At 57.7% G+C, this 54660-nt stretch carries 64 protein-coding genes (1 of these 64 running past the window's edge); 31 read left to right on the forward strand and 33 right to left on the reverse strand.

Features of this window, described 5'->3' with window-relative positions; all coding sequences use genetic code 11:
- From F6X61_RS03270 to F6X61_RS03280, 3 genes are all read left to right on the forward strand, one after another.
- A protein-coding gene (locus F6X61_RS03270) for a hypothetical protein (protein ID WP_153785375.1) crosses the window boundary here: on the forward strand, window position 1 shows a 1-nt sliver of it. The gene continues 242 nt to the left of window position 1, outside the view; a 1-nt sliver of its 243-nt coding sequence is all that appears in the window; the start codon falls outside the window, past its left edge; the stop codon is cut by the window's left edge — 1 of its three bases falls inside, at window position 1.
- 118 nt (window positions 2-119) lie between these two features.
- A complete protein-coding gene (locus F6X61_RS03275; protein WP_153785376.1) occupies window positions 120-353 on the forward strand; it encodes a hypothetical protein in 234 nt (77 codons plus the stop codon).
- Between the two features lie 18 nt (window positions 354-371).
- Window positions 372-569 (forward strand): hypothetical protein, encoded by a 198-nt coding sequence (locus tag F6X61_RS03280; protein WP_153785377.1) that lies wholly within the window; start codon window positions 372-374, stop codon window positions 567-569.
- A 389-nt stretch (window positions 570-958) separates the two neighbouring features.
- Here F6X61_RS03280 and F6X61_RS03285 read toward each other — a convergent pair whose 3' ends face one another.
- The 7 genes from F6X61_RS03285 to F6X61_RS03310 form a co-directional block, all read right to left on the reverse strand.
- Window positions 959-1399, reverse strand: a complete 441-nt coding sequence (locus F6X61_RS03285; protein ID WP_153785378.1) for a hypothetical protein — start codon at window positions 1397-1399, stop codon at window positions 959-961.
- Between the two features lie 5 nt (window positions 1400-1404).
- Window positions 1405-1527: a hypothetical protein gene (locus F6X61_RS27175; protein ID WP_256671271.1), complete on the reverse strand. Its 123-nt coding sequence runs from the start codon at window positions 1525-1527 to the stop codon at window positions 1405-1407.
- 229 nt (window positions 1528-1756) lie between these two features.
- Window positions 1757-2038, reverse strand: coding sequence for an HU family DNA-binding protein (locus F6X61_RS03290; RefSeq protein ID WP_153785379.1), 282 nt, complete (start codon window positions 2036-2038; stop codon window positions 1757-1759).
- Window positions 2025-2357 (reverse strand): hypothetical protein, encoded by a 333-nt coding sequence (locus F6X61_RS03295; protein WP_153785380.1) that lies wholly within the window; start codon window positions 2355-2357, stop codon window positions 2025-2027. Before F6X61_RS03295 ends, F6X61_RS03290 begins: the two co-directional genes overlap by 14 nt.
- Window positions 2358-2403: 46 nt before the next feature.
- Entirely contained in the window at window positions 2404-2961 is a 558-nt protein-coding gene (locus F6X61_RS03300; RefSeq protein WP_153785381.1) for a hypothetical protein, read from the reverse strand.
- 11 nt (window positions 2962-2972) lie between these two features.
- Window positions 2973-3248 carry a hypothetical protein gene (locus F6X61_RS03305; protein WP_153785382.1) on the reverse strand — a complete coding sequence of 92 codons (276 nt, stop codon included), beginning with the start codon at window positions 3246-3248 and terminating at the stop codon, window positions 2973-2975.
- Between the two features lie 21 nt (window positions 3249-3269).
- Window positions 3270-5057 carry a DNA cytosine methyltransferase gene (locus tag F6X61_RS03310; protein ID WP_256671272.1) on the reverse strand — a complete coding sequence of 596 codons (1788 nt, stop codon included), beginning with the start codon at window positions 5055-5057 and terminating at the stop codon, window positions 3270-3272.
- Window positions 5058-5219: 162 nt separating this feature from the next.
- Here F6X61_RS03310 and F6X61_RS03315 point away from each other — a divergent pair, with 162 nt between their 5' ends.
- From F6X61_RS03315 to F6X61_RS03330, 4 genes are all read left to right on the forward strand, one after another.
- Window positions 5220-5600 (forward strand): hypothetical protein, encoded by a 381-nt coding sequence (locus F6X61_RS03315; protein WP_153785383.1) that lies wholly within the window; start codon window positions 5220-5222, stop codon window positions 5598-5600.
- A gap of 623 nt (window positions 5601-6223) precedes the next feature.
- Window positions 6224-8164, forward strand: coding sequence for a hypothetical protein (locus F6X61_RS26930; RefSeq protein WP_178125758.1), 1941 nt, complete (start codon window positions 6224-6226; stop codon window positions 8162-8164).
- 15 nt (window positions 8165-8179) lie between these two features.
- Window positions 8180-8779 (forward strand): hypothetical protein, encoded by a 600-nt coding sequence (locus tag F6X61_RS03325; RefSeq protein ID WP_153785384.1) that lies wholly within the window; start codon window positions 8180-8182, stop codon window positions 8777-8779.
- Window positions 8780-8898: 119 nt separating this feature from the next.
- On the forward strand, window positions 8899-9945 hold the full coding sequence (locus F6X61_RS03330; protein ID WP_153785385.1) for a tetratricopeptide repeat protein: 1047 nt from the start codon (window positions 8899-8901) through the stop codon (window positions 9943-9945).
- A 190-nt stretch (window positions 9946-10135) separates the two neighbouring features.
- Here the strand turns inward: F6X61_RS03330 and F6X61_RS03335 are convergent, their stop codons facing one another.
- A complete protein-coding gene (locus F6X61_RS03335) occupies window positions 10136-10360 on the reverse strand; it encodes a hypothetical protein (RefSeq protein ID WP_153785386.1) in 225 nt (74 codons plus the stop codon).
- Between F6X61_RS03335 and F6X61_RS03340 the strand changes: the two genes are divergently transcribed.
- A complete protein-coding gene (locus F6X61_RS03340; RefSeq protein ID WP_153785387.1) occupies window positions 10359-10799 on the forward strand; it encodes a hypothetical protein in 441 nt (146 codons plus the stop codon). The genes F6X61_RS03335 and F6X61_RS03340 overlap by 2 nt on opposite strands.
- Here F6X61_RS03340 and F6X61_RS03345 read toward each other — a convergent pair whose 3' ends face one another.
- From F6X61_RS03345 to F6X61_RS27475, 5 genes are all read right to left on the reverse strand, one after another.
- On the reverse strand, window positions 10800-11297 hold the full coding sequence (locus tag F6X61_RS03345) for a DNA-binding protein (protein WP_153785388.1): 498 nt from the start codon (window positions 11295-11297) through the stop codon (window positions 10800-10802).
- A gap of 15 nt (window positions 11298-11312) precedes the next feature.
- The gene (locus F6X61_RS27470; protein ID WP_153785389.1) at window positions 11313-11624 is read right to left on the reverse strand and encodes a helix-turn-helix transcriptional regulator; all 312 of its coding nucleotides are present in this window, start codon (window positions 11622-11624) and stop codon (window positions 11313-11315) included.
- A 102-nt stretch (window positions 11625-11726) separates the two neighbouring features.
- Window positions 11727-12257, reverse strand: coding sequence for a hypothetical protein (locus tag F6X61_RS03355; RefSeq protein WP_153785390.1), 531 nt, complete (start codon window positions 12255-12257; stop codon window positions 11727-11729).
- A 118-nt stretch (window positions 12258-12375) separates the two neighbouring features.
- A complete protein-coding gene (locus F6X61_RS03360) occupies window positions 12376-12846 on the reverse strand; it encodes a thermonuclease family protein (RefSeq protein ID WP_153785391.1) in 471 nt (156 codons plus the stop codon).
- A gap of 62 nt (window positions 12847-12908) precedes the next feature.
- Entirely contained in the window at window positions 12909-13226 is a 318-nt protein-coding gene (locus F6X61_RS27475) for a TrfB-related DNA-binding protein (protein WP_153785392.1), read from the reverse strand.
- Between the two features lie 374 nt (window positions 13227-13600).
- Between F6X61_RS27475 and F6X61_RS03370 the strand changes: the two genes are divergently transcribed.
- The gene (locus F6X61_RS03370; protein WP_153785393.1) at window positions 13601-14935 is read left to right on the forward strand and encodes an OprD family porin; all 1335 of its coding nucleotides are present in this window, start codon (window positions 13601-13603) and stop codon (window positions 14933-14935) included.
- A 326-nt stretch (window positions 14936-15261) separates the two neighbouring features.
- On the opposite strand, the gene F6X61_RS03375 is transcribed toward F6X61_RS03370, so the two are convergent.
- From F6X61_RS03375 to F6X61_RS03410, 8 genes are all read right to left on the reverse strand, one after another.
- Window positions 15262-15633, reverse strand: coding sequence for a hypothetical protein (locus F6X61_RS03375; protein ID WP_153785394.1), 372 nt, complete (start codon window positions 15631-15633; stop codon window positions 15262-15264).
- 566 nt (window positions 15634-16199) lie between these two features.
- A complete protein-coding gene (locus tag F6X61_RS03380; RefSeq protein ID WP_256671273.1) occupies window positions 16200-16853 on the reverse strand; it encodes an HNH endonuclease in 654 nt (217 codons plus the stop codon).
- Between the two features lie 536 nt (window positions 16854-17389).
- On the reverse strand, window positions 17390-17641 hold the full coding sequence (locus tag F6X61_RS03385; protein ID WP_153785395.1) for a hypothetical protein: 252 nt from the start codon (window positions 17639-17641) through the stop codon (window positions 17390-17392).
- A gap of 1180 nt (window positions 17642-18821) precedes the next feature.
- The gene (locus tag F6X61_RS03390) at window positions 18822-19067 is read right to left on the reverse strand and encodes a hypothetical protein (RefSeq protein ID WP_153785396.1); all 246 of its coding nucleotides are present in this window, start codon (window positions 19065-19067) and stop codon (window positions 18822-18824) included.
- Between the two features lie 95 nt (window positions 19068-19162).
- Entirely contained in the window at window positions 19163-19522 is a 360-nt protein-coding gene (locus F6X61_RS03395; protein ID WP_153785397.1) for a hypothetical protein, read from the reverse strand.
- A 1081-nt stretch (window positions 19523-20603) separates the two neighbouring features.
- Entirely contained in the window at window positions 20604-21761 is a 1158-nt protein-coding gene (locus tag F6X61_RS03400; protein WP_153785398.1) for a replication protein, read from the reverse strand.
- A 167-nt stretch (window positions 21762-21928) separates the two neighbouring features.
- Window positions 21929-22813 (reverse strand): hypothetical protein, encoded by an 885-nt coding sequence (locus F6X61_RS03405; protein ID WP_153785399.1) that lies wholly within the window; start codon window positions 22811-22813, stop codon window positions 21929-21931.
- A gap of 147 nt (window positions 22814-22960) precedes the next feature.
- On the reverse strand, window positions 22961-23524 hold the full coding sequence (locus F6X61_RS03410; protein WP_178125759.1) for a hypothetical protein: 564 nt from the start codon (window positions 23522-23524) through the stop codon (window positions 22961-22963).
- A 647-nt stretch (window positions 23525-24171) separates the two neighbouring features.
- Between F6X61_RS03410 and F6X61_RS03415 the strand changes: the two genes are divergently transcribed.
- From F6X61_RS03415 to F6X61_RS03425, 3 genes are all read left to right on the forward strand, one after another.
- Complete coding sequence (locus F6X61_RS03415) at window positions 24172-24447, forward strand: hypothetical protein (protein WP_256671275.1); 276 nt, start codon at window positions 24172-24174, stop codon at window positions 24445-24447.
- Window positions 24448-24468: 21 nt separating this feature from the next.
- Entirely contained in the window at window positions 24469-25047 is a 579-nt protein-coding gene (locus tag F6X61_RS03420) for an Arc family DNA-binding protein (protein WP_153785401.1), read from the forward strand.
- Between the two features lie 145 nt (window positions 25048-25192).
- On the forward strand, window positions 25193-26458 hold the full coding sequence (locus F6X61_RS03425) for a GNAT family N-acetyltransferase (protein ID WP_153785402.1): 1266 nt from the start codon (window positions 25193-25195) through the stop codon (window positions 26456-26458).
- Between the two features lie 102 nt (window positions 26459-26560).
- On the opposite strand, the gene F6X61_RS03430 is transcribed toward F6X61_RS03425, so the two are convergent.
- The 5 genes from F6X61_RS03430 to F6X61_RS03450 form a co-directional block, all read right to left on the reverse strand.
- Window positions 26561-27436 (reverse strand): hypothetical protein, encoded by an 876-nt coding sequence (locus F6X61_RS03430; protein WP_153785403.1) that lies wholly within the window; start codon window positions 27434-27436, stop codon window positions 26561-26563.
- A 114-nt stretch (window positions 27437-27550) separates the two neighbouring features.
- The gene (locus tag F6X61_RS03435) at window positions 27551-28027 is read right to left on the reverse strand and encodes a hypothetical protein (RefSeq protein ID WP_153785404.1); all 477 of its coding nucleotides are present in this window, start codon (window positions 28025-28027) and stop codon (window positions 27551-27553) included.
- A 70-nt stretch (window positions 28028-28097) separates the two neighbouring features.
- Entirely contained in the window at window positions 28098-28406 is a 309-nt protein-coding gene (locus F6X61_RS27180) for a hypothetical protein (protein WP_153785405.1), read from the reverse strand.
- 141 nt (window positions 28407-28547) lie between these two features.
- Complete coding sequence (locus tag F6X61_RS03445; protein ID WP_153785406.1) at window positions 28548-29246, reverse strand: RES family NAD+ phosphorylase; 699 nt, start codon at window positions 29244-29246, stop codon at window positions 28548-28550.
- Window positions 29240-29641 (reverse strand): antitoxin Xre-like helix-turn-helix domain-containing protein, encoded by a 402-nt coding sequence (locus F6X61_RS03450; protein WP_153785407.1) that lies wholly within the window; start codon window positions 29639-29641, stop codon window positions 29240-29242. The genes F6X61_RS03445 and F6X61_RS03450 overlap by 7 nt, the downstream gene beginning before the upstream one ends.
- A 135-nt stretch (window positions 29642-29776) precedes the next feature.
- Between F6X61_RS03450 and F6X61_RS27185 the strand changes: the two genes are divergently transcribed.
- Window positions 29777-30520: a hypothetical protein gene (locus F6X61_RS27185; RefSeq protein ID WP_256671276.1), complete on the forward strand. Its 744-nt coding sequence runs from the start codon at window positions 29777-29779 to the stop codon at window positions 30518-30520.
- 95 nt (window positions 30521-30615) lie between these two features.
- Window positions 30616-31029: a hypothetical protein gene (locus F6X61_RS03460; RefSeq protein WP_218575527.1), complete on the forward strand. Its 414-nt coding sequence runs from the start codon at window positions 30616-30618 to the stop codon at window positions 31027-31029.
- Between the two features lie 528 nt (window positions 31030-31557).
- Here the strand turns inward: F6X61_RS03460 and F6X61_RS03465 are convergent.
- Window positions 31558-31971, reverse strand: coding sequence for a hypothetical protein (locus F6X61_RS03465; RefSeq protein ID WP_153785408.1), 414 nt, complete (start codon window positions 31969-31971; stop codon window positions 31558-31560).
- Window positions 31972-33367: 1396 nt separating this feature from the next.
- Window positions 33368-33916: a hypothetical protein gene (locus F6X61_RS03475; RefSeq protein WP_153785410.1), complete on the reverse strand. Its 549-nt coding sequence runs from the start codon at window positions 33914-33916 to the stop codon at window positions 33368-33370.
- Between the two features lie 368 nt (window positions 33917-34284).
- Between F6X61_RS03475 and F6X61_RS03480 the strand changes: the two genes are divergently transcribed.
- The 9 genes from F6X61_RS03480 to F6X61_RS03520 all read left to right on the forward strand — a co-directional run bounded on the left by F6X61_RS03480 (window position 34285) and on the right by F6X61_RS03520 (window position 39643).
- Window positions 34285-34944, forward strand: a complete 660-nt coding sequence (locus F6X61_RS03480) for a hypothetical protein (RefSeq protein WP_153785411.1) — start codon at window positions 34285-34287, stop codon at window positions 34942-34944.
- Between the two features lie 9 nt (window positions 34945-34953).
- A complete protein-coding gene (locus F6X61_RS03485; protein ID WP_153785412.1) occupies window positions 34954-35331 on the forward strand; it encodes a hypothetical protein in 378 nt (125 codons plus the stop codon).
- Complete coding sequence (locus F6X61_RS03490; RefSeq protein ID WP_153785413.1) at window positions 35331-35774, forward strand: hypothetical protein; 444 nt, start codon at window positions 35331-35333, stop codon at window positions 35772-35774. The genes F6X61_RS03485 and F6X61_RS03490 overlap by 1 nt, the downstream gene beginning before the upstream one ends.
- A gap of 3 nt (window positions 35775-35777) precedes the next feature.
- Entirely contained in the window at window positions 35778-36620 is an 843-nt protein-coding gene (locus F6X61_RS03495; protein WP_153785414.1) for a hypothetical protein, read from the forward strand.
- Between the two features lie 54 nt (window positions 36621-36674).
- Window positions 36675-36893 (forward strand): hypothetical protein, encoded by a 219-nt coding sequence (locus F6X61_RS03500; protein ID WP_153785415.1) that lies wholly within the window; start codon window positions 36675-36677, stop codon window positions 36891-36893.
- Complete coding sequence (locus tag F6X61_RS03505) at window positions 36890-37297, forward strand: hypothetical protein (RefSeq protein WP_153785416.1); 408 nt, start codon at window positions 36890-36892, stop codon at window positions 37295-37297. The genes F6X61_RS03500 and F6X61_RS03505 overlap by 4 nt, the downstream gene beginning before the upstream one ends.
- 35 nt (window positions 37298-37332) lie before the next feature.
- The gene (locus F6X61_RS03510) at window positions 37333-37734 is read left to right on the forward strand and encodes a hypothetical protein (RefSeq protein WP_153785417.1); all 402 of its coding nucleotides are present in this window, start codon (window positions 37333-37335) and stop codon (window positions 37732-37734) included.
- A 486-nt stretch (window positions 37735-38220) separates the two neighbouring features.
- On the forward strand, window positions 38221-38460 hold the full coding sequence (locus F6X61_RS03515) for a hypothetical protein (protein WP_153785418.1): 240 nt from the start codon (window positions 38221-38223) through the stop codon (window positions 38458-38460).
- Between the two features lie 160 nt (window positions 38461-38620).
- The gene (locus F6X61_RS03520) at window positions 38621-39643 is read left to right on the forward strand and encodes a hypothetical protein (protein WP_153785419.1); all 1023 of its coding nucleotides are present in this window, start codon (window positions 38621-38623) and stop codon (window positions 39641-39643) included.
- A gap of 163 nt (window positions 39644-39806) precedes the next feature.
- On the opposite strand, the gene F6X61_RS03525 is transcribed toward F6X61_RS03520, so the two are convergent.
- The gene (locus tag F6X61_RS03525) at window positions 39807-40496 is read right to left on the reverse strand and encodes an Abi family protein (RefSeq protein ID WP_256671277.1); all 690 of its coding nucleotides are present in this window, start codon (window positions 40494-40496) and stop codon (window positions 39807-39809) included.
- Between the two features lie 207 nt (window positions 40497-40703).
- Between F6X61_RS03525 and F6X61_RS03530 the strand changes: the two genes are divergently transcribed.
- Window positions 40704-41486, forward strand: coding sequence for a hypothetical protein (locus tag F6X61_RS03530; RefSeq protein WP_153785420.1), 783 nt, complete (start codon window positions 40704-40706; stop codon window positions 41484-41486).
- A 44-nt stretch (window positions 41487-41530) separates the two neighbouring features.
- On the forward strand, window positions 41531-41764 hold the full coding sequence (locus F6X61_RS03535) for a hypothetical protein (protein ID WP_153785421.1): 234 nt from the start codon (window positions 41531-41533) through the stop codon (window positions 41762-41764).
- A 26-nt stretch (window positions 41765-41790) separates the two neighbouring features.
- On the opposite strand, the gene F6X61_RS03540 is transcribed toward F6X61_RS03535, so the two are convergent.
- The 3 genes from F6X61_RS03540 to F6X61_RS03550 form a co-directional block, all read right to left on the reverse strand.
- On the reverse strand, window positions 41791-42843 hold the full coding sequence (locus tag F6X61_RS03540; RefSeq protein ID WP_153785422.1) for a tyrosine-type recombinase/integrase: 1053 nt from the start codon (window positions 42841-42843) through the stop codon (window positions 41791-41793).
- Between the two features lie 979 nt (window positions 42844-43822).
- Entirely contained in the window at window positions 43823-44149 is a 327-nt protein-coding gene (locus F6X61_RS03545; protein ID WP_153785423.1) for a hypothetical protein, read from the reverse strand.
- A gap of 346 nt (window positions 44150-44495) precedes the next feature.
- Complete coding sequence (locus F6X61_RS03550; protein WP_153785424.1) at window positions 44496-45080, reverse strand: hypothetical protein; 585 nt, start codon at window positions 45078-45080, stop codon at window positions 44496-44498.
- A gap of 142 nt (window positions 45081-45222) precedes the next feature.
- Between F6X61_RS03550 and F6X61_RS03555 the strand changes: the two genes are divergently transcribed.
- The gene (locus F6X61_RS03555; protein ID WP_153785425.1) at window positions 45223-46737 is read left to right on the forward strand and encodes a DNA primase; all 1515 of its coding nucleotides are present in this window, start codon (window positions 45223-45225) and stop codon (window positions 46735-46737) included.
- A gap of 559 nt (window positions 46738-47296) precedes the next feature.
- Here the strand turns inward: F6X61_RS03555 and F6X61_RS03560 are convergent.
- Window positions 47297-48265, reverse strand: coding sequence for a hypothetical protein (locus F6X61_RS03560; RefSeq protein WP_153785426.1), 969 nt, complete (start codon window positions 48263-48265; stop codon window positions 47297-47299).
- Between the two features lie 108 nt (window positions 48266-48373).
- Between F6X61_RS03560 and F6X61_RS03565 the strand changes: the two genes are divergently transcribed.
- Genes F6X61_RS03565 through F6X61_RS03585 form a run of 5 tightly spaced genes read left to right on the forward strand, consistent with a single transcriptional unit; the run spans window position 48374 to window position 54653 of the window.
- On the forward strand, window positions 48374-48991 hold the full coding sequence (locus F6X61_RS03565; protein ID WP_153785427.1) for a hypothetical protein: 618 nt from the start codon (window positions 48374-48376) through the stop codon (window positions 48989-48991).
- 12 nt (window positions 48992-49003) lie between these two features.
- Entirely contained in the window at window positions 49004-49969 is a 966-nt protein-coding gene (locus F6X61_RS03570) for a hypothetical protein (protein ID WP_153785428.1), read from the forward strand.
- 4 nt (window positions 49970-49973) lie between these two features.
- The gene (locus tag F6X61_RS03575; protein WP_153785429.1) at window positions 49974-50474 is read left to right on the forward strand and encodes a lytic transglycosylase domain-containing protein; all 501 of its coding nucleotides are present in this window, start codon (window positions 49974-49976) and stop codon (window positions 50472-50474) included.
- 1 nt (window position 50475) lies between these two features.
- Entirely contained in the window at window positions 50476-51933 is a 1458-nt protein-coding gene (locus F6X61_RS03580) for a hypothetical protein (RefSeq protein WP_153785430.1), read from the forward strand.
- A complete protein-coding gene (locus F6X61_RS03585; RefSeq protein ID WP_153785431.1) occupies window positions 51930-54653 on the forward strand; it encodes a hypothetical protein in 2724 nt (907 codons plus the stop codon). The genes F6X61_RS03580 and F6X61_RS03585 overlap by 4 nt, the downstream gene beginning before the upstream one ends.
- Window positions 54654-54660 lie beyond the last annotated feature (7 nt).

The following is a 54660-nucleotide window of genomic DNA, read 5'->3' on the forward strand; positions in this document are numbered from 1 at the left end:
ACCGAACTTCAGCAATAGGCAGGAAGATTGCGATACCGCCAAAGCCCAGCCCTCGCGCTGGGTCGAAGACGTAGAAGGGGCGCGACTTACGCTGCCCAGGGTCAAGCAGGGAGAACATCATGGCAACCCGTATGTGGACGAAAGCTGAAATCACCGAGTTCGACAAGTTAGTTGATGCGGTATCAAGCCAGGACCAGGTGAAGCGTATTGAGGCTCGGATGGACATGAGCAGCTTTGTGGCCAATCATGGCAAAGAGAAGTGCGATGCTATGTTCGCTCACCTCGAAGCAAGTGGCAAAAAAGAAGACGGCCCTGTCGTTGGTGAGCAGGGTGAAGCACCTGCTGCAAACTGATTAAATAGGGGAATTTTCATGAGTACTCGAAAGGCAATAATGAGGATTTTTGGCATTCTCGCTCTGGTAGTGATCGTTATTACAGGCGGCTTTTCCATTAACCCAATTTTTACTGAGGGTTTGGCCGGGGTAGACACAGCGTCGATAATGCTCTTCCTGATGTCCGGTATTGCAGGGGCGGTGGTCTTAGTCAAACTCGTATTCGCCGAGCGGTGAATCGGGCTGCGCGGCTGTCTCCGAGCGATGCACCAGGAGCCGGACGACTAGGTCATTCTCCCCGATTAAAACGCCTCCTCAACCATCAAGATTGAGTATGCCGTCATGGCCGACTTAAGCCCCAGTTCGCCTTGGCCTGCTGCGCGCTGCTGGTGTTCGTCTGTACTACCGGCATCGCCTGTGCGGCTTTGCCCGGTTCGAGGCTGTACGCGGCAAGGGCGTGCCGATGGTCACGGCCAAGGCCGCCGGTTCGCCTGGACCTGGTGCGCGTGACGCGGACCAAGCACGTGCGCAAGCAGGACGTGCCGGACCAGCTGGAACTGATCGCTGCTGCATAGTGGCCAGATCTTCTCACACCTGCATAAGTGAGGTAGACAGGCCTGGCGTGATCAGCCATGCGAGATCTCCGAGACTTCTTCCAAGGCGGCCTCAAGTACGCTGCCTGGGTCAAATCGCAGCAGGTCCTGCGGGCGCTTGGAGGCCAGCCAGCTGTTATCGGACATGAACCAGTAGGCCATCTGCCAAGAGTCCTTGGATGATTCGAGAACCTTCATCACGTCCTTCAGCTGAGACAGGGGTCCATAGCCGCAGGCCTCATCCAGGCCGTACATTGGGAAATAATCAGTGCCGTTGTGGGTGATGGCGAAGATGCGCTTATCCAGTATCCACTCGCTGGGCTGCGAGGACAGATTGCGGCCACTGAGTTGGGCCAGGCTCGCGATCTCAGGCGCCGTGACCCAGTCGCCGCTTTCCAGAACGGTGCTTTTGGCCTTCATCAGCATCTCGGCTTGGCGGCGCTCTAGCGAGGAGATCGGTTCCAGGGGCGCCATAACCTCTAGACCTCTACTAGCCGTTGTATGGTCTCACGGCGCTCCTGGAAGCCGTGGGAGGGCTCCAAGTCATCGAGCAGCACGACGTGACGGCTGAACGTGATGATGGCCTCTATGGGCTCTGCCATGGCGAACTCCATGATGACGGACCACTGCTTTCATGAATAACCAATCTAATCCGAGGATTACTGTGGAGCAAGGTGGGCCGGTGGCTGACGCGGGTTGATTCGCGCTATGCATGTCATGGAGTAGCACTTGCCCTGCCCGAACAGGCAGAACGGCAGGCATAGAAAAACCCGCTCTGAGGCGGGTTCTCTATGCTCGCGGTGTCGTGGTGCTAGCAGGTGACGAAGGGGTTCACCGGCCAGCGACCGCACGCTTAAGAACCGCACCAGCCTTGAAGGTAGGGGATCTCGAGGCAGGGATGGTGATGGGCTGGCCGGTACTGGGATTTCGGCCAACGCGGGCAGGGCGCTGCTTTACGGTGAAGGTGCCGAAGCCGGTGAGCACCACGTCGCCGTTACCCGAAGCGAGCTCCTCGATGATGCAGTCGACAATTGCAGCGAGGGTCCGCCCGGATTCCTCGCGGCTCAGGGCCGTTTGCTCCTGGATCTGATTGACGATATCAGCCTTGTTCATTTCTGGGGACCTTTAAGGTTGGGGTTTCGAAGGAATTCTTGAGGAGTGTTTTTCCCAGCCAGGCAACGCCAAGGCCCCCAAGGAGACCGGTGATCATGCCAGTGACAGGGTCATCTGTGAGCACGCCAAAAAGGTAGTAAACCAGGCACGTTGCGGAAACCGCGCAGTGAATGATCGAGCCCCAGGCGAAAATGACCGGGCGCTTCACCGCGTAGGCGACGAGCCACAGCAGCAGTACCACGCCGGTGAACATCAGTGGCGCCAGCAGAATCTGGCTGTTGGCCAGTAGGATTTCTGGGTTCAAGGGTTGTTGTGACAAAACGCTTTCCTAGATACAGCGGCCAGCAGCGCCGGCCGCGGTTGGGTTATTGCAAACCTGGGCCAGGCCTGACGCGGGTTGCTTGTACGGCCTCGCGTTTCACGCTGTCGCGCTCCTCGAGGCGTTCGTGAACGCGCTGCAGACCTTTATTGAGCTGTGAACTCAGAGAGCCCTGGCCAGAGGCGGTATTCGCCACCTGTTCTTTCAGCAGGTGGTTCTCCCGAGCCAGATGCTGCGCCTCTGAGCGTAGCGTAGCGAACTTGGTCACTACATGGGTAATCGTCGCCGTGGCGGCCGCGCTGAAGGCGCTCAACGTCGACAATTGGTAGAAGTGGTTCGCGTGACTGTCTGGAAGCTGTCCTTTCAGCCCAGCCAACCACTTCGACGTATCCGGGTTGGTGAGGTTGAAGTACCCGGTGGCAATGGCATCAGGGTCACGGTTTGCGATCCCGATGATGAATTGTGCGCCAGCAACTACAGCCGCGGCCGCGATGGGAGTGGCAACGATCGCGGCGGCAATCGACGCTTTTGGCTGACGGTCTTTCACGAAGCTGAGGAAGTTGTCTACCAGCCGGCCCAGGAGTTGTTTCCCGTTACTTTTCATGCCGCGGTTCCTTATGCAGCGTTGAGTTGATCCTGCTCGATGATGTGGCAATGCTGATCAATCTTGTCGAGACTCGACTGGATCAGCTCTGCGTCCTTCGGGTGCAAGCCCTGCTCAACCTCGGAGAGGATGATCGCGTAGGGAAGGGCCATCTTGACCACCGCATCCTTGAGCTCTCGGCTGAATGATGGATGGTCGAGCACCTTCTGGTTGGCAGCCTCCAGGCGAGCGCTGAGAGCCTCGGCCCTTTCGCGGAACTGCCGCCATTCGTGTTCGTTGAGTTGCATTTGGTTCATCCTCGACTCGAATTAGAAGCGTGGGCCGAACGAGGGCCGAGGGCGGCTCTCTTCTCGGGCTGGCTCGTGGGTTGGGAACATGCTCATTTGCTGGTTTTGCGCTTCGCGAGCTGCTTGGGCTTGGGCTGCAACGAGCGAACTGGTCACCGCTGGCGCTGGTTGTTCCAGCTGCACCACGGTTGGGACTGCAGACTTGCTTGGATAGCGGACTCGCACTGCCTCGCCCAGGGCGACTTCAGGGAAGGCGCTGGCCTTGTGCAGAATGCCGACGCCGTTGCCGATATCCTGGATGAGAGCGCCAGCATCGTTTGCCGTGATACGGCCTTCGTAGGTGACCCCAGCTATCGGTTGACGGATCTGGCGCACGACTTCAGAGGCGGTGTCCTGAATGGTGTCGTGAATGGCCTGAATCAGATGGTGGGTTGTGAAGCTTTTCCGATCATGGCCAAAGTCCAGCACGAACTGGCCAAGCAGTTTTGCTGCAGCCACAAACGGGTCTTTGACGATGGCCTGGCCCAGTACCTCATGAGCCACAGTGTTCGATAACCCCTCGATCACTGAAGGGGGCCACTGCTTAATGCGTGCATGTTCATTGGCGGTGAACTGGCGCAGCAGGTTCGGATCTGTCGGGTGGGCCAGTTTGGGGTCGGTACTACGGACCTTGGCATATCCCTTGGTCAGCGTGTTCACCTTGATGTCGGAGTCGGTGAAGACCTGCATCCTAAAGCCTTTGCCCTCGGCCAGGTCGCGAATTTCTTTTTCCTTGAGCCCCCTCATTTCTGACCATAGCGGCGAGTCCTCAGGGATATCGTCGAGGATGTCAGAAAGCGTCATCGTCTTGGCTTCAGGTAGCTGGAGCATGCTCCAGTCGAAACTCATGCCCTCGGTGACCGCCACCATGCACCAGCGGTCACGGTGCTCCAGGGCGTTGAAGTCCGAACCCTTGAGGACGGTTTCGTGAGTCGCGTATCCCAGGTCTGCCAACTGGTTTCGCAGAATTGCGGCGCTGGCGCTGGAGGAGTAGGGGATCACGTTTTCCATGAGGATGAAGGCTGGGTTGGCGCGCGCGATGATCATCAGTGCCGCGACGATCAGGTGCCCAACAAGCGGGTGCTCTTCCGCCATTGCAGTACCGCGGCGCGCACGCCCGCTGACTGAAGCTCCCGAGCAAGGTAGACCGGCTTCCAGCCCGTCTTGCTTTGGTATCAGCCGCGTAGCGGCGTCATCGAAAGCGAACTCCTGCATCGGCGCTGCTACGGGGATCGTTCGTGGCGACCAGTCGCTCCCTTTTGTCGCATGCTCGAGCAGCTCGGGCCTGATCTCATTGACCAGGCCTTTCTCGGTCTGGATGCCTGCAGCTTGCAACCCCTCGTGCACGGCCTTGGATAGAAGGCCGGCACCGTGGGAAAGGCTCCCGATCGTCAGCGGAATGTTGTTCTCGATCTTGTAGCGGAGCCTGTTCAGGCGCTCTTTCTTTTTGACCTCACTCGCCAGGGGCAGCAAGTAAATTTGACCTTCGCGCTGCACCAGCCTGATCGCCGCCATGCCATCGAACAACGCCAGCACCTCGCGGCTGTTGATGTCGATGATTGGGTAGGCCTTATCGCCGCGCTGCTTGGAGCTGACCACCCGAGAGCCATCGGGATTGGCCTGCAGCGTGACCACGCCCTCTTTCATATGGATGTCGTATCGATCGCCTGGCTGCAACCCAGCAGAGGACACTTCCGAATTCTCGAGCCAGATACGCGGCCGGCCTCGGTTCTGACCTACGTTTTTGATGAAATAGCCATGCAACGACATGAGGGTTCTCACCGCCTGTAAACAACGTGCAATGATATTAAACCATGTCAAAAAGGACTGCAGCTGCTTTAGTCATGCACGCGCATGCAAGGGGAGGGTGGATTGACATGTTCCAATTAACAGAACTAACATCGCTCCATTATCTGAATGGAACCCAATCCAATGCCGACTATTGATCTCTTCTCTCCCTGGAGCCATGCATCTCGCCACCCTTTCATGGCGGCCGGCATCATCATCGCGCTGATTGCTCTGGTAGCTTTGCAGGCATGGCTGACCAAGCGATTTGCTCGGCGCCAATGGGCATTGAGCTTGCTGCTTGGGATCGGGTACCTCGCCTTCGCCACTCCTGGAATGTATATCCTCTTCCAGAAGCACCCATCCGAGGTTGTCGCAGCCGGGACCCGTGCAGCTGCGTATATTGAATTCTGCCGATCAATTAGCCGGACGCAGAGAGACTTCAAAGAGCCAGATGCGGCCAGAGTGCTCAAAGCAATTGAGAAGGTGGAAGGTTTTCCAGCTCCTGCGTGCCATCCAGAGCAATGATAATTAACATCGTCAACGTACAAGTCCGGCTCGAGTTGATAAACCTGGCTCTGCAAGTGCTCGAGCGGGAAGGGAATTCAAGTCTGCGGCACAAATTGGCACCTTACGCCAGTGCTAGCGACGCCATGGGCGAGCGCCGTGGAGCTATGGATCTTCGGACAGTATTCGCCCCATCTCACACCCTCCTTGAAGTGTCAGAATTCATGAGGGGCCTTGGTTATCGAGAGTGGGCCGCAGAGCTTGCCCAGGCAGCCCAGACTCACGGCTGCTAGGGTCTCTGAGACCAAAAACCTTCGATGCACTGGCCGGTTTTCTGGTGCCTCCAGCCGGCACTGGATAAAACGCAAAACTGTCCCAGCCCTACCGGTCGGCGCCAGCACCATTTGGCCTCCAGAATAAAAACTGTCGCAGCTCGCGCCGCTATCCCTGAGTGCTCGACCCTTGCCGTCGAGCAAGCAGCGGTGATCATTCCCCCCCTGCGACAGTTTTTAATCTTCAGTGGCAGTTTTAATTCTCAAAGCCCCTTGACCAGTTCTGTTTAACAGAACTATGCTGTTCGTACATGGCGCCCCGCCGTTGAGACGAACAGGGCGCGCTGGCCAAATGAATTGGAAGTGCGTGAAATGAACGAGATCATCATCCCTGCCGGCGACGGCAAAACCGAGCGGATCGAAAGCTCCACCCAGGCACCGGCCGAAGGGCAATGGTACTGGGTGTCTCAGACCCCATCGAATGATGATCCTCGCCCTGAGTGGCTTGCCTGCGCTACTCGGGTAGGCTCCAACTTCGTTGAGGTCAAGGGCCCTAGCTTCGCAGGCCGATACTCCTACCAGACACGCATCCATATGGATGACGTACCGCGGCTTGTTCGTCCAGCGCCTGAGTTCAAAGAGGTGATCGGTCAGCGTACGGCTGAAATCCAAGCTGCCATCGCTTCTGTCATGCATGAGATGGAAGAGCTGACACACCGCCTGGGTGTAGGCAATTCCCGCCTCAGCCACACCCCTGAAGGTTCCGGAACTGGGCTGGCAGTCCTGTCGGGCGTCGACAATCTCAGCGCCTACAAGCAGCAGCTGATAGCGGCCAAGGACACAACCTTGCCCGAGTTACAGAAGCTGATGAAGGACCATACGGAGAACCTGGCTCGATGGCTGCAGGCTGAGGTAATTCCGTTCGAGGCCCAGCGCGACGGTGCTAACAGGGCGGTAAAATTGATGGAGGGCCGCATCCTGAACGTCGAGTTGTACGGCGGGCTCGCTGAGCACGCAATTCAATTCGCTGAAGGGGAGCCGGCGGCTGCTACCGAGAAACTGCGTGTATTCCAGCGTCTGCTGTTCTGTGATGAAGAAGCACTGCTCCGCTACCACGACGGCGGAATGGACATCAGCGACATGGCATCCTTCCGCGGTTGGCTTGCGCTCCCCGAGAACCGCGACCGCATTCTTCCATACGACCGATGCATGGTAGCCATGCGCGTGCGTCGCAAAGTGAAGGAGCGCGACTGGGGTGGGAATCTTCGTACGCTTTTCAAGAACCTGCACATGAACGAAGCGGACAAATACACCTACTTGTTCATTCGCAATGGTGGTCGTCTGTACCAGGTTGAAACGGCTATCGACTTCGACGAGCTCATCTTCCCCTCGAAGAGCGTTTACGATCCAAGTCAGCCGATGATGGTCAACGTGAGAGATCGTAATTTCGATAAGAGGATGCCTCGCCGTGAGTACGACGACCGAGTCGAAAAAAGTGCTCAGGGCAAAAAATCCTACGATCAATGGGCTGCAGAAAATCCTGGGCGAAATTCCTGGGACAACCCCCATCGGAACTATGAGCATTTCGATGCTCATCAGTGGCACCCCCTGGATAGTTCCAGCGTGTACTTCGACGACGCAATGGAGGCAATTTCTGATGAGGTCCAAAAATTCAACCGCGTCGCAGTGATCATCCAGGGCATCTTTGACCGCTCGGAGTGCCTGGTGCCTCATCCTCGTGTGCGCAGCTGGACAGCAGAAGGTTTCCGCGAGGCGATCCAGTTGGTGTACGACGGCGATGGACTCGTCCACGGCGAAGCACCCGATTTCAGGGCCTACGTGCAACGTTGCAATACCAGCATCACCAGCGCCTCGGTCCTGGTAGGTCAAGAGCACGCATGGCAAGAGCGCGAAACCAAGAAAGAGTGCGATCGCATTGACAGGGACCGCCGGTCTAGCAGCCAGACCTACAGGCCCAAGCTTCATACGAATTACGGTGATCCAGGGCCAGGTTACCTGGCGTTACCTGAAAGCATCTCGGGCAAGAGGGCAACCTTCACCTGGTTCAAGGAGCGCCTATCGCGAAACGGTCAGTTCATGCCGCTCATCGCAGCAAAAGTCGTCGTTCCCTTCGACAAGCTGTTCAACGTGAGCGCCTACCAGCTAGGTGACTACCTGATGTTCTTCAGGGATCCCCGTACCCGCGAACGGTACTTGGAGTGGGCTCCCATGCTTATCGCGGCCGAGGAATATCACCGCGGCACCAAAAAAGCCCAAGCACCTGGGTACCGCGACCCTAACCACGAGTATTGATGGAGGATTCACGACATGGAACAACCGAAAATTCTGAGCTTCATGCGTGCCGGCGCAGCACCGGCCACCGATGGGCGATCTGTCGCGGCCGTCAACGGGGTAAACGTCCTCATCTCGAGCGCCAAGGCGCTTGTGGGGCGCTCGGTGCCGGCGTTGCACGGTGGTGAGGGGCGTCCGAAGCGCATCAGCTACGGGGCCTACAACCTGCCCACCTACCGCGCTGAAGACGGTACCGTCAGCCACGGGGGCGCTCAGATCATCGACGCGATGCGGGATGACCGGCAGTACACCAGGAACGCTGTCGAGTTGCGCTGTGACGCGTTGGCGTTGGTGATCTACGTCGCCGGCGTGCAGCAGATCAACCCAGATAGCAGGGCTGTCGCCCAGGCCATTCGCTTGGCTATCTATGACCACGAGGCTAAAGCGCCAGTGCTGAAGAATGTGGCGCTGACGGATTCCGCCCAGGTCTACCGCTCTCTGCACCAGGCGCTGATCAGCAGCTTCAACAAGGTCTCCCGAAACTTCAACATCGCTGGTCTGACAACGGCTGACCTGACTCTGGTGTCGAACTACCCAGACCTGGTCCCGAGCATCTGCATTACTGACCCCTACTAGGTCTGTGACGCCTCGACTAGCAACGTATACAATCATTGTACGCTGCAAGCATTGATTCCAATGCGCCGTGCTCGACGTTTCGAGCGGAAGTCGGGGTTGAAATGAAACAGAAGTGTTCCGTGCTGAGCCTGGTCATAGGATCAGCGTTTTTGACTGGGTGCTCCAACGAACCTGTCGTGCTGACTTATCAGGAGCCCGTGTACGCATCTGCCATGGCTCAAGCCGACCAATATGCAGAGAGCTTGGCTCCCGAACAGGTTGAGCCATCTACGTCAGTAGAACCCCTCGGTTCAGGTTGGGAGGAAGTATCAACGGATCCTGCAGCCGAATCGAGCAGGGCAGCTCAGCGTGCCTACGATCTCGCCTTGCAGGATCAGGGACCTGGGCGTATTACCAAGCTGGTGGCTGCGGCCGATCTCGGGAGCGCGCAAGCCAACTACGAGCTGGCAAAGGTCTACACCCAGGGTACGCTCGCGCCGCGCGATCTCGATGCCGCCCAAAGGTACCTCGAGCAGGCCGCAGGCTTGAATGATCCAGAAGCTACGCGTGTGCTCGGATGGCAAATGGTCCGCGGCGATCGCGGTCAGCAAAACCTCGCCGGCGGCGCTGCCGTGATGGAGGTGAGCGCCAAGACGAGTGCTCGAGCTCAGCGTGAGCTCGGGATGCTGTACGCAAATCTATACGACCAGTACAAGCTCAATGACGAGAGCAGGGGTGAGGCTCTGTTATTGCGGGCATATCAAAGCGGTGACGCGCCGGCAGCCCTCGCTCTGGGCAAGTTCTACATTCGTCAGGCGCGCCAGATCGAGGCCATCGCTCCCCTGTCATTCGCCGCCCAAGCGAACGACAAGGCTGCGGTAAAGCTGCTCTCCACACTGGGCGCTGGACCAGCGGTATCAAACCCAACCCCTTCGTTCCAGCAGTCAGCTGGTGCTGACCGCTTGTACCAGCATGGACTGGCGCTGCTGCTGAAAGCCCACGATCTCGAAGATGAGGCTGAAGGCTACGCCTACCTGAGCCTGGCCAGCGACCAAGACCACCCTTTGGCACGAACTGAGCTGGCAGCAGTGGAGGGCGTGAAGACGCAGATGGACCGCAAGCACGGCGGAGGCTGGCTGCGCTCGATTAAGGACTCGATCGCCTCGCGAGGTGCCGACGATGAGTGAGTGTCCTGGCCAGCTAGACAGGGGGTGGCGTGAAACGGTGATCATCATCCGGCCACGCCCACTGCTGGCGCCGACCACCATCGAGATCACAGGCGCCCAGGACGCTGCGTGTAACGAGCCAGGTCACCTCGAGTTTGGGGCAGGGATTCCCTGGGCCTCATTCACGGTCCGAGGCTCGCACGTTCCAGCTTCATCTGATGAGGCTTTCGAGCTGTTCCTCACCTGGTGTGATGAGGTTGCTACCGTCGAGTACAGCCCCCTCATGGGCACCGGTACGGTCAGCTTCGTTGATAGCCTTCCAGTCACGGTGGGAGAGATCCTTGAGTTGGGCAGAAGCCCGGTCAATCGCATCGTCGACGGCCAACAAGATCCAATCGAAATGCCAGCGGAGCTGGCGATAGAGGAAAGTGAGCATGTCCCAAGCTGAACAACCCTGGCCGCACAAATTCGACGTCGCAATCAACCCTGCGGCTCGCCGCCCACTCATGATCATGCTGGGGTTCGGGCTCCTGGCCGTGGTTCTCTACATCGGGATCTCGTTGCTCGATGGGTATCGCTACAGCCAGGAGCAGGAAAGCCTTGTGCCGCGCATGAGCGAGTTGGCAGTCCAGGGCGTGCCAGAGGCGATCGCCTGGATGATCAAGAACAAGGAGGGGTACTACAACACGCCAGAGGGTAAGGCTCAGCTGAAACTCGCTGCCGAGGCTGGCCACCCCCAGAGCATGTTCTTCTACGCGTCCATTCACCGCAAGGACAATCCGGACCTTGCCAAGGACTACCTCCAGAGAGCAGCTGATGCAGGATATCCGCGGGCAGTCCAGATGATGGAGAAATGGAAGCACCGGACGGACTGATCAGCTCTTCAGGGGGGAGGGGAGCTCTACGCCTGGAAGGTGCTTGTTGACGATGTCTGTGATCAGCACCCGGTACTGTGAGCTCCGGTGAAGCTCCCCTCGCTGTTCGTCAATGCGCGCCACCAGGTCGCTGATCCGCACGTCTTTCTGTTTGCAACGCTCCTCGAGAGCAGCACACGCGGCCTGAGCTGCACGCAGCTGGTCCGAGACCGCGTCAAGCACCAGTTGTTTCTCCGCCGACTTCGCCTTCTCCGCGGCGAGCTGTTGCTTCAACAGCTCGATCTCCGTCTCTATGTTCGGATCACAAGCAGGTAGTCTCGTGGCACCGGCGCTTGGCTGAGCGCTTTGGGAATGGGTGCGCCAAACCTCCATCAAGCGCTCGCCGCGGCCGAAGCCAATCCTCTTCCTCAGGGCGTAGGCGGTGACTGAGCCGCCGTCCTGCAAAATGCTCTCGCCGGCCTGGATGATGATTTCTGGTGTGGCTTTAGGTGGGCGCATGCTTACAGTTCGCTATTACAGTAGCCGAGCGGCCTTTAGGATCAGAATTTTCGATGCTACCTGGGGAGCAAGCGAGTGTTTGGCCATCCACTCCTCAACTAATGCCTCGAGCTCACACTCGGCCCCAGGGAGACTTGGGGGCACATCGACGACCTGAAGGGCAGCCTTTATCCGCAAGAGTGTAGCGGCGCGTGGTCGCATTTCACCCGACTCATACCTTGAAATCGCTGATGCGGCGAGGCCAACTTTGGCTCCCAATTCAGATTGAGAAAGCCGGCTTGCAGACCTTGCTCGTACAAGCCATTCAGCGAAGGACTCAGGCGGCATGCATTGTTCTCGACAGGTACAGAATTGAGTGCATTTAATGGCTTCCGACGACGTAATGGGTAAGCGACAAACTAGCAATTGTTCTCTTCAAGAGCTATTGGATTAGCAGGTGTAGTCGTACTTGAGGTACTTCCCGCACCCAAGGGGCAGGCAGATCGTGCCGGCGTAGCTGTCCCCCGCCATACCCCCATTCATTGTCTGATCGACGTACACGTCCCCCAAGATGTAGCCGTCATCCTGCGCTTCGCCCACTGGCTGCTCCACGATCGAGTAGTCGGAGCAATCGTCCTGGGCAAGGAACTCTTCGATTTCCTTGAAGACGTCCACAGGCACCATCTGGCGCACCTGCTCGAGGATCACCTTATCCCTGGCCCACTGGTCTTCGAGATCCTGGGCTATCGCCGCATCAGCTGCAGCCAGGATCTCAAATTCAGCGTCGCTCAAGGGGGCTGTCTCGCATTCAACACAGACGCCCGATTCAGTGGCTTCTGGAAGCCCGCACTGCGTGCAGCTTGCCTCCTGCCGCGCTTGCGCTTGACCCCGTGCGTCGCAGGTTGCGCATTGGTACCCGTCAGGGGTATCCAAAAGATGACCTTCGGCACCGCATTGAGCGCATTCCTGAATGACCTTCATGGTGTGTACCTGCAGTTGAATGGAAACATGACCAGCTACCCATCACACGGCATCTGCCGCGCCATTCGCTCCGCGCAGTCATCACCCTCATCTGGGCTAGCCTGGCGAGGCGGCCAAGTTACTTGTTTTGCCGGCGATACATCCACGGCTCCAGCGGCTGCGGGTCCGACCATAGGCCGAGCTGCTCGCGCTTCGCTTGCGCCTCGATCGCTGGCAACCGGCGATCCTGGTTGTACCGGGTGTACACCCAGGCCAGGCCGGCCCGCACCTGCTCGGTATTCGCTTCAACGCCATCCGCAACAACGCGCCCAACCTTGCGACCGTACTGGTCCTGGTTCTGAACGTGCACATCCACCATGCGGCCGGCGATCAGCGATGTCAGGTTCTGCCGAGAGCGTTGACCGAACGCCTGGCTCTTTTCAGGGGCGTCAATGTTCGCGAGGCGAACGCGGACCGTCTGGTTCTGGGCGGTGAGCACGTCCACAGTGTCTCCATCCAGCACACGGACGGCTTTACCGTGGAAATCACCAGCCGCGAAAGCGCTGCTGAAACACAGGGACAGCGCGAGCACGAGCACGCTTCGCTTCATATTCACCTCTTAAAATATAATTACACCTTGCAAGGCGGGATAAAAAACAAGCAGCCAACTGGCTACTTGTTCAACTCCTCGACAGCGACCTGGATCCGCTGGCGGACCTCGGCGGCGAGCTCGGGGGGCATGAGTTCGTTGACTCGAACCCAGTCGACAGGGAATCCGTCAAGGATGGCGCGGACGCGCTTTACCGCATTGTTCACGGATTGCCGAGACATGCTTCCTACTAACTCGCCCGCCTTGGATGGCCCATGCCCGTCAACAAGGACGTAGCGAGCTGCAGCAACCACATTCCCTGACAAATTAGACAGCCGCGGTAGCGCCTTCTCGAATTCTTCGGCGGTCATGTGGCTGGAAGGATGGTCGTTACCTGTCATAAAAACGTAATTAACCCGACGTTAAACTTGCGCGATTTTGTGATGAATCCGTAACGGCCGTGGCTTTTCAAAGGCTTGGCTGCGAATTGGACGAAAGTATAGCTTGCGGCCATCAACTGATCGTGGCCCTGTTCAAGGGCGTTCGCGCAGCTACTGGTAAGGGTTCATGGTAAGGAAGCGCGTAAATGCTGTCAATTTAAGATTTACATCGTTTACGTTTTTGCGGTAGTCTGCGGCCTGCAGGCATCGCAGCAAAAAAAGCATAAGAACAAGCGTTTTTATTCGTGGACGAGCCTTTCAGATCCAGCTAGCTTGCCTGCACCTAAAAACAGAAACATAAAAACACGCATAAGTAAGACCAAGGAGCTCGCTTCATGTACATCAAAAGTCTGCCGGTGGCCGTAGCCCTGGCTACCCTGTCGCTCGGCGCCCAGGCAGCCGGTTTCGTGGAAGACAGCAAAGCCTCGATCGGCCTTCGCAACTTCTACATCATCACCGACAACCGCAACGGCACCGCAAAACCAAGCAAGCAGGAAGAGTGGGGCCAGGCTGCTGTCCTGAACTTCCAGTCCGGCTTCACCCAGGGCACCGTTGGCTTTGGTGTCGACGTTCTGGGCATGACCGCCATCCGCCTCGACTCGGGCAAAGGTACCCACTACAACCCTGAGAGCGTATCGAAGGGCGGCACGGTCTTCCCGACCGACAGCGACGGCCGTGCTGTCGACGACTTCAGCTCCATGGGCGTGACCGGCAAGGTCAAGTTCTCGAAAACCGAAGCTCGTATCGGTACCCTGCAGCCGAAGCTGCCTGTCGTGACCTACAACGACGGTCGACTGCTGCCGCAGACTTTCGAAGGAGCGCAGGTAACCTCCAACGAAATCGACAACTTCACTTTCGTCGGCGGCAAGCTCGAGCATGCCAAGGGTCGTAACTCCACGAACATGGAGTCGCTGACGATCGCAGGCTCCAATGGCAACCCGCAGACCGCGACTTCGAACAAGCGCAGCAACGCCTTCTACTACGGCGGCGCCGACTGGAAAGTCAACAAAGACCTGACTCTCCAGTACTACTACGGCAACCTGGACGACTTCTACAAGCAGCACTTCCTCGGTGCTAACCACACCCTGGCGCTGCCGGTCGGCTCGCTGAAAACCGACCTGCGCTATTTCTACAGCGACTCCGACGGCAAGAACGCGAGCACCGAAGGCCGCCTTGCCGGCTATCGTGCTTCCGGCTACCAGAACAACGGCGAAGTCGACAACCGCACCTGGAGCGCCAAGTTCACTTATGGCCTCGGCGGCCACTCGCTCATTGCCGGCTACCAGCGGGTGAACGGCACTTCTGACTTCCCGTTCCTCAACCAAGGCGACGGCTCGAGCAGTTACCTCATCACTGACGTGCAGATCGGCAAGTTCCAGCGCGCCGGCGAGCGCACCTGGCTTGCTGGGTACGCCTATGATTTCGCCACGGTGGGCATCCCAGGCCTCACATTCAACACGCTCTATCTGAAGGGCGACAACATCAACGCGCCTGGCAGCGATCGCAGCGAGTGGGAGCGTGACGTGTCGATTCAGTACGCTATCCAGGAAGGCCTCTTCAAGGGCGTAGCTTTCCAGGTGCGTAATGCCGCACTGCGTTCCGATGCCGTCGGCCAGCGCGACCAGGACGAAACCCGTGTCATCGTGAACTACACCGTCGCTCTCTTCTAATAAGTCGGGAGCGGTCGAGAAGAAGGCGCCTAGTGGCGCCTTTTTCTTTGGAATGTCATTGATGTGGACTAGCTTTGCCGAATCAATGGCACTACAATGAAATCTCCAGCTTGCTCCTAACCAGGCTGGACTACGTTCAACCCGGTAAGCCTCGGCAAGCCGGGTTTTTTTATGGGTGCACTTAATCGCCATTCAATACATGCAATGCAGTTCTGACCTAGCCGAAAGAGGATGTTGACGGAATAGGGCAGTCGCCCTCCGCATCGTGAAGTTAGTTGCCCCGTTCACTCATGCTGCGTAAGGAAAAATCAAGCGGTGCTGTCGAATTACTTCGACAGCATGTGACCACCCCAAATCTGCCGCGCGGCAAGCCCGCAATGCACATGAACGTGAGCAACAGGTCTGAACAACTCGTTGCGCCAGCTCTCTATCAACGCCTTGAGCGCATCCACTCCTGATACCTCACGTGGCTCACCGACCATCTGGCATAGGTCGCGGCTTCGAGCATGGACTTTGAATTTCCCAGTGCAGCTTGGTACCTGAGAGGTGGACACAGCATCGCGGACCATGAATACCGACTCGGCAAACTCCATCAGAAGGTAGTGATTCCCGCTGCTCGTTGTATGCAGCGTGAAGCCGCGAGAAATCCACATTGAGAAACTTTGGTTAGTTTCATTGCTGAGCTTGTCACTATTCACAAGACACATCCTTGTCTAGAGATTATTGAACTCGACGAGTTTGAAGAATCATTCCTGCAGCCTTCTTGTCGGACAGGCTGTGCACCGATGAAGTGGCGAGAGCTCTAAGGTCATCGTCGCTCTGCGACTGGAGATACAAGGCGTAAGCCGCTCTCTGCTCGCGCCGGCTCCAGAGCAGCCAAGTAACTACCGCTACACACCCGGAAGTGGAGTAGGGGAGTAGATTGCCTGGGCCGCCGGCGAGCCTCTCGAGTTCGAGTAGAACCCATATAGCGAAGATGATTGCCCCATATGTGACGGACACAATAATTGGGCTCAATGCCAAGCAGATCAGCAACCGCTTAAGCCGAGAGTGGCGAGAATTGAGCGCAACGTAGTTCTTTGAAGAGAGCAACATGTCCAAAATTCCAGAACGCTATGCAACGTACAATATCATTGCATGATGCTTGCGGCGAGCGGAATCAAACTCGTACGGAGAGGTGTTGGCGCTGGCGCGACGAAAGGCGGAATCACGGGCCACTCACTGGATGGAGCGCGCGACTGCGGAAGGGATAGGGCCGACGCGATCAGCCGAAGTGAGCTTGCCGGTGGCAGTTTGGGCAGAGTGCGATCGCGTTTTCGACCGTGTCGTCGCCGCCATCGGCTAGCGGGATGCGATGATGGACTTCCAGGTAGGGGGTGTTGTCCGCACGCCGGCGGAAAGGCGCCTGCAGCAGGCACGCTTCACAGTGCCCCTGCGCACGCAGCAGAACCTCGGCGATCACGTCGGGGTTGCGAATGAACTGCCGGACGATGTAGGTGGCGACGCGGGGCGACTTATCCGCGTGAGCCAGGCGCGCCCTGCGCTTGTCGTCCGACATAGCCAGGGACTCATCCACTTGGCGAGCCAGCTCCATGTCGCTGGTGCTGCCGACAGCAGATTGGGCCCCGAGCACGCGCTTGAATTCCTCGTCCAGGTCGCGCAGTCCACGCGAAGGCTGGTTGGAGCGGCCCAGCCGGTAGGTGACATGAGCTCGCAGAGCCTGGAGGCAGGTGAGCAGCTGATTTGGGCCGGCTGCCGATGCTTCCTCGAGCAGCGAACGCACAGCCTCTACACCGATCGTGGATTTCCAGGCGGTGCCGGTGGAGGCGCACCTATACGCCTCGAGGTAAGCATTGGCTGTACGCTGGGTCATCCCCTGTGCGCACAGCTGGCGTTGGGCCTCAGTGAAGCGGATCACGCCAGACTGCACTTGCCGGCCAAGCTGAAACGCGTGTAGTGCTTCCGCCTGTGTCGTTCGGTCTCGAGTCAATCGGCACTGCTCGATGCTGACTGATGGGAGGTGTCGATTTCGAACGAATCACCTGATGGCGAAATTTCACTGACGGTGCCAGCGAGGGTGCGGCCGCAAGGGAGGGTAACTTGCGCGTAAGCCACGTCAGGCACCAGGAGAAGGTCGACGCCGAGGCCGCGGCCGACTTCGAAAACTACTTTGTGGATCGAGGACGTTGCGACGTACGCAGACACCTTCACAGCCTCAGTGCGCGATTTTCTGCCGAGGCCAGGTGCTTGGCCATGGGTGAGGTCGATATCGGCGGGGCCGTCGTATGGCAGCGTTGTGGGGGGCGTAGAGGGCACGGCAATGATCCTTATCGCATGAGTGGAAGCAAAGGATATCGCACTGTGCGGCGGGCGTCTTGCAAGGAGGGAGATAGCGATCGGCCGGAGTATAGAGCGAAGCAGGCCCTCTGCTTGCACGGAGGGCCCAGCCCAGGATCAGTGGTTGCGGGTCAGGTCCATCGGTTCTTTTGGGCAGCCGAAGGTGCAGAACTCAGGATACGCCGCGCCGCCCTCGTTCTGGGTCATCTGGGCGCGCTTGATGTCTGGATCTTCCAGGTATTTGGCAGGGTTGGCGGCCCGGTCAGCTACAGCGCGCGCCTCCAGTTCAGTGATGGCGCTGCAGCCTCCCAATGCGGCCAGGCCAGCAACAGCGACGATTACCGCGACAGCTTTTCCGATCTTCTTCATGTGGCAGTCCTTTCAAGGCAATTGCGGTGCACACACGCACCTAGGTGGCCTGCTCACTGCAGGCTGCGCGCCGGAGGGAGGTTGGAGGTTCCGAGCGCCTGATTCGAATCATAGTTCTGATAAACAGAACACTCAAGGCGTAATTTCAAAATGCCAGCAAATTTTTGATCGAACTCTCGGGCTTGCCGGCTGGAGGGGTTCACTGCGAGGGTTTCATGTCGGCCAGCGTCAGGAACGGTTCACGCTGATGGTTGACAAGGGTGGTTTCAGGCAGTACTTTTTGACCTGTGCCGCGAAGGACGGCCATTATGCCCCCCTTGAGATCCCAGAGATCGATTTGCGTGGAATCAGCAGCAAAGCCAGTGCATCCTTCCACAAAAGCCCGCGTCTAAACGCGGGCTTTTTCGTGGGCGACGTTTAGCCCTGGACAGTCAAGCGGTACCGCGTCGTTCCGATTGCCACGACCTCAACAGTGCGGTACTCAGCGTTCTGTCAGCCCTACAAGTAGAGATCGAGGAGGTTGCCGCACATGGCGTTGCTCAAGTGCTGGTACGACCGCGGATCTTAGTCTTCGCATTCGGTTCAGCTTTCTCAACCTGAGAGCGGACCTCCGCAGCTAGGTTTGCTGCTGCGCGCATCCACACTTGTTGCGCTGCTTGCACTGAAGGGGCTTGCTCCCAGCCCGAGTACCCGTGCGCAGCCACCTGAGCGTCTGCAGCAGCGTTCCATGCACTGTTAGCCGCCCATTCAGCAGCAAGTAACGGGGTCAGTTTTTCGACATTGAGCCGCATAGGGGCCTCATTGGAAGGGGTACTATGGAAAGAGCCCCGTAGCGCCGCTTGCAGCATGGCTGCATTTCAGTCGATGCAGAACAGCGGTTTGGGCTGTTTGAAGCCGCGCGGAAGGCGGTTTGCCTGTGATATCCGCTGCAGGCGTTTGCTCCAGTACTCACGCCAGGTGCCAGAAGGCTTGGTCAACTCGTCGACATATAGCATCGTGACCATACCTTTTCCCACCCACCCTTTGGAGTGGAGTCGTACTGCTTGGTCATTGGATAACAGCTTTTTTGACCTACTGGCACGGCGAAGCGCTTTCACCCTCTTGCCTCTCATAATCGTCCATTCCTCTATTCGATGGCCTGGCAGCAATCATTGCTGCCAGAGCGGGGAGATGCTCGGCGCTACTTGAGCGCCTCTTGCAGAGCTTTGACTGCATCGCCGTACAGCGCCGCTTTCCAACCACGGCCTTTGTGGTCGCCGCGCGTGCGGGGTGGCGCGATGCCCAGGCAAAATGAGCGCTTTTCCTCACAAATGGTCACCGATCCTTGCTGGCGACCTTCTTTCACTGCTGTGATGATGGTGCCGTAAGTGCGGTCCTTCTCAGAGGTCCAACCCTCCGGTAGTGTCGCGTCAATGCTCCAGCTCATTTTCCTGTCCTGTTGTGGGTGGATGCCGAATTTGCACTGCGTCTACTGGCACATCCCAGCTGTTCGCTGGGCTTTGCAGGCCAGGCCGGAGGCTGTCAGAGCAGCTGGATTAGCTGGATGATTGATTCACAGCTAGGCTCAGCGAGCTTATGGTACATACAGAATTGGAATTCTTGATCCTCTTCGTCCCACTCGGCCAGCTGATCGGCATCGAAGGCCCAGCGTTTTCCGGCATAGGTCAACTCTACCCAAACATTGATCGGTGGGGTGATCAAGGACTGAAGGAAGTCGTGATCATCAGCCTCGGCGGTCCACCAGGAGGTCACCGGACCTGTGCCTGCGACAGGATTCGCCGGCACCTCGAACTTGTAATCGTCACCGCCACTGTGGGTGAGACTCCCACGCTGAGAGAGTTCAGCTGCAGGAAGGGATTGCTGAGTGTGAGAGCTGATCATTTACCTAGCCCAGTTGATAATGACGCATGCGCCGACGGCGTCATTGTGGTTCTGTTTAACAGAACAAGTCAAGCAGTTGGACTGCGCAGACGGTTGGAACACCTGCCGAATAGGCAGCCGCTCATTTACCGAGTGCAAAGCTACAGGTTGCGGAGCAGCTGTTGATTTTTGATTAAAAGGCTAAGAGCGGGATAAAAGCGGTTAGGCGGAGCTCAATGCGCTTCGGGGCCCCGTAGTGACGAGCTACGATGGAAAAAATGGGCGCAGCACACCCACATCATAGAGCGGTACAGACCTACAACCTAGAGCGCAGCGGACCTCCAACCCGAAAAATGCGCCGGATTTTGACCACAGAGTTATCCACAAAACGCCTCAGAAACAGGGTGGGTCAGGCCTTCCTGCAGCGGTTCGGCGCGCCAGACCTACAACCCTGACACAAGAAGGAATTCCTGAATTGTGGGTGTGGCGCATTCATCCTCCAACCTGGTGAGGTAGGGAGCGCTGAACCTCCAACAGGCCACCCTGTGATCTCGCATACGGCGCAGCAATCCTCCAACAGGGGGGTGGAATGGGCGCAGCAGACCTACAACAAAAACGTTGTTATTCACAGGGTTAGCCACAGGATCTCAACACGACCTTATCTGCATCGCTAATTCAGCTGGATGTCTGCCAATGTTGAAGGAATGCTGCGCCCGATATGCAGGGCCCAATAGCTCATGTTGGAGGATGAATGCGCCGAACTTGTGCCGGCGGCAAGTACCAGCCGTGTAGGGTTGTAGGTTTGTTCCGCTGAATCGGGTATTCCTGGGCTATCGCTGCTCTACCCGTGCAAAGGTGATGTAGGTTTGCTGCGCTCTACTGCTATGGGAGCAGACCCATAGGGTTGGAGGTTCTGAGAGCCGAACCCTGAATCCTTGGTTAAAGGGAGTGGCGGTTTGTTGGCTTGGGGCGCCAGCAGGGAAGGGGGCTCAGGTAGGAGGTTTGGGGCGCCCAAATTCATCTGAGCCAGGCTCCGTCAAGAGCGGCCGGCCGTTAGCGGATTTGATGTCTCGCTAAGCACGAAGATGAAGGTTTGAAGCGCTCAATAATCTGGCTGGTGGTCGTCGTCTACGAAGATGTTGCCCGCATCGTCCACGTGCTCAACATCTTCATCCTGTGGCTTGTCGGACTGATCGTTGATTGCTTGACGTGCGTCGCTGATCGACACACGGCCATTCACGATGTTCTGCTTCCTGTTCGCTCGCATGGTTTGCTTGCGGAAGGCCTCGGTAGGAAACACCTCGTAGGCGACATCGTCGGTCTTCCGGCGATCTTGAGGGTTCTTGATCATGGTCTCAGTCCATGTGGGCAAGATGACATCCTGCTCCGCGAGGGCTGTCAACGCTTGCCGTATCGCTCGCATGTTGTCCTTCATCTGCGGGGATAGACCGCGCGGGCTGCTCTCCAAGAACGAGATCAGCTTGAACTGATATGGGTGATCTGGAGATGCCTGGACCCAGTAGTGGGACATCCGCTTGAACATGTACCGGCCGAGGTCTGAGCGAATCTTCATCGACGTGCTGTAGTCGTACATGCGGAACTGTTGAGTGCGTATCGCATGCTGAACAAGCGGGTGGAATGTGGCAAAGCATTTGGCTGAACCGTCTTCCAGGTAATCCTTGCGGGTCCGTAGCGCCAGCGAAGAAAGGAGGTTGCCACGGTATGCGTCTTTGTCCGAGCCTCTTCCGGTGGAAACCTCAAGTAGCGAAGAGCTCATGACATCAAGGGCCTCAAGCACCTCCCGTGCACTGTAGGTGTGGTTTGTCCTGGCCAACTCCTTGCGCAACTGGTTGACCGTGAAGTAAACGCCGACGGGGGAGTTGACATCGCCATTTTCGGCGACTCCAAGGTTCCCTTGAACTGCCAGTTTGCGGAGCACCTCTTCGATGATCTCTTCGCGCGGCCCTGGGTAGAGCATGACGCTTTCAACCTCGTCGCCCTTTTTGCGCTCCACAACCGCAGGCTTGATCTTGAGCGCGTACGTGACCCCTCGTGACTTGAATGCCCTGTTGATCACGCGATTTTTGCTTATCTCCTGCTCGGAGATCGACCAGACGTACTTTGGTAGCGCGTCATAGAGCTCGACCGTGTTGCTGTAGTCGGAGTCGGATGCGTCCAGGAGCTCAAACAAGCGCAGCTGAGTGGTCGCCTCGGTGCTCGAGCTGCTTAATGCGTTCGCTCCCTTCTTCGCCCTGGCCATTCACTTCCCCCGCATATTCTGATCGGTAGGTCACCAGGTAACGCCTGGCGACCTCTCGTTATGCCTTCATCATACAAGCACCCACGCGATGCCGCACGTTGGGGTATGAGTGAATGGGCGAGATGCATGGGGAGGGCGCGGACTGGCCAGGTCCTGCGCCAATCAGGTCAGAGCGTTTCGATCATGAGTTGTAGCGGCGCCGCGCTGGCGCCGAGTCTCGTCAGATGTTGGAGGTTTGATGCGCTGAAAAACGCACGCCCCGCTGCCACAACTGCCTGTGCTCTGGCCAAGTGGGTTGGAACCTGGCCAACCCACTTGGCGGTCGCGCCCAATGCCCGCGGCTTCATCATAAGCACGTCCGCCGGCGAGGTCTTGGCCAGGTTGCGTATGGGAGTGATCAGGTTGCTGATCATCAAGGTTTTCGTGTCGCCCTTGAAGAAGTCGAGGCCATCAATCCTGCCGAGTACCACGGTGTTAGTGGGCCATCCAAGGCCGTCATCTGGGCTGCGATTGCTCGTCGCGAAAAATGCCTCTGCTTCACGCTCGGTCATGGGCACTTCCTTTTCGATGGCCGCATAACCGCGCTCCGCTCTGCCTTTGAGGCGCTGGTAGGTCACGGTGCCGACAGCGCCCATGAGGCGTTGCTTCAGCTGGACCAAGGTATGGTAGTCACGGTCCAGCTGCTCGATGAGGGGCATCATTGCGCCAAGGCCTTCAATCATCGTCGTGATGGTGTCGATCCGTCGGCGCCGATCGATGAGCGCGTCAATGCGCTTTCGTTCTCGGTTGAACGAGACCCCGAAGTGAGTCCTGCCGCAGTCACTGCCGATCGCGGTTTCTTTCCCGTCGCTGGTAGAAATCAGATACCCAGTGAGGTGCGGTTGGCGGCAGCTGGCAATCCCGCAACTGACTCGATCCTGGAAGCGGTAGGGGGCCAGGACTGCTCCGAAACGGCGCTGGGCATGAGGGAAGAATGCTAAAGCCTCCTCGAAATCCGGCCTGGCCCGCAGATCGTCGTAGCTTGAAATGAGCTCCGGTTCTTCAGTCAACAACTGGTCAATCTCCAAATCATTTGGTGATGGCAGGGTGCTAACTGTATTTAATCACAGTGTCGGGTGGTGTGGTGTTCAACTGTCCCTGGAGGGATGCTGCCCCCAGCTGGGGACTGGACGCGCAGTCGAAGCCCCTGAGGTATGAGATCAGTCTGCCTCAGTGGGGCGCGGACGGTCGGCAGCCTCCCACTGCTCGAAGATCTCTCTATGCCTCGCCAAAAAATCCTGTTGCTCGGCGTCCTGCTCAGCGAGCGCATCGAACACCCGCGTCGGCCAATTCATGAAGGTGACATCCCTCATCTCGTTGTTGAATGCGTAGATGCTGGCGCAGGTGGCCCGGTTGGCGCCGCCTGGATACAGCGAGTAGCGGAAGCGGTCACGGATCTCGATCACCTCCATAACTCGGACCTGGGCTATGATCGCGAGGACAATCAGAATCGCCTGGGTCATTTCACTGACGTTCTTGCCGACCTTGCGCAAGTAAGCTGGGCGTTGACTTACAGGTTTGGCTAACAGCTCCCGGATGAACCCTTCGGATTCCGTTTCGAACGTGTGAAGTTCCTCAACTGTAAGGGCATCGAAGGTCTCTTTTACCTGCACCAAGTCGAAGGACTGCTTCAGCCAAGCTGCCAACGCCAGTGCATCCTGCCAGGCAAACTGCTCGTAGCGAGCCATATGCGCATCGCGCGGATCTGCTTTTTGCCGCCTCATACCCCAGAATCCCTAAATCCAGCTGATATTTTTGTGATGACCACTTGATCGCCGCACGCAGATTGCGGGGCCTGAGCCTAATAGGCTGGCGGGGTCTGCCGCAAGGGATTAAGGAATGCCACTTGATCAGTAAACCTTAGGCAGTCGCAGCTATTGCCAGCAAAACCTAAGACAGTCGCATTAATTGCCACAGGATGTCGCAGCCACCGGCTGAAGCCTTCGTCAGTCAGGGGGCGCATTCATTCAGGAGCCGACACGCTGGTCTCGGAGGCCCAAAACCTTCGCTGCGCTGGCCGGCTTTCTGGTACCTCCAGTCGGCAATGCATAAAATACAAAACTGTCCCAATCCTGCCAGTCACCGCCAGCACCACTTGGCGTGCAGAGTAAAAACTGTCGCAGCTCACCCTGCTATCCCTGTGTGCTTGGGCCTTGCCGTCGTGCAAGCAGAGGTGACCACTTCTCGCTGCGACAGTTTTTAATCTCAGAAACAGTTTTTAATCTTCAAGATCACGCGACCCGCGCGCCGGGCCGTTGCTTGTTCTGATGAATGGAACTAATATTGGCCCAAATCAAGATTTGGCCTGCCGACTGCGCAGCCACTCCGAATTATGGTGACCACTCTGAGCCTCCCCACGAACGAGCACGGCGTGCCGCAATACCCAAAAGGACACACGGGCCGACTGTGGGTTGTCCTTGCGGCGATCAAGCAAATTAAGAACCCGACCGTCGTCAAGATTGCGAACCTGACAGGCCTGAGCAAAGGCAATATCGACAAGTACGTGCATGACATTCAAGAAGGCCTGGGGGTCACCATCTCCAAGGAGAACGCTGTTTTTTCCATTCAAAGCTGGGGCGTTCTCATCAAGCCAGAAGAGGTTACTCAGTGCTTGACTGTTCCGATAAACAGAACAGATACTAAGTAAAACTCGAAATCTGGAACACCCATGGCTACAGAACTTTCTAGCATTGCAATGGCGGCCCTGAATCGCCATCTCGGGATTATCAAGCGCGGACCGGTCCTGCCGAAAAAAGTTGATTCGCGAACGGCCGACAAGTTTGTAATCCGAGGGAACGAGCAACTGTTCTCTGAGCTGGCAGGCCTCGCTCTCCTACAAGGGCGCTCACGCAACTCTGAAATAGCTGCAGCGATCGTGGAAGGGCTGGGCGCTTTCGAGCGCAGTACGGCGATCAATGAAAGCCTCAAGAAAAGCCTAGGCCCCGAGGTCTCGGAAACGGTACTCGCCCAAGTTCCAGACTTCCAAGGTGGCCGAGCTGAGCGCGACTCCAAGTTCGTCGTGCGGTTTCCTGATGCAGTACGAGAAAAAGTCCGTACTGGCTTGGAGGATGTATGCCGGGAAGGTGGCGTGGGCCAATCGATGAACTCGTGGTACTTCAAGGTCCTGGTGCGCTGGATCAATATCCAGCGCCAGCAGTACGCGCTTCTTTCCGCCGAAATCGCCTTGAGCAAGGCCATTGCCGGCCAAGCAGAAGCGCCGACGAAGGCGGTAGTTTTCCAAATCTAGCCTCAGTGCTGCCTGTCGCCTAGCGCTGAAATGCATCGATCGTAGCCATTCCAGGCGCCCTGATTTCAATGTCACTCCCACGGCCGGTCTGCTTTCGCTGCCGGCCTCTCTTCGTTCCGAATACCCCACAAGGAGTTAGGTACACATGGTGAAGGTCGTCGTTTTTGATAGCACGCCTCTGGAGCACGTCACTCGTCAGGTCCTGCGCCTGGTGGAGGACAACGCTTCCGAGCTGAGCAGCTGGAGCATTCCACGCAGCAATATCCAGTACGAATTTCATCAGTGGGCTCTGGTCGCCGAGGTGAAGCAGTACCTGCAGTTGATGGGCAAGCTGAGCAGCGCGCCAAGCGAGCTTGCTGTTGCGCTCGATGACGCGGCCAACGTGATCGGCTTCGTCCTCTATCTGCCGACGCCTACCAATCCAGAGGCCTGCGGTATCAGCTACATGGCTGTCGCTGCCGGCGCTCGGCGCCAAGGCGTGGCCCGCGCGATGATGGAGCAACTGGTAGAGCGATATCCGCACGTGGAACTTACCTGCGCTGTTCACCTGGTACCGCTTTACGAGCGTATTGGATTCCAGGTCATTGAAGGCAGCGATCACCCTACCCAGGTGGTTATGAACACGCGGAGCTACAGCACAACCGCTGAGATGAGGCCGCTAAACGTCGAAGACCTCTTTCATTCGGAAGAAGCCCAACGTTTCAAACAACGCTTTGTGCGAGAGCACGGCCGGGCTGCTGTTGTGCAGTCTGATGAGCAGATCTATCGGCACATCAAGCAGCTCCAGCAGCAGGTGCAATTCTACGTGAGCAACCGCCGTGCAGTGCGCTGGATGGCTGGCGCTGAATCACTGGCGGCCGCGGTACCAGATGGCCAGGTGCTGCTCAGCACCTTCGAGGTGGTACTGCGGTTTCTCGTGGACAACGGGCTTTGGGGGGCGTGCCATGACTCCTCGGCGATCCTCTACATGCTGCTTCTGGAGCAGGGCGTCCAGGCTGAGCTGATCATCGGTGAAGTGCACGCCCAGGGCATGTATTTTGACCACAGCTGGGTTGAGGTGGGCGGCCTCATCTATGACCCCGCAGTCGGCTTCCCGCGCAGCGAGGAGGGCAAGTACGTCGGCCCCTCCGTCTTCGCATCGCGTGAACTGGGAGTGCTTCAAGTGACGGACTTGGGGTTTGGCGCTGTTAGCCCGCAGGGCTTCTGCGAGACCGCCCAGGAGGTGGCCACCTTCAACTTGAAGCAGTACGCAAAGAAACAGCCAGCTGGTACTGGCATTTGGGATGTCGCGCCAAGGCTTGCGGCGAAGCTCGGCATGAAGCGAATTCCGCGTGATTTCAAAGCGAAATACGGGGCCCATACTCGAACCCTGCGCAAGGTCGAGGGGGCCGTTCCGGTGACTGTTGGCTAAGTGCCGCGGGCCGAAAGGGTGGGGCGGCTGCCGCCCCGCCAATCGGCGATGTGGCGCGAGTTGGCGGGGCTCAGGCCTTCTAGCCCGATGCTCGGGCTCAAATCAGCAAACTATCACTGAGGCAGAGAACCCAGAGGAGCTGCTGGCTCCTGGCTGGCTTGACGGCTGATGCGTGTCCCCCGCGCGCGTAGCGCCGAGATACAGCAGAGAGTTGGCCACCAACGCCAACCCGCGTCGGAGAACAGGAAGCTTAGTGGTTAGGTCATGGACTTGAGTTGGTACTGAGACTACCGCTTTGCCATGAAGCGCCTCCATTCGCTTGATCAACTCCTCAATCTGCGCTTCCACTGCCTTATTGTTTTCTACAATTTGATGAACGGAGCGTTCGAGTGCATCCCTTACACTTAGATCAGGGTTGGATATCTCGACCGAACAGCCAAAGAATGGCTCCCCCGCCTCAACAAGCCAGAAATCAGTTCTATTGAATTGTGTTTTTGTCACAAAATCCAAAATCAGTCTTGATGGCTCATCTTTGGGTTTGAACCATGTAACGAACACGCCTTCGATGGATACATCATCTTGCTCTAACTTGTCGTTACGCCCGAAATGGAGGTAAAAGCTATCCGCTATAGCTGGTAGGGCCCACAGCGGCACAGTGCTTACGTCTGTAGATAGGAGCGTCGGCACGTGATCGCTCAGGTCAAAGATTAATGCTCCCCCGCCCATGAAAGAGCCAAAGGTTTGAACGTTAGTGATTTCTGCCTGTGCCGGACCAGGGCCGGCAGGTCGGCCAAGTTGCGCAATTGATGACTGAATTGAGAACATTAGTTTTTCACTTATGAACTTGTGTCTTTCAGCCTTTCCAAGCCTCACCTGTTCAATGAATTCCGTTCCAAGCCGCTGAGCGAAAGGTCGCGTGGCTGCATACCGTAGCGGCGCGTAAATTGAGTTGGTTCTCATTTTTTGCTGCTTGGACATGATGTTCCGCCAGATAGTTAATTGGCTAATAGAAATGGAATAAGCCAATAATGGACCATCCACTCCACACGGTAAATGATTCGAGGGCCACGGTTGCCGTAGCTACAGCAGGATTTACAACTCGGCGTAGATCTTCTTAACGCGCTCAGTAGCAGGGGCCGCCTCGCGTGAGGCACTGCCGTAGTAGAAGCGTGTGACCGTCGCCCACACGTCGTCGCGCTGGCCGTTCTCCACCGATTTGTTCGCATACCACCAAGCAGCTGCGCGGTAGTTTGTACAGGCGTCGTCTTTGACCGCCGCCTCGAGCACGCCAAGCCCCTTTGCCATCAGAGGTATCGCAGGAGCGCCCAGCCCCATCGGGCCATAGGAATTTCTCGCCTCGGGAGATGGGGCGGAGACGGTGCCTCCCTCGGCTAGGGCCATTGCCTTGAACAGCTTTTCTGGTACTGAAAATTCCTGCGCGGCAGCTGTGGCGCATGCTGGGAGGGCGGCTGCCTGAGCTTTCAGATGCTTCCGCACGTCAGCAGAATTGTTGCCAGCATTACAGCCGACCAGGCCGGACAAAATTGCAATGCAAAGTAGTTTTTTCATGGAGGTCCTCTCGTGATGCTCTAGCGCCCGCTCGACAGGCTTGGCGCCGCTAGTCTTGATGCGATTGCACCTAGTCCCCCAGGATGAAGTGCTTAGGGTTTGCCCACTCTTGAAAGTAATGCTGGAAGGTTTCACGATCAGTGCCGACGTAAGTGAGTTGCACATGCGGCCAGCGCTTCCGCGCAACTTCAACCGCTGCCGCCATGGCGCGGGTGTCCAGGATGGTCTCCAGCTGCGGCTTGCTGCTCCGGAAACCACGCATCGCCTTGTACTGGGTCGTCACATTCTCCTGGCTGGTGAGCGTCTTGCCGCAAATTCGACTGGAGCGCAGGCCGGTGCGGATCGATTCCTTGCAGGTCGTCGGCTTGGTCTTCTGCATGACCTTGACGCTCCCGCACTCACTGCATGTTGCTGTCCAATACTTCATGGGTGAACCTTGTCTGCGCCGCGCCGTCGCGGCTGTTGCCCTTGAGTTGCTGGCGCCAAAGACGTGCGCCGGCGTTTAGGCCGGCGCTATGCCTCACGCGCTGGAGACGAGCTTGTTGACGCTGGTGATCTGCTTGTTCCAGACCATCTCGTAATGGCTCGACTGGATGATCGACGCAACGTGTCGCGGGGTGGTCAGTGCCCAGCAGGTGTTGCCCGGTGAACGAACCGAGTGATAGCGCAGGCCTGCGGCCTTCGCCTTCTTCACCTCGCGGCCCAAGGCCCTGGACGCGCTGTAGTCGCCTGGCGCGTAGATCGAGTGCGACAACGGAAGCACCGTCGCATCCAGCACCCCAACCTCGTCGAACTGGCAGGCCAGGCCTCGGAAGACGAAGCGCTCGTAATTGAGCCCATGCACTTTGCTCCAGTACGCCTCCTGATGGTGACGAACCTCGGCGATGGCTGTCTCCATGGTGTCGGCCAGATACAGCATACCGAAAGTACCATCGCCGAAGCGGGAGCCGTCTGGGTTCACATGGGTGAACGGCGCTGTGGCGTATGAGCAGCCGGTGATGCCGAACGGGATCTCACTGTGTGGGATTAAGTTGATGGCGCCGACTTCGTTCTGCAGGCGCGGGTTCGTCATGGCTTGAATTGCGTACAGAATCTCGAACTCGTCGGCGCTGGCCACGTCATCAAACAGAGCGATCGGCGGAAACTTGGAGTTCACCAATCGATACGACTTGATGTTGTCGCCACCACGCAGCGTGGCCAGTTCAGCGGCTGTTACCATTGGGCACCTCGCGACACGTCAATGCGGCGGAACGTTTCGTACAGGTTGATGAACGAGCCGGTGGCCATGATATCCAGAGGGGCCTTGCCCTCGAAGAACTCGTTGTCGTTCGGCATTTTGGGGAAGCCGTACACGTTCTCTGGGTTGTCGAAGATCGTGCGCAGAGCGGCATGCATGTTCAAAATGAGACTGACACGAGCAAGCTGATCACTGTCCAGGCTCACAACACGGCCCTGTTCCTTGGCGCGCGAGTAGGTGCTACGCGAGATGCGAAGAGTGCTCTCAATTTCCTTTTGGGTCGCAGACCAATTCTCCATGATCTTGACAGCGGCACGCAGCGCGACTGCGCCCGCATCCTTTGTGGATGGTGCCCGTGCAGTAGTTGCTTGGCTCATGCTCAGTACTCCGGTAAATCTGATCTATGGACACAAATATAGCAAAAGATGATCTACAGAGCAATGCGCGCCCCTTTACATGTTCTATTTAATGGAACATTATTTTGGCTTCCGGCATCTCTACAGGGCATGAAAATGAGTGACACCCTCAAAGCAAGGAACGCTGCGCTGTGGACTGGCGCGGGCTATGAAATCGTGAACACCGGCAGCCAGCAGTGGGCAGCGCAGAAAATCGTCAACGGGGTCTTGTTCTCGGTGGTCGACAATGCAGAGTCGGACATGCCAGACCCCGATGGCCACCTGAGTGTCTCCGCCTTTGACGCCGAAGCCTTGGAGTACCTGGATGCTTGTTGGGAAGTCGAAAACCTCACCCAGATCGGACAACTGATTCCCATCTGGCTGCACGAGATGGGGCGTGGCCAGCCAACAGAACCGGCGCCAATCAACTTGGTGGAGCTGGCCCTGCAGCGCGCCTTGAGCGCGTATGCGGGGAAGGTCGACAAGGGCGGGCAACCCTACATACTGCACCCTATTCGCGTAATGGCTGCATTCACCCACCCCGTTGCGCAAGCTGTTGCCTTGCTGCACGACGTGATCGAAGACTCGGCTACTACTGCCGAGGAACTGAGGGCAGATGGCTTCCCTGAAGCTGTGGTGGCCGGCGTGTTGCTGCTCACGCGCCAGCCTGGCGAGTCCTATGCTGATTACATCGAGAGGGCTGGCTCTTCGGCCCTGACGAGGCGAATCAAGCAGGAAGACCTCAGGGATAACATGGACTTCAAGCGACTGACGCAGGTCACCCCAAAAGATCAAGAGCGCATGGCAAAGTACCTGAAGGCGTGGCGTCGGCTGGAGGAGCTGGAGCGGGCTGCCCGTTGAAAGCTGCCATCATCAGGGGGGGGGGAATATTGGCTTTACAGTTCCGTTAAAAGGAACTATAGTGGCCACATATCCCTTTGAATCTGGAGCTAGACATGCAGCAAGCCGCCACCGCAACCACCCTAGAATGCATTTGCTGCTCGGCCACCTTCGTTGACAGCTTGAACCTGAAGTACACCCGCTGCGAAGGTTGCCGACGGGAAGTTTCCGAGACGATCCTGAAGCAGCTCGGCGGTGCTCGCTTTCTGGCGATGACGGGTGCGAAGCACCTGATGTTCTGCGATGGCAACCTGCGCTTTAAACTCAGCAACAACTTCGCGAAAGATGGGATCAACTTCGTGGACATCCAGCTGACCAAGGCCGACCTTTACGAGGTCAAATACTCCAAAATCACCCACTCACGCACGAAGGGGCCGCAAGAGTTGATAATCGCCCGCGACAGCATGGTCTACGGCGATATGCTCCGATCGACCTTCACTGCCGCCACTGGGCTTTACACCTCGCTCTGACGCATTTGGCGGTGTCCTGCCGTGGGCACCGTTCGCAGTCTGACCTGAAAACCCAGTCTTTGATGCCATGGAGGCCAAGACGGATGCGGGCCCGACGTGATAAACATTGCATTCGACCTGGTACATCGCTAAAGTTGGTGCGTCGAATCGCTTCAGTGCAAATCGCGGTTTCAGATCTCCTATCCGAACCGCCCGAGAAACCGCCCATAGGGCGGTTTTTTTGTACTTGAAGATTTGGTAGCCCAGGGTCGCGGCTAGCGAGGCTCCCCTGCAGATTCACTCGTCTTCAGGCGTGAGGTCTACTGCCCCACCGACGGCGCCGCCTGTGAGCGTCATCCTAAGGCAAGCGGCCTAATCGGTGTAGGTGATGGCCGCACTGGTCTGCCACCTGGTGGCGGCGGCTGTGGTGGGGGAGGATCGCCATATCCGTTATACAGGGCGTCGTTCATCTCGCGAGCTCGCTGCATCCTTATGACTTCGGCACCAGTGCATGAGTGCTGGCGCCAGTAGCGACGAGCTTCGCACCGGTCAACGAGCAGCAGTGGAAAGCCAGACCGATGGGCAGCAGCCATCAGGCCTGTCAGGAAGGTATCCCAGTCGCAACAGCGACGGTCCACCCATAATTTCTTGCGTGTCATGCTCAGCCTCGTTGCTGCTCTGCAGAGGGTGATGTACTGGTGGGCGCGCCGAGTACTTTGACTCGATTACCACCTGCGGCGAATGCTCGGTGTGCAGTCGCCATTTACCTTCCACTGTCCCCTCAAGGTGGCCATGGGCCTTGCACCCGCCGTTTACAGTTGGAGCGCCAGCCAACACGCAGGCGGCTTCATTGCTGGTGATGAACACCTGAGCTGGCTCGATGACCTGCTGGGCGAAAGCAACCTTGGTCGCGCCCCAGATGATGAGCATCATCCAGCAGATCTGCAGCAGGAAAGTCTTCAAGGAACGCTCCAAACGTGTTGATTACGGTAGGTGCCTGCGCTGGGAAGCAGCTTGCGGGAAGGTACAATGCGCAGCGGAGGCGCCAGCAGCTTGACCGTATGATACGCTGATAATACATTTGCCAACATGACGTTGGCCAAATCGCGGGATTGAGACACAAATGACAGGTGAGCAGTTCGACTTGCTCGTTGAACTCATGGGCGGGACTGCTACAAGCCCCGCGAGCAGAGCAGCCAGACTTGTGCTAGTGGAAAGCTGGAGGCCTGCGGACGCAGGGCGTGAAACCGGCGCCACCCGGCAGACTGTTCATATCACCGCTAAGCGCTACTCGGCGGCGCACGAGAAAGTGCGCGCAGCATATTGCGTGCTGAAGTCATAGCTCGGCCGCGGGCAGGGCACACTCCACATGCCCTGCCGCCTCAGCAGCGGGTCGCTGCTTCCTACCAGATCAGCACTTGATCGAGCTCTCCAGCTTCTCTTTGGACTTGTAGCGGGCGCGTTCGCCGACAATTAGCCGCCACATCCAGGAACCGGTGCGTTGCTCGGGATCGCTGGGGTGTGTTTTCCGTGAATTCGTAAGTCGTTGATAAACCTCGTGACCTTGCTCATCCCGCTGCGGGCGAGGAGGCGGTGGTCAGTCGCTGAGCGAAGGGGCCAGCTGCAGGCCGAGCACGTGCGCATCGAGGCGGGGCGTGCCATAGGGATCACCCCGCGGCCGGCGCCAACGCCGAGCAGCGGCGAATGGCCATCTACGGGGCCAGGCCCGCCGGCGAAAGCAGCTGCACAACGGACTCAAGTGCATCGACAGGAGCAGCTGCAGCGACGGCGCGGAGAGGGCAGAGCAGGCCCAGGGCGAGAGCCGGCTCGGTTTGGATCGCCAATCCAATAAAGTAGTCCATCCTCCCAGGGGCGGGGTTCCTACGCGGCACCGCCCCCTGCGGGGGCTACCTGTACGGGCTGCTGCGCCGGCCTGGCCGCCGGCGACTTGCTCGGTGCGCGCCGGCATCGCCTGGCCGCCGCCGGCGTGAGGGTAACCCCACCTGCAGGGACTCGAGGAGCGCCGTGCACCCTTTAAAAGTAGTCCATCCTCCCCACCCCCTAGCCTGGAAAGGAGTCCCGCCCCCTACGGGGGCTACCGGCATGCGGCGCTTTTTCTTCCTGATTACCCGCGGGCGGAGCCCGCGTCACGCGCAGCGTGCCATACCTCAGGATAGGGCCAGTTTATCCTGTTCTGGTGTGGTCTTGCGCTGTGGAGTGGGGCGGGGCGCTTCTACGTCTCCGTAGTAAAGCTTCACTACGTTCCCGTAGGAGAGCTTTCTTACGGAGCCGTGGTGAAGCTTTACTACGTCTTCGTAGAAGCGACGTGTGCGCGCCAAGATGGAGCCGTACTGGATGATTATCCGAGGCTTGGAGATCGCGTAGGAGTGGTGACGTGCTGTTGCGAAAGGTTCAGATCATTTTTGGGGCAGCGCTCTACCGAAAACCAGAACGTGTTGCCCTCATAAGTCGAGGAATTCGGGCATTTCTCACCGACTAAGCCGAATTTCTGCTCAACGAAACCTGGACCGCAGAGCTCGTCGATTTCTTGCTTTGTCATGGTGTCGTCTCGTTCGATGGTTCCGTCCGCACCTTTCATGACAATTCGATACCGTAGTTCGTATAGCGTTGGATCTGCTAGCTCGGTGGAGCCTGGATTGAGCAATTGTGCTGCGCTTGGTCCAGGGGTGAGATCGTGCCGATTCACCAAAGCTTCGACAGCGATTTTTTGTGCCAGGTCTTCCAATGTATCAAGAACCGCGGCCAGCTGCTTTGCCACACTCGAACCGGGTGGAACAAGTGTTTTCATATTGTCAAGGACATGGTCTAGGACAATCGATTTAATACGTGCAGTCGTGAAAGGAGCTGGTGTTGCTTCGATCTCTGCCGCGTCGCGATCAGTATCCATGAGTATTCCGCACACGTGTATTTACAACGTACAATAACACAGTACGAAGCCACGCCAAGACGCTGAGCCTGCTGCCTACGGTAATTCAGTACATACGGTCTCGCTTCTACGAAACCGTAGTAAGGCTTCACTACGTCCACGTAGGAGAGCTCTACCACGCCCCCGTAGTAAAGCCTTACTACGTCGACGTAGAAGCGGGGCGCCCCGACCGGGCACCAAGCCCACACCGGTGTTGGGTTGGAATGGGCGTCCAAAGGCCGCCTGCGGCGGGAGAGGGAAGAGCAAAGCAGTACCAGGTAGGGCAGGGGGATAAAGGGTGCCCCCGAAGGGGGCGGGCGGGGTTTGTGTCTGGGTCCCAGATGGGGAGGATGGACTATTTTTTAGGGGGAAGGGTGGTCTGGTTCACATCTTTTGAACTCAAGCCATTGCGCGCCGGGCAGGTGGTGGTGGCGCCGGCGGGCGCCGGTGTCGCTGCCTATCGGTCTGTGCACCGCGTCGGCGGTACCGGGTTGGAGTGGCTGCTGTTGGATGCAGGCTCGAACCAGGCTCGTGCTGCGGTCGCGGCCTATGTGCACTTCAGCGGCGCCAAGGCCTCCGCGGTGCCACGGCTTGCAGTGAGTCGCCGCCAGGCCGCGCAGTTGTGCGCCCATCGCGCAGCGTTGCTGGCGCTGAACTGCAGCACGTGCACCAGCCAGGTCCACCTGTGCGCGATCGACCAGGTCCTGCAGGCGGTCGCCGGCCGCAGTTGCCGGTTCGCGCTCGAGCAGTTGCCAGGCCTGGGTCTCGACATCGATGCGTCTCCCGATCGCCAGGCGCTGCAGCTGGCCATCAACACCGGTGAAGCGCACCTGGACATCGCCACGCTCGATTACCTGGATATTCGTCCTTGCGCCGCCGGCGGGATCGCGGCCGCATCGATGTGGATCACCACTTACGCAACACCTGCAGCAATCAACCATCTCGTTGACCTGGCCGCCCATGATGACGTGGCCAGGTCTCTACTCACGTACCGTGCACGATCGGCATAGGACACACCCATGGCTGACGAAATCTTCGAAGTTGCGGTATCTCGCTTCACGTTTGCCGGCGCTGAGCTGCTGGCGCAAGACATGGTCTCCGGCCTGCGGCAGGTCACTCATCGCGAGCTGCTGGAGCTGCTCTGCCTGCATCAGCTGCAGTACATCCAGTCCACGCTGCACATGGGCAAGTCGCTGGCGATTGGCTCGGCCGACCTGGCGCCGGCCGGAAGCAAAACCCGCCAGTACAACGCGATGATCATCCTCACCATCGACGATCGGCGCCCAGTTGAGGCTGACGCCCAGGTCATTGCCAGCAGGGGCAATCTGGAAATACGCCAGCAGTTTGTGGATCCGTCTGCAGCCCGCTCCAACCACTCCAATGCCAAGGTAGCCTGATGCTTCCGGCAATGAGCGAATGTGCGCCTCGGCCGAGCTGGTCACGCAGATTGCTGTCGAGGCTGTTTCGACCGAGGCAGCAGATCTGGGATGTGTTCGCCGGCGCCAGCTGGGTTGGCACGATTAGCGCCAGTACGCCACAGCAGGCCATTCAGCTGCTGCAGACCTTCCCGAGGTGCGAAGCGCTGCGGCTGCTGACAGTACCTGAGCAGCTGGCAACCGTCCGCGAGAACATCCGCGCCGCTCACGTAGCAGGCGCATCCGCATATGACACGAGCGTTCGGCTCTCCTGGAACATAAATTGCCTCGGCCGCCTGTGGCGCTGTGGCTGCGTCAATGACGATTTGTTCCTGGAGCTGAGCGTCAAGACAGTTTCCGTGCGCCTCGAAGAGGCGCGCCAGGTGACGGAGCTTATCTCCGCACCATCATGCATTGAGGGGTAAACCATGGACACAAAGGGCACACCAATCGTCCTTCAAATCGCAGGCCTGGGCATTCCGGTCGTGGTAGATACCGGCGGCGACACCATCGGCTTGCGCTGGTCCTCGGACCCATCGATTCCCGCGGACTCGCCAGCGTACTTGTTGCGCGACATCGGTGAAGTCCGCGGCTTCCTGATACACGGCGCCGACAGGCGCTTTCTCAACGAGCAGAGCATGAAGCTTCTGCGCGTCGAGGCGCCCGCCGGGGCGATATCCATCTCCCGATCGGAGGCTGAACGACAAGGTGTATCGGCTGACAACTGGGACCAGGTCAGGGCAGGAATTGTTGTCACCGGCAATGGAAACAACGGGCCGATAAGTGAGGTGCTGGAATGGACCGGCTTCCGTGACGAATACGAGCAGGGCTTGCATGTCCTGGCTGCGTTCGACAAGGCCAAGAATATGTCGATTACTTCGCCCACCATCGTTACGCACACAGAATGCGGTGACGCGCTCCACGCGGCCGAATTCATGACCAGCTTCCACAAGTCGGTCAAACCTCAGTTGCTGAACGCGCACCAGGTGGTTACCCGATTGGCGGGGGAGCTGCAGGGCATCAATCTCGAAACTATCGAGGGCATCCGAGCAATCCGTGTGCTCGAGCAAATGCGAGACGCTCTCCTCGAGGCCCACCGGCAGGACAACGCATTGCGCGTCGAACTCGGGCTGCCGGAAAAGGAACTGCCTTCGCCGGCCAAGCGGGCGCCCTCCGCCGGCGCCGGCGAGCAGCAGCACGCCGAGCCGGAGGTAGTTCATCCCGAGCCAGCGCCAGAGCAGGCCATGTTCCGCGGGCCAAGTCCAGGTTGATTCGAAACAATCGACACAAACAAACGGCACATTCCCCAGATAAAGGACTACCGCATGTACTTAAAACGACTGGTGCGGGCGCTGTTGCCCGGCCTGGCCAGGATTCCGGCCAAGTGCAGTGACCAGGTGAAATCCGAGATCGCTCGAACGGTGGTGCAACGGCTTGCGCGTGGAAACCTCAATCTCGCTCGCGGCCGGTACCTTACCGCAGCCGACCTGGAGTCGCGTAAACAGCGCTTGGCATTGCATTCCTTCGATGAGGGGGCTGTATGACGGGCGCCAGCGAAGGGAATGTCGTTGTTGCAGCTGAGCACCCAGTGCTCGGCCTCGTGTACTGGACCTACGACGATGGCACTGAATGCAATTCGGCCGAGCATTACGGCCTTTCGGACCAGGTGCGAAGTGCGCTGCAGCTTCCCAGTTACTGGCGCCAGCATGATCACTTCAACTGGGCACATGGCCGTCATCTGCAGCATGTGTTCGACGAAATGAACCCGGATAGCGACTTCCAGGAAGAAGAAGATCAAGACGCCGGCAGGCTGGATTGGGTCCTCTACGGAACGCTGGCGCTGCTGCAGGAAGAAAGCGGCCAGACAGTCGAGGAGTTCGTGAGATGGGCTCTCGCCGCCGCCTGGGTCGACATACCGGCAGCGGCTGCGCAGACCGATGGTGAGTAACGAACAAGCCTACCCCATTAGATAAAGGATACGAAATGAAACAGGACCTCGCGGCCGAGAATACCGCTCTGAACGAAAAACAAGGGATCAACAAACGCTGGTGGTTACGCGCAATGTTCATCGGGACTGCGGTAATGATCGCAGCACCTGTTGGAGCGCTTGCTGGTATGCACCTAGTGGAATGGGCAACCAAGTCCAGCGTGAGCACCGAAGCCCCCATTTTGCAGCGGGCGGCCCCCGGAACTAGCCGCAACGCGGCATGCAACGGAGATGAGTTCTTTTGTGCATCCCTGGCTTCCAGCAACCTCAAAGACACCATCCAGGCACTGGCAGCTAACCTCCCTACCGGTGGCCGTTACCGGGTGACGCTGAAGGTGGAGCAAGAGGTAGACGACTACGAACTCATGTTGCCGCCGCTTAGGGCACCATTGAACTAAGCCCGTATTCTGTGGTGGCGATGAGCTAGGGGATCATGCGGCAAATCTGGTCATCGACCTGGCACTGGTTGAATTTCGTGTCCGGTCACCCCCACTGGGGCCCACTAGCCGCAACAAACACAACAAACACAACAAACACAACAAACACAACAAACAAACGAAACAAACTCATAAAGCCCCCCGTCGCTGTCGCGGCGCGTGGCGGCCTCCTCACCGCCAGGAGCTGAGCCAATGCTGATCATAGACGCTTGCCAACACTGTGGCGTTCGCGCGCGGCTGTACCTGGCCCCGGAGGGTTTTCACTGTGCTGCATGCTGTGAACAACAGGCTCCTGCGGGGCACCGTGATGCCGATGGCACCGTACACAGTACGCAGCCTGGTGAATGGCTCAATGGCCGGCGCTTGCGCGGGAACCCTCGGCGGTTGACCTAATAAGCAAACCCCACCGTCTATACTGAGAGGCTCCCAAGACAGAGGGTGCCCGCCATGGCCATGATTGATGCCGACCTGCTCAAGCAGCACCTGGAGGCGTGGCAGGTCGCCGCCGCGTTGATGGCCATGTCACTGCAGGCCAGTGATAGGGCGGCGCTTCGCGGTGATCCGGACCAGGCCGAGCGCCTGTTTGAGGCCGCCCAGCACGCGGCCCGCGTGCATGAAGAAAAGGCCACGCTGCTGGCCATGCGGGTGGAGCTACTTATCTATCAGGCCGAGCACCCCGACGAGTAGATTCCGCACTCACATCGGGCTTCACGTGACACGGTCCAGGCCATGCTGGGCCAATGCGCTAGAGGGATTGGCCAGCCTTGGGCCTTGTTGGGCTGTAGGAGGAGGGGATATCAGCTAAGCTAGCCACCTCACTCACTTCCTGTACGCCCTCTGTTACCCCATGACCGACTCCAGCACAACCCAAGCACCAGCCTTCACCTCCGCAACCGAGGACAGCGTACAGCGCGACGGCGCCCCAATGAGCCGGGATGAAGCTGAGGCACTTGCGCAACACTTCTTTGATCTGGGCCAGCTCGACAAGGTCGAAGGGCGTACTCTGGAGTTCGGGGCTAGAAACATCCGACCAGGCAGTGAGGATTTCGCTGATTACCGGCGGGGCTACGAAAGTAATTTTTCACAGGCCAGCTGGGAAATCCGGCTTTCCGGCAATTCGCCGGACCTTCGAAGACTGTGTGACCGCCCAGGCAGTGCGGATTTCTTCCGCATCTGGGGCGGCGTAGATGAATGGCGTGATTGTCCAAACGACGAGTTCAGCTTCAACTCCAGCTACTTTGCCCAGCAAAGCGACCCACTGCACCTCATCAGCGTCGCCCATGAGCTGGTCAAGCTGTTCAACAGCGCCGCAGAACTGTTCGAGCAAAACTATCCCAAACAGCGCATCACTGGGGTCTACTACAAGGGCCGGCAGGTCATCCTCCGCGACTTGCCGTTGGGCTGTGGTTTGCTGGGGCGGTTGCCGGTGTCTCCACGCCTCTGGAATGAAACCATGCAGCGAGCACTGCTGTCCGGTGCCCGACTGCCGATCGTGCTACTCGCCGCCGAGAATGAGGATGTGCAGCAAATCCTGCGTTTCCTGGCCCTGCCGGCAGACTGGGGCAACTACTACAAGCTGCTGGAGACCTTGGAAACCTACGCCGAGCGCAACGGCAAGCCCTTTCCGAAGAAGTCCGCCGCCCGCAAGGTCTTCACCAACAACGCGAACAATTACTCGGTGGTCGGCATCGGCGCGCGCCACGGCGTCCAGGAAGAGGGCCGGCCGAACCCGGTCCCGCGTTTGACGCTTGAACAAGCCCACGTCTTTATCTCGGGGGTCTGCAAGCTCTACCTGAACACCTTCTACGGCGAGTATTTCGCGTTCGACCTGCCACCAGGGGTGCGCCTGGCGGAGGATCCGCCGGCATAAGCTGTCGACCTCGGCTGGGCGACCCTTGCTGGCGCGGGAGCAAGGCCACGACAGCTTCGAGCACTGCCGCCTGGCCGGCCAGAGCGCCGGTGATGTTGCCGCGCCCAACTCTGACGGCCGCCGAGCCTCCGCCACCGGCCATTGAGCGCGCAACCACGGCTAGTCAGGGCTTGGCAGCGAGAATCACATTGACCGTCTGAGACTGGGCCATCCAGCTAGCCGTCTGCGTGCAACGATACCTGACGACTTTCTGGATCCTGGCGTAGTCGTGCGCCAGCTGGCGTGCGAAGATCGGTTCATGATGGGCAATGCGGTTACGGAACTTCCGAATGGCTTCGAGTGCTGCGCGAATTTGTGCGCGCAGCTCGAAATACTGCAGGCGGGCCGGGGCGTTCGGGAACAGACGCTTGAGGTGGTTGTCCCACAGCCCGTGATCATAACGCGCGGTAAACATCGACTCCCAGAAGGCAAAACTCATTTCGGCGATCGCCTTGTCCGTCGAAGGTGGGTTGCCACCCGCGCTTTGTTCTGCTTTTTGTCGGGCCGCCAGCAGCGCTTGGCGAGGCTTGAAGACAGGGCCTGCTTGCTCAGGCAAGCTCAAGAAGAAACCTTGGCTCCAGGGCCATTGCGCGCCATAGGTCGCGGTCAAGGCTTCCGAAACGGCATTGCGCACCACCACCTCACAGAAATGCAGGGGGTGGATGAAGGCCGCTGAAATCGCAGCATTCCAGGCGTACAGGTTGATGGCAGCGCTCAGCGGGGAAGGCTGGTTGTGGCAAGCGGCCAGGTAGGTGCCCATCCGTGGCATGGACAAGGCAGCCTGCTTGGCAAGATCAGGCGACATGAAAGACATGGAAATGAGCCGAAGTTGACGAAGGCGTCATTTAGCCATAGAATCAGGCCACTAACCACTTGGTTAGGAGTCAAACCTATAGCAGGATTGATTTCGCCGAGGGATGTACGACAGTACACACAAAGCCCACCGAAAGGTGGGTTTTGCGTTTCTGGTGTACGAAAAAACAGCGGTAACGGAATAACCCTGCCATCGACGGAGCCACCCTTGACCTTCGAAGCCCCTCAAAAATCCAATCCGCATGAACTGACGGTGAACCAACACACCTTCCCCAGCGCCAGCATCGCGCGTTTCGTGAATGAAAAAGGGGCTGTCCAGGTGATGCGCAAAGCCTCAGACAGGCTCTTTTACGCCAAACCGGACAATCAGATTTTCTGCGCCCAGCGGGTCTGGGATCAGCAGGCGGAAGGTGGGTTCATGAAGGACATTGAGGACGCCTTCCAACAGTTGGCCAGCGCTGTGCTCGATGATCCCGCCTTTCGGCTTGGCCCGCAGCATTTCGCCCTGATCAGCGAGTTCTACGGTCTGTGCAATATCAGGGCGCAGTGGAAAAGGCACGAGCGGCTGGCTGACCCGTCAATCACCAGCGTCAGCAGCGCCTTCGAGATCATCGGGCTCCGCCACAATTACACCCAGGATGAGCAGGAGCGGCTGGAGGCGGCGGGTATCGGCTACATTCGCCCTGACTTCACGATCCCCAGTCGGCAAATCGTTGCGCCATCGATCAGGCTGCAGTTATCCGAGTCCGTCAGGCGGATGCGCGGCGTCACCTGGGCGGTGCTGCAGGCGGAGGAGGGGGAGTTCGTCGTACCGGACAATTTCTTTGAGCTGCACGCGGTACCGCTGTCGCCCACCGCCTGCCTGTGGGCGGGTGGCGGCTTTGCCTCAGCGCGCCTCGACCGCCTGGCGGTGGCAGCGATTAACCAAGTCGCGATGGCCACCAGCGTTGACTACTACTTCGCCCACGACCTGGATAATTGCCCGCACTGAGTGGCCTGCACACTAGGACGGGAGCGATCGCGGCGGCGTGAGCCATGAGCAAGAATCGCCAGCAGGCCATGCGCGGCGCGGCCAAGCCATTGCGCCGCTACCAGAAGAACTGCGCCGGCCCCGGCGGGCGCATCGGTCTGGGCCTGGCATCGTCGCTCAAACCGAAGAAAATCCAGCGTGACGAAGTGCTGCTCGATGCCCAGACGACCGCGCAGACGAATGCCAACCAGTCGACGCTCCGTGCCAGGCTGGTCAATGAGCGCAGGCGAGGGCGCTGAACCGAAGCGCGCCAGACCCGGACGACCTAGCGCTTGATCTTGCTCACCATCGCCGCGAGCTCGTCATCGCCCGTCATGTCGTACCGCGTGGTCGTACTCACGTCCTTGTGCCCGAGGATCTTCTGTGCCGCGGCGACGCCGTGCTGCTTGATGAAGTCGGTGGCGAACGTCCGCCGCGCATCGTGCGGTCGGACGAAGGGAATGCCAGCGAGCTCACAGCGCTCTTCCAAGACCACATAGACGCCTTTGTCCCCAAGATCGCCGAGGATACGCCCAGCCTTGCTGAGTCGGCGTAGCACTAATCCCTCGGCACTGATCAGGGGTTTCGGCCGGCGACGCCGGGAAACTGGACCGCTGACCACGGGCTGATTCTGCGAGGCCAAGGCCTGCCGATCGACCTCATCCAGCCACTCTTTGATCGGTTTTATCGCCCAGGGCGCGAGGAAGCGCACCGCCTTCTTGCCGCCCTTGACCACCACCCGAAACCGCCCGCCGGCGAGGTCCAGGTCTTCGCGCGCCAAGCTCGCCGCCTCGGCGCGACGAATCCCCGAACCGTACAGCAGCGCCAGCAGGGCATGGTCGCGCAGGCCGAGCGTGGTACGCTCGTCACGCTTGCAGCTGGCGATCATGGCATCCAGCCAGGCCGACTTGACGTATTGGCCGCGGCCTTCGCCCTCGCCGTAATTCGGTAACGGCACCGCCTTGAGCTTATTGTACTGCTCGGCACTCATCAGGTCGTGCAGGAAGCAGGCGCGGGCCATGCCGCGCACCGCGTAGATGTAAAGGGCGAGGGTGGGCCTGGCCAGCTGGTCACGCCAGCGCGCCACCAACTCCATCACCACCGGAGCGTCAACCCGATCCCACGGTACCTGCTCCAGCGGCCAGTCCTCAAAGCCAAGGGCGAGGGCGGCCTGGCCCAAACACATGCGCACTTTTTCTTGACTGCTCACAGCCAGCGGAGCGAGAAAGGCGCGCAGCACCTGGTCCATGCTGTGCGTGTAGCTGTCGGCCGTCGGCCTTATCAGCTGACTCTGGGCGCCGGCAGAATTGGCCGGTATCAGTTCGCCGGATCCGCTCATCGGTGTACCTCAACAGCAGGGCAAAATTGCCAGGGTTAAACCGTGCGCGTACGCGAAATGTGCAGGGCCTAGACCATCGCAATGCAGCACATTGCGCGTAGCAGCGCTTAGTGAATAAATCTCATCACGAGTAGTCGCGTGATGAGCACACCTAATATAGAGGGCTTCACTGCCTCGCACTGTGGGCCTCGGCGGCGAGGCCCACTGGCGCTGAAGCCCCTGGAGCGGTCGGCCCCGTAGTCGCACCGGAAAAAAAGAAAAACCGACCAGGTCACCCATAAAAAAATAATCCCTTAAAAAAAGTAAGTTTGACCGTCATTCGGCGGGCTTCGGCACCGATGGGGTGATCCACGTCCCGTCCTAATTCGACGCCTCGAACTTGGCCCCCGGCGCTGACCGCTGTCGATCCAGCCGCGTGCTGCGCCAGCGCGCCGGTCGCGTCCGGACCGTTGGTCGGTCAGGCGCAGTGACGGCGCGAAATCGGCCATACTCAACGCGCACGTACGTGAAATCTGCAGGGGTTATACCCTCGAAACGCTGCAGAATCGTCGTAGCGACGCCTCATGTGGCGCGCTCATGTTCATGTCGATCTGGGTGAGGACTGCTCATAAATACCCCGAAAATCGGCATGGTCGCGCCCGTCCATCCTACCGCATTTGCTGCAAATGGTCATGTCTTCTGGAAATACAGGTTTCCGGCACCAATTACCACTCAAAAACTCGCGCGAGGGCGCGGGTTGGGGTTTTGATCGGGAAACGGACCGTTGGCCCTGTGTCGCCGATCTGCTGACGATACAGCCCATGTACTGCTAGTTTACACCTGCTTGACGGTGGCGCGTTGCGAGCTGACGGTCGGTCATTCCCATGCATGTCGCTGAGGGCTGGTCGGCGCGCGGCGGCCTGGCTGGACGCGTGCGCCTGGAGCCAATCGCCAGGCAAAAAAAGACCGGGTCAGATGCCCGGTCTTCTTCTGCGCCGCCTCACTCCGGCACGCCGTCGCCCAGCTCCGCGTCCGCCTCCGCCTGGTTGCGCTGCAGTTCGCCGGCCTGCTCTTTGGTCAAGCCCGGCCGCGACTTGCAAGCCCGCGACAACAGAGCGAACTTTTTCATGTCCGCGCCGGTGAACCTCATCGGTTCGTCGGGAAGGTTGCGCTCCAGGTTCTTGTTCATCTGCAGCGCGAGAACGTCAGCGTCGACCTTCCTTTTGAGCGATCGCGCTACGCGATCCACGGTTACAGCAACTCGGTCCGAGTGGCTGTGCAAAAGCACGCCAGCGACGTCTTCAGCCTTGTCAATCAGTCTGCCCATGGGCAATACCTCTTGGTGATAGGCCAGCCCTGCGCCAGCCTTGGAGGCGCATCATAAGCGCTGAAATCGACCCATGGCAAATCGAAAATTGCAAGCCTCGTTACAATTTTATGCGGGATCACCGGTTGATCTCGGAGAGCGCGGCTTAGGCCAGGCTGTAATTCGAGGCATATCAGTGGCACTGAAATGCCGCAGATAGGGCATTTGTACGCCACTCTAAATCACTCTGGCAGAGACCAGGATGGCGTTCGGCTATCGGGTGACGTAATCGTTGATACAACGCGCAATAGCGTTGCACACGCTATGGGATCAGCCATTAGCCAAACACTTTGGAGATAAGTCGGTTTCAGCTAAGTGTGGGACCTTTCGGCGTTGCTGAATATTGCACCGTCGATGCAGCCGCCCTTCTTTCTAGAGCCCCCTTCAGCGCCCCCATCCCCTGGGCCAACATGTTAGACAACCCATCAGAGCGTTGCCGTAGCGATTGCTGAACACTCTCCTTCGCGCGGTCGTCGAAGCGCGCCGGCCAGGTCGAGTAATGGGTTTCGTGGTCAGTCCAGAGTTCGGAGTTGTGGCGCAGCTGAATATAATCTTCTCGCGAAGGCAGATTCTGCTCGAGCTTCATCATTTCCCAGCGCCAAGTACCTTCCGACCGCGCATCTAGCAGCTTTTCGAGAAACTCCCGGCCAGCATCATCCAAGCGAGAATCACGCAGCTCATTGGCGTATCGTTGGATGTGACCACCTTTGATGACATCCGCATCAGTCAGATATTTTTCGTACACAACCTTTATTGCCAGCGATCGCTTGATGCTGCCAAAACCTTGTATTTGCAGGTTGGATGACAGTTGCGTCAAGCCCATCTGCTCAAAGCTTTGCCGCGCCTGTTCTGAAAATTTGAAGTCGTAAAGACTTTCAGGATCTCGGACCATTAAAGGCTCCATTTACTTTGCCGCCGACCTCGCCTTGGATCGTACGATCCAAGGCCTCCTGAGATTTATCGCGTTTACTTTAACGTCGTGCAGTATCATTATACGTCGCTATTGATCCTATAACGCCACACCCGAGGCTGCAATGTCAGACACCCCTTCGATTACCGATGAGCAGCGTACGAGGCTGGTGACTGCAATGCAGGTCGCGCGGATCTACTTCCAGAACAACCTCAAGGATCCGGCTGCTCAGGCCTACGTTCAGAAGCGCGGGCTCAGTAAAAAGGATATTTTCAATTTCCAAATCGGTTACGCCCCTGACGCATGGGATGGCTTGGTCAAGCACTACAGCCATGTATCCATGAAGGACGCTGCTCACGAGGCCGGACTGCTGAAGCAGCGCGAAACGAAAGGTTCATTCGACATCTTCCGCGGTCGACTCATCTTCCCCATCAAGAACCTGGACGGCGATGTGGTGGGCTTTGGCGGGCGCCAGCTCGAGGCCCAGGAGGGCTCGCCGAAGTACCTCAACACGAGCGAGACGCCTTTATTCAAGAAGGGGGAGCTGCTGTACGGCCTGTTTGAGAACCAAAGGGAGATTGCGACCTCCAGGGAGGCAGTGATTGTCGAGGGCTATCTAGACGTGATCGCAATGCACGGCGCCGGCGTCCGAACTGGCTTGGCGCCTATGGGGACCGCCCTCACCCCCCAGCAACTCAAAAAGATCACGGACTTAGGAGTAGAGCGTGTTGTCTTCTGCTTCGATGGAGACGCGGCAGGCCAAAGGGCGGCCGCGCGTACCCTAGAAACGGTGATGCAGCATCACGTCGCCGGTCACGGCGATGGCCTTGAGTTCAGGTTTCTGCTGTTGCCTGACGACCACGACCCCGATTCCTTCATCCGGCAGTTCGGCGTCGATCAGTTCACCACCCTGAAGGGCGGAGCGCAGGGCCTTGTAGAATTCATTCACAAAACGTGTACCAGGGGCCTGATGTGGCCACGCTTTATGGGCAAGGACGGCGCTCCTTCACTAGAGGATCAAGCCGCCTACCTGGCCAACCTGAGGGCGTTCACGGACCAGGCGGGCCCCCTTCTATATGCTCAGCTACTGATCCAAGCGTGGCGCTTCGCACCCACAGCTAGGCCTGAGTCGACTGTAATAACGCTCCCTCCTCCTGCCGAGCTTCGAGAGCTGCCGTTCGACCGTTACGAAAAGTACGTCGAGCTGAAGCATGCCCAACAAGCGCCAGGCGCTGATCGCGAGCTCCTTGAGGTGCGCATCCAGTCTATTTTGACCAATTCGCAGGCTGCGCCAACCTGGGATTTGAACACTGCCCTGGCTGCCCGCTGGGTTATTCACGACAGTCAGCTGCAGGGCGCGATTGCACAAAAGTTGGCAGGCATTGCTGTGAAGACCCTGGGCATTCCCGAACTTGTCACAATCGCCAAAACCATCCTCGAGAAAGGAACCCCTACAGGCGCCCTCTACGAGTACGCTGCCGCGCACGGACCATTATCACCAACCGAGATCAAGGAGTTGCGGGCGAACTGGGACAGTTGGATGAGGCGCGCCATCATCCAGCAAGGCGCTGAGGCTCTTCATGCGAACCCAGACAGCCAAAACGCGCGACAAACAATCAAGGCGGCGCTCGGGTACTGACTGCTTCTCTCTTGATGGCAGGACCTGGGGCTATGCTTGCCGGCACTTCACCGCAACAAGATACCAGCCCGCAGGTGTATCAGTGGTCACAGCAACTGGTTTCGCTCGCAATCCACACCCAGGCTTTCCTGGGTGGCCCGCCTGGGCGTAAAACTCCCCCCCAGCACGTCGCAGATTGGATAGCCTGACTTCCTCCGGCATTACGCCATAAGCTGAAGCCATGAGTTCAGCCGCAAATGTCGGGAAGGCAAGACGTTGGCCTTCTCCAGCGCTCAACTGGCGGATACGGTCATTCAGGTAAGCCGTGGTGCGCTCCTGGCACTCAACGAAATCAGCACTCGTCGACTTGACGCGGCTGGCCAACTTGCTTGCGCAAAATTCATAAGCCTGCTTTGTGGTTTCGCCAGTGAAATCGAAAGTGTCGACGCCTCGAGCCGGTGCATAAACTCGTTCCCATGGCTTTGACGATGAACAACCGCTAAGAAGAACAATGGCGACCAAGGCCATTGGCAGAGCAGCATTGCGGAGTGACCTCATTGTCAAATCCCTTTGGGCTAAGTTAGTTACTTGGGCCTTTTGTCTGGACCTGAACAGTATCAGGTTTGCGGAATAGAGACCTAATGAAATCTAATAAGTTCCTCAGCGCGCTTTCAATAATCTGGTAAAGATTATGCTCCTGGCCGCCAATCGCCTTAAGCGCGTGCTCATGACTCTCTTTAAACTCCCTTAGAGGGCGCACTATATCATTCGCTAGTTGCTCCTTAGTAAAGCCTGCCTTCGAGTCACTCGACATCGCTCGACTGGTGAAGTCGATAAGCTTCTGCACCCGCTCGCGAATTATCTTTCCATCACTCTCTCCTAAAGGGGACGCTGCATGCTCGGCAGCGTAAAGCGCAGCATGCTCAGCGCTTTGAGCATGATGAATATCGCCATACCGTGTTGCTGCAATGCATTTCTCAGCGTCATCTAGTAGCGCTTGGAAAGTCCGAATGGCCTGTGCGCTGCGATGCTCGGACAGCGCGCCAGCAATCGTCCCTGCATGGGACCTGACCGAATCGTGTAGGCGCGAAACTCCTCCAGAACCCAGCAAATTGCCGGTAAGGCTCCCGCCCAAAAGCGATCGCCAGGAGGGAAACACGGGGGCTTGCCGAAGCCCTCCCGCTGGCGCGCCTCCTATCATCTGGCCGGATGCTAGGTGGGATGCAGGAGACCAAGCATCCACCTTCCACTCGTTGCGCTCCGTGTCAATTTCTTGAACCCCGATGGAGTTGCCGGCCTCGTCCCTCTTGATCGCCTCGACCTTCACCATCCTGCTGCCCAAGTATGTGAGGCAAACCCCCTCCCCCACTGATTTTCCGCTCTCAGCGATCGCACGCTCCAGGTCAACCCCCCAGATGGTCTCTGTCGCACCGCCTTCTGCCCGCAGCCGGACAAAATAACTTTGTTTGCCGTTGGGCTCATGCTTGTAGGGGGCCTGACCATGCTCAAGGAGCACGCCGACGTGTTGTCGCATGGTTGCGTTGTTCACTTGGTACTCCTCACGAGGGATCGTTTAACCGCGGGCGTCCGGGGTTGCTTAACAGAACTACAGTAATCACGTACAGTATCACTATACGCAGCTAACTAGGCACACCGTATGACGATGAAATCATACCCTCCCGGCACGATGGAGCTGCTCTCAGAGCTGCTCGTTGCCCGAGCCAAAGAGTTCGGCGCGGAGGCATTTGCAATAGAGAACGAGATCCTGGATACGGACGCAGCACTCGATCCCGCCGGGCCACTGCTCTGGGCTATGTGCATACACGCCGTAGCGCTGAGCCAGACCAGCGCGATTGCAAGTTTTGGCACCAATCCGCTGCCGTTTACTGTGGTTGAAGACCAATCGGCTCCGTTCAACATGAACCTGGAGTTGAAGCCTGGCTCGGTCTCCATGTTCAAGGCGGTCCTGCTGATGGACTCGGCCTTGGAGCATTGCGTGAGCCTGGGCGTTCGCTCCTACGGGTTTGCCCCGAGCCAGTGGGCAAACCTCCCCTTCCACGAAAAAGTGATTCCCGTCGAGGAGTACTTGGCAGATTTGCAGCATTGGACCGATGCAGCCGAGAACCTTGGCAACCGCGTAACCACCGCGCTGACATTCCCTCGCCTGACCACTCTGCAAGACCTCGAGCAGCTGATGAGCCCAGCCCACCGACTCTCTCCAGAAGAACAGCAGCCGGCCGTACGAAGCCGGCCAGTGTCGTTTTCCCCCACGTAAAGAGACCCGAAGATGCAAGATCCTACGAACTCCTCCCCGATGTCGGACGAGGATATGGAGAGTTTTCTCCATGGTGACAACGGCACGGATGATGTCTTCGCCAGCGCTTTTGCCAACGCTAGCAGGGCACTGGAAAGGCAGGACGCTGTCGACGTCGCTGTAAAGACGGCAGCGAACAGCATCAGCATCATCGGCCCCATCCTTTCAACGCTCAGCGCCCAGGGCGCAACACCTGAGTACTCCACGTCGATGATGACGAAGGTACTGCAGCGCGCTCAGGCTGACGCCTCTCACGTGATTGCAGCCTATCAGCTCAAGCCAGGAGAGGCTCCGGCATGGCTATCCGCGACGGTCGTCGGGCAGATTGTCGATCTCATCACCCACTCGCTCGAAAACGGCAACACAGCACTGCTGGAAAAACCCTCTCTGGACTACCTGCAACCCCTCCTGGCAACCATCGAAAAAACGAATGGAATCGCCGCGGTACAGCCCAAGATGTCAAGCCCTCACTCCGAGCTCACGAACGCGCTGATGCTCGCCACCTGCGCAGTTATGGCCGAGTACCAATGTTTCAACTACTTCCACACCAATCCCAGGGTCATTGCCAGCGAGGTGAGCGCGCATCTGAGCGACAGGGTGGTGGACAGAACTCTGAGCAATCTGACTGCTCGATTCGGGCTCACCGAGAACGAGCAGGCACTTATGGGGACTGCGCTACTAAGCCAGGCAGGAGCCATGCTGGCAAAACAGTGGTCGGCCAGCATCCAGGACACAATCAACGACATGCGCGCGATGCCTGAAGAAGAACGCCAGAGGACTGCGCTGACCGGCTACCCACTGGATCGCATCGTCGAAAGTTTCGAGCAGGCCTACCAAGGAATTGAAATCTCCGTCGAGAACGCATTCCGCACCCTGAACCCCACCCGCGAGCGGCAAGGCGCCTCGGCGTCGGCCCAGCAAGGCCCCAGCCAGTCCTGAAGCCATGAGCCCATCCAAACTGCTTGGCGTCGCCCTGACGCTATTGTTCTGCCTCAGCGCGGCGCCAGCCTCAGGTGCTCGTACCACGGCGGTTAGCCCACTGACGCCTGGCTGCATCGTGACGATAGCCAAGCGACACCAGGTTCACCCTGACATCCTCTTCGCAATTCTCATTGTCGAAGGCGGAACAGCTGGGCGCGATAGCAGGGCAAATTCCAATGGAACGTATGATATTGGTTTGTTCCAGATCAATTCGATGCACACTGGAACTTTTGCCGCGATGGGTTTAAGCGAGACTGTCCTGAGAAATAATGGCTGTGCGAATGCCGAGGCTGCGGCCTGGCATTTGAACAGAGTAGTGACGCCAGCTATTCAAGCCGGAATCAAGTCTGAAGACGACTACCTGCGTGCGATAGCCAGGTATCACTCAGCCACACCAAAATATAACCAAATTTACGCAGACAAGCTGCGCAAGGCATTCGCCTTGATGTACAGAGGTGAGTGACATGGCTGAAGACGCTAAAGGAAACTCCGAAATACACGAAATCGGCTTGATCGTCACGGTTTCAGCTGCGGTTATATTTGGCGTATGGTTCTTGCTCCGACCGCAAATAATGTGGCTTAGCTTTATCACGAGCTTTTACGTTATCAAGTACGTCTATGCATACCTTCCATTTCTAATGTCAAGTGCAGCATATGCAGAAATGATAGCATCAGCAAAGAGCATGGCGGGCATGGATCCAAGCAATTACGGAATCCAAGCTTTGTATAAGCTTTTTGTCATCCACGGAACTGTGCTCCGCTGGCCTATAATTATTTGGATGATTTATAAGGCATGGGAGACGAAGAAAGGCGTCGTCCGATATAGGTATAGAAGAAAAATCAAGAATGTCTATGACCTCATCGACATTCAGGCCAATCACTTTCCGGCAAGTAAAATCATCCGCGGCAAGAACTTGCTAAAGCACCATTTATATGATGGACCATGGCGAACCTACGCTATGCCGATCGACTTTGCGCTGGACAATCAACTCCTCTGGACACACAAGGGCGACGAGAAAGGCGTCATTGATGGTCGTGCTCCGGTCGACGAGAAGCGTATGATTCCAATTCCCGCATTCAATAAAGATGAGAAACTTTTGGAGTTTGTCGACAAGCGAAAGGCGCTGCCGCACTACCGCTACACCGCTCTTAACCTCGCACGTGCGAATGAGGTTTTCGCCAAGCAACTTGGTCCGGTGTGGAATGGCTCCGCCTCATTGCCGCCAATGGAGCGAGGGCTTTATGCCGCTTTCTGTGCTCAGGCTGCAGGTGACGCGGGTGCCGCGCACCAGCTGATGAATCAGATGGCATTCTCATGGGTAGAAGCTACATATGACAAAAATTGGAACGTTGTAACCCCACATCATTGCGATATAACTGGCGCCGACGAGTTGATTGCTAAGCATGAGTCGCATAGGCGAATTCAGGAAGTTCTGAACAGGCATGCGCATAGATACAACGTGTTATTTGGAGTTCTGAGCGCAGCTCGAGCAAATGGCCGAATTTTCTCCTCTACATTCCTGTGGCTTCGACCAGTGAATAGAGACCTGTTCTTCCATCTCAACTCTGACGGTGGCCAGTGCAGCTTTTGGGAAAACGCTGGGCTATGGGCTCACTATCAAATCGAATGCGAACTTGGCAAGCGCCAATTGAAGCCCTATGTGTTCTCAGCGGTTTTTGCGCTCCATGATCAAATGTCCCGCGAGCACTGGATTGAGCCAGGGAAATACAGTCAGGAGGCTCAACGTCGCGAAGTTGAGAAAGCCAACCAGATCGTCGAGCAGGCAAAGCAATCCGGACAGGCGCAGCAGGCCACGGGCGCTAACGGTAAAAGTGCATTCACCACCAGCAAATCCCAACCAGTTCCGCAACGAGTGGAAGATAAGCACAAGCGGGGCGACGGCGGGAGTGATACGCCATGAGTGAGAATAGAAGCGGCACCATTCAGAAGTCTCAGGAGATCAGCCAAGATCAGTTTATTATCGATCATAGGTCAATATATAAAAAGCTCTGGGACAAACTCCAGCACCCCATGATACCGCTGGTGTTTTCGGTAGTAGGTGGAATCCTCTTACTGATAGCGCCTGCATGGTTCGTGTTTGTGTCAGGAATATTTATTGTTCTTCGGCATGCCGTCATATCGCAACCTGACACACTCCCGATCAATCTACCGCTAGGTGCCGACAAGCCCGATCTCAACGATCCAAAGCCGGGTTTAAATCGTGGGCATTTCATGGCGCGCGGCGCCTTTTACATGGGTGTTTGCCGTCGAACTGGGCGTGAATTTTGGCTTAGCCTAAAAGCATTAACGCAACATTTACTTACGATGGGAACCACCGGAGCCGGGAAGACAGAAAACCTTGTATCCGATGCATGTTGTTTCCTGTCAGTTGGTAGCGCTGTCGCATTCAACGATGCGAAAGCAGCACCAAAGGCAATGTTCCAGTTCGCTACGATTTGTCGAATATTTGGTCGCGATCTAGATTTTCGTGTGACCAACTATATTACCAGCCTTAATCCAGCATCGATGGATCCGGCCTCTCGAACTTCTAACGATTCCGGTATTTTTGCCCGCGGAACAGCTGACACTAACACTCAGTTGGTTGCATCTCTGATCCCGTCGAGTAATGGTGACAACAAGCTCTTCTCGGAGCGAGCAATCGCCCTCCTCGCCGCGATCATGCCAGGTCTCAACGACCTCAGGAACCTGGGCATTATACGAATTGACCCTGGCGTCATCCGTAAATACATGGGTTTCAATGATTTTGTTGCGCTCTGCCACAACAACTTTCTAAGCAAATCTTCTCGGGATGCGCTTGTTAGTTATCTGGTATCGCTATCAGGGTATGACGAAGCTAAGCCAATTAATCAACAGCCAGACGAAGTAATGCGGCAGTTTGGTTTCGCACAAGCTTACTTTACCCGAGCGCTTGCCTCGCTCTCGGACACCTACGGACATATCTATCTTACCGGGCAAGGCGAAATTGACTATCAGGATGCGGTCCTTAATGGCCGCGTTCTAATGACGCTTCTTCCCTCTTTGTCAAAGTCCGGCGATGAACTTGCAAACTTGGGCAAGATTGTTCTTACTGCCATTCGTAACGGCATGGTTGTCGGTTTGGGTACCGTTTTCGAAGGTAGCGCTGAGCAGGTAGTTCACAACCTGCCAACCAACTCGGATGTTCCGTACGGCATTCAAAACGACGAAAATGCGTACATGATGGTCGAAGGCCAGGAAATGATGAACGCCCAAGCAAGGGGCCTTGGCTTTTCGATTTCTACTGGCACCCAGGATGCGCCAGGCATGCTGCTCAGCATTGAGAAAACGACTAAGCAAATCTTTGCGAACTCGGCCCTCAAACGGTTCATGTACCTAGACGACGATGACACAACTAAATTGGCATGCGAACTCTCGGGTGAGGCAAACGTCCTGGTGCGCAATGGGTACCGGAATGAAGGGTCTCTTCGCCAGCTTTATGCCTCAGACAACGTCTCGCTCGACAAGCGGTACCGGCTGAGCGCAACGGCGATCCGCGCCCAGGAAATGGGACAAGCGTTCCTGATGTATAAAGGGCTCATTCACGAGGTGCAGGTCTTCAACCACGGCATCCAAGAAGACGACGACAATCCACTGATGTGCTACCTGACCCATTGGTGGCCCGTGCGAATGGCTAAAGTCCATGTACCTCGTCCGGAAGAATTCGCGCAGCTGATTCCAATTCAGCCTCTGCCTGAGTGGGTCGAGCTTTCCGTGTTGTTACAAGATGACTCGAAAGCGCTGCTGCGCGAGATGAAAATCTACTTCAGCTCCATGATGGCCATCCAGCGCATCAACGCTCGGGTAGCCGCCAACTCGGATCCCAAGCTGCTCGCTTTCGCCAAGGAAACTGCTGCAACTGAAGTGGCTGCAGTTGGCTCGATCCTCGCTGATGTAGATGAGCCAGTTGATGGCCTGACTGGCGTCCTTCAAACGATCCAACAAGCGAAGACAGACACGCCTCAGCAGGTGGTAGATCTTTTCGCGCGACTGGCGCGGGATCGCAAAGGCCCAGAGCGCCTTATCCAAGAGGCTGCCGAACAGTCTGGCATCGGTGACTTCCTGTCCAGCACCATCGGGATGGACTTCGCGCCGCAAGATGACGATAGCTCTGCCGGCGGTGGCGCGGCTGGCAGCGGTGGCCTGAGTGTCCGCGCTCAAGTCGTGGATACGGAAAGCACCATCCATGAATTCCTCACCGGCAACGACGACCTGCAGGAAAGTAGCCATAACTTCGTGCCATTCGCCGACCTCGCGGTGCCTCAGCACCACCACGATGCAAGCGCTTACCTCGACGAAGATCTGGTGGAGCTTGAGCCCGACTTCGCTTCGCGCGATGACAAGTCGCACCTCGCCCTTGCTGTTGAGCAAAACCTTCCATTCATGCCGTGGATGGTTGACGTTGTGGACTACAGCGCAACTCGTAACGACATGATCAACATCGAGGCGCACTTCAACGGTGGTGACCTAGGGCTTGCCGAATTGAGCGTCGACGAAGGCATAGCGCAGCTAGCGAGCCAGATGCAGTATCCGACTACCGATATGGCTAACGCCAAGGTACCGGACCTCGGCTTCATTCGCTCCCTGCTGCAGCCCCTGCGGTAACAACCTC

This window comes from Pseudomonas sp. EMN2 (genome assembly GCF_009650555.1).
GTDB lineage: Bacteria > Pseudomonadota > Gammaproteobacteria > Pseudomonadales > Pseudomonadaceae > Aquipseudomonas > Aquipseudomonas sichuanensis.

What these genes read in the sequence shown, in the direction of transcription:
- F6X61_RS03275 (WP_153785376.1), top strand. Translation starts at nt 120, where the DNA reads ATGGCAACCCGTATGTGGACGAAAGCTGAAATCACCGAGTTCGACAAG.
- F6X61_RS03280 (WP_153785377.1), top strand. Translation starts at nt 372, where the DNA reads ATGAGTACTCGAAAGGCAATAATGAGGATTTTTGGCATTCTCGCTCTG.
- F6X61_RS03285 (WP_153785378.1), bottom strand. Translation starts at nt 1,399, where the DNA reads ATGGCGCCCCTGGAACCGATCTCCTCGCTAGAGCGCCGCCAAGCCGAG.
- F6X61_RS27175 (WP_256671271.1), bottom strand. Translation starts at nt 1,527, where the DNA reads ATGGCAGAGCCCATAGAGGCCATCATCACGTTCAGCCGTCACGTCGTG.
- F6X61_RS03290 (WP_153785379.1), bottom strand. Translation starts at nt 2,038, where the DNA reads ATGAACAAGGCTGATATCGTCAATCAGATCCAGGAGCAAACGGCCCTG.
- F6X61_RS03300 (WP_153785381.1), bottom strand. Translation starts at nt 2,961, where the DNA reads ATGAAAAGTAACGGGAAACAACTCCTGGGCCGGCTGGTAGACAACTTC.
- F6X61_RS03305 (WP_153785382.1), bottom strand. Translation starts at nt 3,248, where the DNA reads ATGCAACTCAACGAACACGAATGGCGGCAGTTCCGCGAAAGGGCCGAG.
- F6X61_RS03310 (WP_256671272.1), bottom strand. Translation starts at nt 5,057, where the DNA reads ATGTCGTTGCATGGCTATTTCATCAAAAACGTAGGTCAGAACCGAGGC.
- F6X61_RS03315 (WP_153785383.1), top strand. Translation starts at nt 5,220, where the DNA reads ATGCCGACTATTGATCTCTTCTCTCCCTGGAGCCATGCATCTCGCCAC.
- F6X61_RS26930 (WP_178125758.1), top strand. Translation starts at nt 6,224, where the DNA reads ATGAACGAGATCATCATCCCTGCCGGCGACGGCAAAACCGAGCGGATC.
- F6X61_RS03325 (WP_153785384.1), top strand. Translation starts at nt 8,180, where the DNA reads ATGGAACAACCGAAAATTCTGAGCTTCATGCGTGCCGGCGCAGCACCG.
- F6X61_RS03340 (WP_153785387.1), top strand. Translation starts at nt 10,359, where the DNA reads ATGTCCCAAGCTGAACAACCCTGGCCGCACAAATTCGACGTCGCAATC.
- F6X61_RS03335 (WP_153785386.1), bottom strand. Translation starts at nt 10,360, where the DNA reads ATGCTCACTTTCCTCTATCGCCAGCTCCGCTGGCATTTCGATTGGATC.
- F6X61_RS03345 (WP_153785388.1), bottom strand. Translation starts at nt 11,297, where the DNA reads ATGCGCCCACCTAAAGCCACACCAGAAATCATCATCCAGGCCGGCGAG.
- F6X61_RS27470 (WP_153785389.1), bottom strand. Translation starts at nt 11,624, where the DNA reads ATGCCGCCTGAGTCCTTCGCTGAATGGCTTGTACGAGCAAGGTCTGCA.
- F6X61_RS03355 (WP_153785390.1), bottom strand. Translation starts at nt 12,257, where the DNA reads ATGAAGGTCATTCAGGAATGCGCTCAATGCGGTGCCGAAGGTCATCTT.
- F6X61_RS03360 (WP_153785391.1), bottom strand. Translation starts at nt 12,846, where the DNA reads ATGAAGCGAAGCGTGCTCGTGCTCGCGCTGTCCCTGTGTTTCAGCAGC.
- F6X61_RS27475 (WP_153785392.1), bottom strand. Translation starts at nt 13,226, where the DNA reads ATGACAGGTAACGACCATCCTTCCAGCCACATGACCGCCGAAGAATTC.
- F6X61_RS03370 (WP_153785393.1), top strand. Translation starts at nt 13,601, where the DNA reads ATGTACATCAAAAGTCTGCCGGTGGCCGTAGCCCTGGCTACCCTGTCG.
- F6X61_RS03385 (WP_153785395.1), bottom strand. Translation starts at nt 17,641, where the DNA reads ATGAAGAAGATCGGAAAAGCTGTCGCGGTAATCGTCGCTGTTGCTGGC.
- F6X61_RS03390 (WP_153785396.1), bottom strand. Translation starts at nt 19,067, where the DNA reads ATGAGCTGGAGCATTGACGCGACACTACCGGAGGGTTGGACCTCTGAG.
- F6X61_RS03395 (WP_153785397.1), bottom strand. Translation starts at nt 19,522, where the DNA reads ATGATCAGCTCTCACACTCAGCAATCCCTTCCTGCAGCTGAACTCTCT.
- F6X61_RS03400 (WP_153785398.1), bottom strand. Translation starts at nt 21,761, where the DNA reads ATGGCCAGGGCGAAGAAGGGAGCGAACGCATTAAGCAGCTCGAGCACC.
- F6X61_RS03410 (WP_178125759.1), bottom strand. Translation starts at nt 23,524, where the DNA reads ATGAGGCGGCAAAAAGCAGATCCGCGCGATGCGCATATGGCTCGCTAC.
- F6X61_RS03420 (WP_153785401.1), top strand. Translation starts at nt 24,469, where the DNA reads ATGGCTACAGAACTTTCTAGCATTGCAATGGCGGCCCTGAATCGCCAT.
- F6X61_RS03425 (WP_153785402.1), top strand. Translation starts at nt 25,193, where the DNA reads ATGGTGAAGGTCGTCGTTTTTGATAGCACGCCTCTGGAGCACGTCACT.
- F6X61_RS03430 (WP_153785403.1), bottom strand. Translation starts at nt 27,436, where the DNA reads ATGTCCAAGCAGCAAAAAATGAGAACCAACTCAATTTACGCGCCGCTA.
- F6X61_RS03435 (WP_153785404.1), bottom strand. Translation starts at nt 28,027, where the DNA reads ATGAAAAAACTACTTTGCATTGCAATTTTGTCCGGCCTGGTCGGCTGT.
- F6X61_RS27180 (WP_153785405.1), bottom strand. Translation starts at nt 28,406, where the DNA reads ATGCAGAAGACCAAGCCGACGACCTGCAAGGAATCGATCCGCACCGGC.
- F6X61_RS03445 (WP_153785406.1), bottom strand. Translation starts at nt 29,246, where the DNA reads ATGGTAACAGCCGCTGAACTGGCCACGCTGCGTGGTGGCGACAACATC.
- F6X61_RS03450 (WP_153785407.1), bottom strand. Translation starts at nt 29,641, where the DNA reads ATGAGCCAAGCAACTACTGCACGGGCACCATCCACAAAGGATGCGGGC.
- F6X61_RS27185 (WP_256671276.1), top strand. Translation starts at nt 29,777, where the DNA reads ATGAGTGACACCCTCAAAGCAAGGAACGCTGCGCTGTGGACTGGCGCG.
- F6X61_RS03460 (WP_218575527.1), top strand. Translation starts at nt 30,616, where the DNA reads ATGCAGCAAGCCGCCACCGCAACCACCCTAGAATGCATTTGCTGCTCG.
- F6X61_RS03475 (WP_153785410.1), bottom strand. Translation starts at nt 33,916, where the DNA reads ATGGATACTGATCGCGACGCGGCAGAGATCGAAGCAACACCAGCTCCT.
- F6X61_RS03480 (WP_153785411.1), top strand. Translation starts at nt 34,285, where the DNA reads ATGGACTATTTTTTAGGGGGAAGGGTGGTCTGGTTCACATCTTTTGAA.
- F6X61_RS03485 (WP_153785412.1), top strand. Translation starts at nt 34,954, where the DNA reads ATGGCTGACGAAATCTTCGAAGTTGCGGTATCTCGCTTCACGTTTGCC.
- F6X61_RS03490 (WP_153785413.1), top strand. Translation starts at nt 35,331, where the DNA reads ATGCTTCCGGCAATGAGCGAATGTGCGCCTCGGCCGAGCTGGTCACGC.
- F6X61_RS03495 (WP_153785414.1), top strand. Translation starts at nt 35,778, where the DNA reads ATGGACACAAAGGGCACACCAATCGTCCTTCAAATCGCAGGCCTGGGC.
- F6X61_RS03500 (WP_153785415.1), top strand. Translation starts at nt 36,675, where the DNA reads ATGTACTTAAAACGACTGGTGCGGGCGCTGTTGCCCGGCCTGGCCAGG.
- F6X61_RS03505 (WP_153785416.1), top strand. Translation starts at nt 36,890, where the DNA reads ATGACGGGCGCCAGCGAAGGGAATGTCGTTGTTGCAGCTGAGCACCCA.
- F6X61_RS03510 (WP_153785417.1), top strand. Translation starts at nt 37,333, where the DNA reads ATGAAACAGGACCTCGCGGCCGAGAATACCGCTCTGAACGAAAAACAA.
- F6X61_RS03515 (WP_153785418.1), top strand. Translation starts at nt 38,221, where the DNA reads ATGGCCATGATTGATGCCGACCTGCTCAAGCAGCACCTGGAGGCGTGG.
- F6X61_RS03520 (WP_153785419.1), top strand. Translation starts at nt 38,621, where the DNA reads ATGACCGACTCCAGCACAACCCAAGCACCAGCCTTCACCTCCGCAACC.
- F6X61_RS03525 (WP_256671277.1), bottom strand. Translation starts at nt 40,496, where the DNA reads ATGTCTTTCATGTCGCCTGATCTTGCCAAGCAGGCTGCCTTGTCCATG.
- F6X61_RS03535 (WP_153785421.1), top strand. Translation starts at nt 41,531, where the DNA reads ATGAGCAAGAATCGCCAGCAGGCCATGCGCGGCGCGGCCAAGCCATTG.
- F6X61_RS03540 (WP_153785422.1), bottom strand. Translation starts at nt 42,843, where the DNA reads ATGAGCGGATCCGGCGAACTGATACCGGCCAATTCTGCCGGCGCCCAG.
- F6X61_RS03545 (WP_153785423.1), bottom strand. Translation starts at nt 44,149, where the DNA reads ATGGGCAGACTGATTGACAAGGCTGAAGACGTCGCTGGCGTGCTTTTG.
- F6X61_RS03550 (WP_153785424.1), bottom strand. Translation starts at nt 45,080, where the DNA reads ATGGTCCGAGATCCTGAAAGTCTTTACGACTTCAAATTTTCAGAACAG.
- F6X61_RS03555 (WP_153785425.1), top strand. Translation starts at nt 45,223, where the DNA reads ATGTCAGACACCCCTTCGATTACCGATGAGCAGCGTACGAGGCTGGTG.
- F6X61_RS03565 (WP_153785427.1), top strand. Translation starts at nt 48,374, where the DNA reads ATGACGATGAAATCATACCCTCCCGGCACGATGGAGCTGCTCTCAGAG.
- F6X61_RS03570 (WP_153785428.1), top strand. Translation starts at nt 49,004, where the DNA reads ATGCAAGATCCTACGAACTCCTCCCCGATGTCGGACGAGGATATGGAG.
- F6X61_RS03575 (WP_153785429.1), top strand. Translation starts at nt 49,974, where the DNA reads ATGAGCCCATCCAAACTGCTTGGCGTCGCCCTGACGCTATTGTTCTGC.
- F6X61_RS03580 (WP_153785430.1), top strand. Translation starts at nt 50,476, where the DNA reads ATGGCTGAAGACGCTAAAGGAAACTCCGAAATACACGAAATCGGCTTG.
- F6X61_RS03585 (WP_153785431.1), top strand. Translation starts at nt 51,930, where the DNA reads ATGAGTGAGAATAGAAGCGGCACCATTCAGAAGTCTCAGGAGATCAGC.